Here is a 56,161-nt window from a genome sequence, read left to right as displayed (position 1 = left end):
GGTGATGGGCGGTGCTTTGGGTAGCTCGATTAGTGTGATTGTACGAGCCCAAAACATGGTCTATGGGCAACGTCCTGAGCCACTGGTGCTGTTTTTTACAGGGCTGCTCAAGCCTATTATTGGCATTGCCTTCGCCATTTTTATCTTTGCGGCCCTAGAGTCAGGCTTGGTTTCGGTGGGCAATCGCGAGCAAACCAATCGCACCTACCTGTATCTAGCGATTTCCTTTGTGGCTGGCTTCAGCGAGCGCTTTGTCCAGGATATTTTGATGAAAACGGAGCAAACCATGACACCATTTTCTCGGGAAGATTCAACCAAGCCGTTGATTTGACATGCTCTCCACCCATCTTGCCTAGCGATGGCGTGGGTATTTCTTAAGATTGCCCACAAAAAGTTCTGCTGCTCAACCTCCTTGGCCATGGCTGCAGCTTGCCTGTACCCACAGCGACATCGTGACAGGTTCCCCTAGATAGGCTAATCTCAGCATTGGGCTAGCTCAGCCCCGTCCGCCTATCGCGATTCCTGGTTCCTATGCAGATTGATTGGCAAACGGCTAAAACCTACGACGACATTCTCTATCACAAACTAGATGGCATTGCCAAAATCACCATCAACCGTCCCCATAAACGCAATGCCTTTCGCCCCAAAACGGTGTTTGAACTCTACGATGCCTTTGTCGATGCCCGCGAGGATCCAAGCATTGGAGTTGTGCTGCTTACGGGAGCTGGCCCCCACACCGATGGCAAGTATGCCTTTTGCTCCGGCGGCGATCAAAGCGTGCGGGGCATGGCGGGCTACGAAGATGAAGCGGGGGTGCCGCGTCTTAACGTGCTGGACTTACAGCGGTTAATTCGCTCCATGCCCAAGGTGGTGATTGCTCTGGTGGCTGGCTATGCCATCGGCGGTGGTCATGTGCTGCATATCCTCTGTGACCTGACGATCGCTGCTGACAACGCGATCTTTGGGCAAACGGGGCCGAAGGTGGGCAGTTTTGATGGCGGCTTTGGGGCCAGCTACCTGGCCCGGATTGTGGGACAAAAGAAGGCGCGGGAAATTTGGTTTCTCTGCCGTCAGTACAATGCTCAACAGGCTATGGACATGGGTTTGGTGAACCATGTGGTGCCGGTGGAGCAGTTGGAGGCGGAAGGGGTACAGTGGGCCCAGGAAATTTTGCAGAAAAGTCCCATTGCTATTCGCTGTCTGAAGGCGGCCTTGAATGCCGACTGCGATGGTCAAGCTGGCTTGCAGGAATTGGCGGGCAATGCCACCATGCTCTACTACATGACCGAGGAGGGCAGTGAGGGCAAGCAGGCGTTTTTGGATAAGCGATCGCCTGATTTTCGCCAATATCCCTGGCGTCCCTAGGAGAGTTTATCATCCATGGGCTGGGAGCTGCAGCCCCCAGCCCATAGCCTTTCTAGCCTTTGCTAACCTTTACTAGCCTCTAGGGGGAATGGTCACGTCAATGGGCGTGATCTCCATGCCTAGGTCACTGAGCGGCGGGTCAATCTCTGCAACATTACCCACGACTAAGGTCACCAACTTACTGGGATCCAAGTAGGTGCGGGCAGCGTTGAGGACATCCTCCGTGGTGGTATCAGCGATCGCTTGCTGGTACTGGAAGATAAAGTCTTCCGGATAGCCATAGTATTCGTAATTCATCACCCGCGAGAGGATTTGGCTGGGGCGCTCAAAGCTGAAGACAAAGGAATTGAGCACCGAGTCTTGGGCCCTGCTTAACTCGTCTTCGGTAATGGAACTGGTGCGCAGGGTTTCAATTTCGGCTTTCACCGATTCAATAAAGGGCACCGTGGCTTCCGATCGCGTTTGTCCACCCGCTACAAAGATCCCCGGATAGTCATAACGCGCTGACCAGAAAGCATAGACCACATAGGCCAAGCCCTGCCGCGATCGCACCTCGTTGACCAGCCGTCCACCCAGACCATTCATCACCTCGTTCATCACCGAGAGACTGGCATAGTTGGGGTCGTTCAACAGACCGCCTAGGTGGCCAATGCGAATGTTGCTCTGGGTGAGCTGGGGTTGATCGACCACGAATAGGCCTCCCGTCTGCACCTGCTCCACGGGCGGCAGCTCCGGCGTAGGCACGGGCTGGGTTGCTTGCCAATCGCCAAAGGTCTCTTCAATCAGCGATCGCATCTCGCGGGTCTCAAAATCACCCACAATCCCCAGCATCATGTTGTTGGGTTGAATATAGCGATCGTAAAACGCCACCATATCCTCGCGGGCAATATTGTCGAGGGTGCTGTATTCCAAGGTGCGGGCGTAGGGGCTATCCTCGCCGTAGATCAGTTTGCTAAACTCCCGGCCCAAAATGCTATCTGGATCATCATTACGGCGCGCGATTCCCCCTTCTCGCTGGGATTTAGCCAGGTCAATTTTTTCCTGGGGAAACGCTGGCTGACGAATCACCTCGGCAAACAGTTGCAGCACTTGGTCAGCATCTTTGGTGAGCGTATCAAAGCTAGCCGACCCCGATGCCCCGCCAATCCCCGTTTCAATGAAGGCGGCATCCTGCTCAAGGATTTGGTTAAGCTCATCAGCCGGATGAATGAGGGTGCCGCCGCTGCGCATCACCTCGCCGGTCAGACTTGCTAACCCCACCTGATCTCCTGGCTCCAAGCGATCGCCGGTGCCGAAAATGGCTGTACCGCTCACCAGCGGCAGTTCATGGTCTTCGATCAAAAAGACCTTGATGCCATTATCAAGCTCCACCCGCGTATAGTTGGGCACCTGGATTTCTGGGAGAGGTGCAAACTCTAGTTCGGTGTAATGCCGGGGTGTATCAGCCAAGGCGGGCGATCGCCCAAAGCCTAGCACCAGCACCACCATCGTCAGCCCCATGACCACGCCATAGCGGATCAGCTTGCGTTGCAGGCTAGCGTGCCACTGCTGGGGGGCGGTTTTGATCCACTGCCATCTCTTCAACCGCTGCATGATGTTGTTTTGCTCCTATGGGTCCAAGACATCAAGAATTTGTTCATCCAACCTTGGAGCCGCAGGGCAGCCCCAAGCGATTGGGTTTATGGGAGGGAGACCTGCGTCCAATCCTGGGCAGGCTAGGTTTCTTCCTGCTCTGCTAGCGGCAGAATCCGTCCTGTGGTGACATTGTCAGGGCGGAACATCGCCTGAGAAACCCGCATCACGTCTTCAGCGGTGACTTGATTAATAGCATCTAGCTCAGAAAAGAGATTGCGCCAACTGCCTGTTTTAGCTTGATAGGAGGCCAAGAGGCTAGCCATACCTTGATTGGAGGATAGGCTGCGCACCAGACTGGCCAGGGACTGGGTCTTGACGCGATCGAGTTCATCTGCCGTGACCGGTTCGGTACGCAGGCGATCGAACTCTTGATTCATCGCCGTTTTGATTTCATCCACCGTATGCCCCGGCGCGGTGAGTCCATAAAACAGCACCAAATTGGGGAAGCGATCGCCCGGAAACCCATCCGCAGCGCCCATATCCAAGGCAATGCGTCCATCCTGCACTAAGGACTTGTAGAGCCGAGACGTGCGTCCATAGGTCAGAATACCGTTGATCACGGTGTAGACGGCATGGTCGGGATGGTTGAGGTCAGGGCGGTGGTAGCCCTCTAGATACCAAGGTTCTGAGTTGAGGTAGAGGGTGACGTCCCGAGGTTCGGTTTGGGGTGTCAACTCGGCCACCACATCGGGCGCATTGGGGCGATCGGGGTAGCGGCTGAAGTAGATCCGCGCCAGTTGCCGCACTTCCCGAGGATCAACATCGCCCACCAGGGTCACGGTCATGCGCCGAGGGGTGTAGTGGGTGGTGTAAAAGTCGTAGATATCATCCCGGGTCATATTCCGCAGATCGTCTTCATAGCCGATCACCGGCCGACCGTAGATATAGTCAGGAAAGCTGGTTTCCAAAAATGCTTCAATCATTTTGCCAACGGGGGAATTGTCGGTGCGCATCCGCCGTTCTTCTAAAATGACGTCCTTTTCTTCATAAAACTCGCGAAACACGGGGTCGAGGAACCGCTCCGATTCCAGCGACATCCAAAGCTCTAGCTTATTGGCCGGTAGGCTATAAAAATATCGGGTAGCGTCAGCCGATGTGGTGGCATTCAAGCCTACGCCGCCGGCCTCTTCCACAATGCGCCCAAATTCATTTTGGTTGACATAGGTGGCTGCCTCTTCCTGCACGGCATCAAATTCTGCCTGCAGTCTTGTCTCCTCGTCGATATCACCCGCCGCCCGCGCCGCCAAGATCTGGTCAAATAGCTCATCCAATTGATCGAGCAGGGGACGTTCGGCCTCATAGTCGGAGGTGCCTACAAGGGAGGTTCCCTTAAAGGCCAAATGCTCTAGATAGTGGGCTGCGCCGGTCTTGCCATCTTCTTCCTCCGCTGCCCCAACGTTGAAATGGATCATAAACGAGACCACCGGCGCTTGATGACGCTCCATGACAATGAAGCGAATGCCGTTGTCGAGGGTAAATTCTGTGATCTGATCGTCTACGCGATCGAGATAGGGCTGGATGTCGGTGGCCCGAGCAGATAAGGTACGGGCGATCGCACTAGGCTGGGGCACAAGCCAGAGCGTGACACTTAAGCAAAGACCCATGGCGATCGCTAGCATTCGCCATGGAGCCCAGCGGCCCCGTCCATCTTGCCCACTTGGGGTTTTGCATCGCATGGAGTATCGCATCATAAGGGGAGAAAACGTCGATAACTAAAAGGTAACAGCGCCGTTAGGGGTATGACAGCCCCACCATCCTTCAGCATAGAGAGTTTTCGTTCGTTCGTGGGTGTTTCCATCTGCTTCCTAGATCAGGCGAGGCCAGGGGTGCAATGCTTGCGCGATCGCCCTTATGGGAGAACCAGAGCCTTATACTGAAGCGTAGCTGGTGTATTCCAGTTTTGCCCTGGGAGCCAGACTAGGCTAGCGTGGGAAGCAGTCTTTGTGTCTAGTCTGTTCATGGGATGCTTGTCATCGGCGCGATCGCCCAGTATGCTGTTTCCCGTCTAACCCCCTTATACTCTTCCCAATACTCTTCCAAGGACACCTCCATTGAGCGGACAACAGAGCACGTCTAGTCTGAGTCGCTGGTTTCAGCGCCTGATTGCGGCAGCCCTCCTCGGCGGTCAAGTCGTCATCCATCTAGCCCGTGGACGCATTCATCGGCGCAATACCCTCGATCAAATGGCCATGGTGGGGCCAGAGTCGCTGTTGATTGCACTGCTCACCGCCAGCTTTGTGGGCATGGTCTTTACGATCCAAGTTGCCCGAGAATTTATTGCCTTTGGAGCCACAACGGCCGTCGGAGGCGTGTTGGCCCTGGCTTTAGTACGAGAACTAGCGCCGGTGTTGACCGCTGTGATTTTAGCTGGACGGGTTGGATCTGCCTTTGCTGCAGAAATTGGCACCATGCGCGTGACCGAGCAAATTGATGCCCTGCAAATGCTCAAGACTGACCCGATCGACTACCTGGTGATTCCTCGGGTGATTGCCTGCTGCGCCATGCTGCCGATTCTAACGCTGCTGTCGTTTTTGACCGGGCTCGGCGGTGGGATGTTGATCTCGGAAGGGCTCTATGACATTTCCCGCACGGTGTTTATCGACTCGGCCCAAAGCTTTCTCTCCGTCTGGGATCTGGTCAGTGCTTCCATCAAGGCTGGGGTCTTTGGGCTACTGATTGCCATCATTGGCTCTAGCTGGGGCTTAACCACCACTGGAGGAGCCAAAGGCGTAGGGCAATCTACGACCACGGCCGTTGTGACCATGCTGCTGGCGATCTTTGTGTTTAACTTTTTTCTCTCTTGGCTGATGTTCCAAGGACCAGGCAGTGCTTCCCTGGCAACCTAACTGGAGACAATCCTTGGGGATAATCTTCATCGATCGCCCTCGATTATCGTGGCTGGGATGACCCATGCACGGATGGGTATGATGAAGGTAGTCCATGGATAGGTGTTGGCGTTGAGAGAGCGATCGCTCCTTCGGCAACATCGGAGATGCTCCTGGCGTCATGGTATGTAGCAATTGTTTCCTGCGCCTCAGTCCGTCATCACCTTGGCTAACGCTCGGTATGGCGTCTGGTGTATCTCAAGCCTGTTTGAATTCAACTCTTACTACCATGATGAACTTCCTCCCCACGCTTTATCGTCAACTTCGCCGCCGCTGGTTTTATGGGCTGATGTCTGTAGTCATGGCGTTAGGTCTGGTTCTGGGCACACCGCAGCCAGGCCAGGCTCTGAGTTTCCTTGAATTAATTTTTCGAGGCATTCAGGTCATTCAGTTGTCCAACATGTCTGACTCCCAAGAGGTGCAGATTGGTGGACAAATCAATGAACAGTTGGTGACGCAGCAATTTTCGCTCTACACCAATCAATCGGTGAATGCCTATATTGATGAAATTGGTCAAGCCCTCGTGCCCTACAGCGATCGCTCTGACATTCCCTACGTCTTCCAAGTGGTGGATGATGAGCAGGTGAATGCTTTTGCGACCATGGGCGGCTATGTCTATGTCACTACAGGGCTGATTGAAGAAGCAGACAACGAGGCAGAATTGGCCAGCGTGATTGGCCATGAAATTGGTCATATTGTCGGTCGTCACGCGGTGAAGCAAATGCGCGAACGGGCGATCGCCGCTGGTGTAGCCTCCGCGGCAGGGCTGGATCGCAACACAGCCGTAGCGATTGGGGTTGAGCTAGCCATTAACCGACCCAACAGTCGCCAAGATGAATATGAGGCCGATGAGCTAGGGCTAGCCAATCTTGTCGAGGCTGGCTATGCTCCGTCTGCCATGGTGTCGTTTATGGAAAAACTATTGGGCGGTGGCTCCGTCCCGACGTTCCTCAGCACACACCCCAACACGGCTGACCGGATTGAACGCCTCAACGGCATGATCGATACTGAGACGGCTGATGTGGGCGAGGGGCTAGACGGTGCTGCTTATACAGCACGGATCGCGCCCCTGAGCTAGATGTCCGTTGCTCAGACAGGTCAAGCTAGGAAGCGATCGCCCCCCTCAGCCCACTTTCCGGGCTGGGCTGAGGGGTTGACCGGGTGAGATCGTCCGCTAGGAGACTGTGGAACCATCTAATTGCAGTCTCGATTTTCGATCGTTTGGTCGGGCATGACCGTCGCGCATAATCTTGCAGCTTCTAGCGCAACGGGATCTATCGAGGAATGGCTGAGGTCTGCTGATTCGAGATCGGCTCCCTTGAACTGGGCACCTCGTAGATCTGCACCCCTTATCCGGGCTCGCTGTAAGTTAGCGGATTGTAAGTTGGCGTTGACTAAAATAGCGTCATCCAAATTAACGCGCATGAGATTGGCCTGCTGTAAGTTAGAGCCAATCAGGAGCACATCGCGTAAATTGGCCTGCTGAAGGTTGGCCTCTTGGAGGTTGGCTCCTCTTAAATCAGCTCGCTGTAAGTCGAGGCGCTGCAAATTGGTACCCGACAAGTCACAGGTTGGGCAGGCATTCGTGTCGAGCAATTGCTCGACCTGATCCGAATGGGACGCACAACTGGCGATCGCCAGTAGCCCTAAAATCAGACTGGTTCGGCTTAGAGCACAACAGATCACAGTTCGACTCGACACAGCATCCCCACCTTCAACGACATCTTGCGGGTTTTCTAAACTCCCAATGCAGGGACGACCTGCTTCGCTAGTCAACGATAGTCTAGCAGCCGAATGCAGAACGATACGAGAAGATGCTCAACGCTTCTCCTAACACCTAGAATCGGAAACCGGTTACACGCTGCACCAGAGTGGTTGTCCTATCCAGAGGCTAACGCTGCCGACCATGAGCGTCAGGCTGAGTAAGTCTTGAAAGCTACTGCGAACAGGGCGTGAACCACCGGGTAGAGCAGCAGATAGACGATCTTGTTCGGCGGCATGAACAAGGCGATCAACCACTTTCTCTGCATAGGGACGAATAATAGACCACACCAGGGGAGAGAGCCAGCCCTTGAGGGTCACAGAGTAGGAAATATAGCTGCCGCACAGGGTGGATTCCACCCGATAGGTGACGCGTTCTTCCACCCCTGGCATGGCCATGATCCGAATGCTCAATAGCTCTCGGGGATTGACCCGTTCAACAAAAATGCGGATGGGAATGGGCGATAGCCGAGTGACGGCCTCAAAAATTAGGCCGGGCTTCGGGAGCAGCCCCCGAGGTACGTTGGTGCGTGCCAAAATGGGATGCCAGGAAACATCAGCAAAATTCACCACCTTTTGCCATAGCTCATCTGCCGAGGCAGAGCTTAGGGCTCGGTATGTGCCGACTAGGGGATGCATCAGGCGATCGCGGCGGGTGAATTTTGTCCAAAACCCAAGCATTTCACAACGCTCCTACATGTTATTCGTCAGGTTCAGCCATCGGGGTTAATCGAAGCTGAACCCATTGCGCATGGACTCCATGATTATCATAGAGGCTTGTCCTTCGGTCGTCGTCTCACTAGAGGATGTCTTCATGCTTTGCAATGGGGCATGAGTGATCGCTCTAGGGTAGAGGCGATCGCTGCTCGTCATCATGGCTTAAGCGATCGCCCCTAAAGCATTTCATTCTAACGCGTTGCCCGCTGTCACCTGGCACAATCCTGAAGCATTGGGGAGCGATCGCTGTTCATGATCTAGACTGTTCCCCAGCTCATACCAGCACATCAACGAGCCCCGAGCATCCCCCTTAGGCGAGAAACCTTAAGCGCTAAAGTATTTGGCTTGAGGATGGTAGGCAATAATCGCTGTGGTGGACTGCTCTGGATAGAGCTGTTCACTCTCGTCCATATGTAACTGAATGCGCTGCGTGTCCAACAGTTCCAGCAGCACATACTGATCCTGCATATTGGGGCAGGCAGGATAGCCGAAGCTGTAGCGCGATCCTTGATAGCGCTGGGCCAGGACATCGCGAATCGTCGTAGGATCCTCTGCGCCAATACCCAACTCCCGACGAATGCGGGCATGGGTCCATTCGGCTAAGGCTTCCGCGACCTGCACCGCTAGCCCATGGAAGTAGAGGTAGTCGGTATATTGGTTGCTGTCAAACAACTGCTTGGCATAGGCTGTTGCCCGTTCCCCCACCGTCACCGCCTGCATGGGAAACACGTCAATCTGCCCGGAGTCTACCGGCGCAAAGAAGTCGGCAATGCACAACCGCCGCAGCGATCGCTGCCGAGGAAACTGGAAGGTGGCCAGGGGCTGGTCGGCTGTCCTGGTGGGATGCTCGGGATTGTAGAGATGCAGGGCATTGCCGTCGGCCTGGCAGGGGAAATAGCCGTAGACCACTTGGGGTTGCAGTAGGTGCTCATCCAGGATCTTTTGTTTCCAGTGATCGAGGATCAGATAGACCTTCTCGGCGAGGAAGGCGTCGTAGTCTTCCCGAGACTGGCCCTTGGGTTTGCGGAACTGCCACTGCCCGGCCACCAAGGCCTGCAGGTCGAGATACCACAGCACTTCCTCCATGGGAATATCGGCAGGGTTCAGCACCTGGGTGCCCCAGAAAGGCGGGGTGGGACGGGGAATATCCAGGGCGATCGCCTCTGATCGTTGGGTGTTAGCGGGTTCGTCTAGGGTTGGAGCGTCAACGTCGTCGCTTGTCTCAACCGTCGCCTCTTCCTTCACACCACCATCCAACGACAGATCAGGCTGCTCATTCAAGAATCCTTTGAAATCATCCCACTCCCCCTGCCCCTTGGCCGGCATGAGCTTATCCATGAAATGCAGATCGGCAAAGGCATCCTTGCCATAGATCACCCGACCGTTATAGGCATGTTGGCAATCTTCATAGACGAACTTCGGCGTCAGAGCTGCACCGCCCAGAATCACCGGCACCGTGATGCCGCGTTCATTGAAGGTTTCTAGGTTCTCCTTCATAAACGCCGTCGATTTCACCAGCAGGCCGCTCATGGCGATGCAGTCGGCGCGGTGGGTTTCGTAGGCGTCGATAATGCTGTCCACTGGCTGTTTGATGCCGAGGTTAATCACCCGATAGCCGTTGTTGGACAGGATGATATCCACAAGGTTTTTGCCAATGTCGTGAACGTCGCCCTTGACGGTGGCAATGATCACGGTGCCCTTGCCGGTATTTTGGTCAGAGGCTTCTTTGTCCATAAACGGCTCTAGGTAGGCCACGGCCGCCTTCATGGTTTCAGCCGATTGCAACACAAAGGGAAGCTGCATCTGCCCGGAGCCGAAGAGGTCTCCCACTACTTTCATGCCATCGAGGAGGAAGGTATTAATGATCTCCAGGGGTGCATAGTGGTTTAGGGCCTGGGCAAGGGCGTCTTCTAGACCAATGCGTTCACCATCAATGATGTGCTGTTTGAGCTGTTCCTCAATGGGCAGGGCTTTCACCTGGGAGCGATCGCGTTTGGTGGTCGCTCCTTCAAACAACTGGGTGAGTTCTGTGAGGGGATCGTAGATGCAGACATCGCCCTCAAACTGCCGTTCATCAAAGATCAACTGTCGGCAGACGGTTTGATGGTGGGGATCAATTTTAGCCAAGGGCAGAATCTTGGAGGCGCTGACAATGGCAGCGTCCAGCCCTGACTCCATGGCCAGGTGCAGGAACATGGAGTTGAGCGCGACTCGGGCAGCCGGGTTAAGCCCAAAGGAAATGTTGGAGATGCCAAGTACAATGTGGACGCCGGGCAGGTTTTGGCGGATTTGGGCGATCGCTTCCAGAGTCGCTTTACCATTGGCCCGATCTTCTTCGATCCCGGTGGAAATCGGCAGCGCTAGGGGATCGTAGAAAATTTCATGGGCAGGAATGCCAAAGTCTAGGACATCGCGGTAGGCCCGCTGAGCAATGGCAACCTTGCGTTCGGCCGTGCGCGCCATGCCCTCTTCATCGATGGTGCCAATCACCACGCCCGCCCCGTATTGCTTGGCGAGCTCTAGCACTTTCAGGAAGCGCTCTTCCCCATCCTCATAGTTGGTGGAGTTGAGCAAGCATTTGCCGCCGGCCACCTTCAGCCCCGCTTCCATCTTTTGCCATTCCGTGGAGTCGAGCATCAGGGGCAGCGTGGCATTGGTCACCAGGCGTGACACCAGGTTATGCATGTCCTTGACGCCATCGCGACCCACATAATCGACGTTCACGTCTAGAACATGGGCCCCTTCCTTGACCTGGGATTTGGCCAAGGCCACGAGACCATCCCAGTCTTCCTCATTCAGCAAGGTGCGGCATTTTTTCGAGCCGCTGGCGTTGAGGCGTTCGCCAATGATCAAGAAGGAGTTGTCTTGGTCGTAGGGCTGGGCCGAGTAGATGGAAGCGGCGGCGGGGGTGTAGTGCAGTGGTAGCCGAGGCACGATCGCTTGCCGCACGTCGCGGGGGTGGGGCGCGAGCTGGGTCGCCAGTTCCGATAGCTGGGCAATGTGATCGGGACGGGTGCCGCAGCAGCCCCCTACTACTTGCACTCCCCAATCTTCCACAAAGCGGGTCAGGGCCATGCGCAATTCCATCGGTGTCAGCTTGTAGTGGGCGTGCCCGCCGACATTTTCCGGCAGCCCCGCGTTGGGAATGCAGGACACCACAAAGGGCGACTGTTCGCAGAGGTATTTGATATGCTCCATCATGCGATCGGGGCCGGTGGCGCAGTTGAGCCCCAAAATGTCGATGGGATAGGGTTCTAAAATGGCCAGCACGGCGCTGATGTCTGAGCCCACCAGCATGGTGCCCGTCACTTCCATGGTCACCGATACCATCACGGGTCGGCGATCGCCCTTAGCTTGAAACACCTGTTCGATGGCATTCAGCGCCGCCTTAATTTGCAGCACATCCTGACAGGTTTCCACAATGAACAAATCCACCCCGCCATCCAATAAGCCCTCCACCTGTTCCACAAAGGCATCTTTGAGAGTGTCGTAGTCAATATGCCCTAGGGTCGGTAGTTTGGTGCCCGGCCCCATGGAGCCGGCCACAAAGCGCGGCTTATCGGGGGTGGAAAACGTTGCCGTCACCGACTTGGCCAATTCCGCCGCCGTTTTGTTGAGCTCATAGGCGCGATCGCCCAAGTCGTATTCGGCCAAGACAATCGACGTACCGCCAAAGGTATCAGTCTCAATCACATCGGCCCCGGCTGCCAAAAAGTCTGCATGGACTTTGCGCACGGCCTCCGGAGCCGTGATGACCAAATATTCGTTGCAGCCTTCATACTCTGGCCCACCAAAGTCAGCGGCCGTCAGGTCTTGCGCTTGTAAAGACGTCCCCATAGCTCCGTCAAACACAATCACGGGACGACTGGGGTGATGAAGACGATCGAGAAAAGCAGGGGTCATAGTCAACGTCGGTCTACAACTAGGTCTAGAAACGGTCAGATGCAGAACCATAGGCGATCGCCCCTCCCCAACACAGCCCTAAGGAATGTAGGAAGGGAACCAAGGGTTCGGGCTATACAAGTCTGTTTCTATCAGTATGCCAATACTCGGACAGTCAATACAATTGCTGGCGATGAGTTGCTGGAAATGAGTTGCCGGAAATGAGTTGCCTAAGGTGTGGCGGAGGGCGATCGCTGCCATCGTTCCCAAACCTCTCAACCAAGATGAGAATAAATACTAACCATTGGGGCAGACTAAAGAGCGGGGTGTTCTCCGGATTCAATCCGGTCTAGGGTGAAATAAATAGGGTAGAACTGTAGGATCAGCGGCAAGACCTTGGTCTGCGTTAGCCTACAGATGTCTCTCTCCGTGTCTCGGCAGCCGCCGTCAAGAAGACATGTGATCAACCTGACATCTACACCCAGACCTCCTATACGACTGATGGGGGGAGAAACTCAAGGTTTGCAGTACACCCATCACGGAACTGTTGACCTAGGCGGGTAGTCTTCCCCCTAGTGTTTTCAACTCTGTGGGCACCGTTGGCCTACCCCATCTCGACGGCTGATATGACCTGCTGTGACTTGGGTATTGTTTGATTCCGTCCTCACCATTGACTACCAGTTGCTATGGCCAGGCAAAAAATTGTAATTGTTGACGATAGTCGCATCATCCGGATGCAAGTGCGAGACATGCTGCCTCAGGGCAACTTTGAAGTGTTTGAAGCCAAGGATGGAGCCGAAGGAATCGATGTGATTCAGCAGGAGCAGCCTAGCTTAGTGGTCATCGACTTCTTTATGCCCAATATGAACGGCTGGGAGGTAGTGCAGCGGATGCAGAAAGATGCCGTCCTGTGTCGTATTCCTGTGGTCATGATGTCAGGGCGAAAGGAGGATGTGGTCGCCGCCGTGCCAGAATTGTTTGACTATTTCGAGTTTTTGAGTAAGCCCTTTGATGCGCCTGTGCTCATGAAAGCCATCAAGGCCGCCATGATCAAAGCCAAAGACCGTCGCCAGGTAAAACCCATGGTGGCTGCTGCCGCAGTAGACAGCAATGGACAGACGTCTCGCCTTGCCCCTGCCGTTGAGACTCAGCCTAGCCGGGACGAGGCCCATCACCTGCTGGAAACCCTCCGGGCAGACATTAAAACGCTGAAAACCCATAATGCTCACTTACAAAGCGAGGTCAATACCCTCAAGAAACAGGTGACCCAGCTCGTATCGTTTGTTCGTAAAAAGTTACAGTAATGGATAGTCAGACAAACTATCATCCAGCGACTGATATGGTGTGGCTGCAGGACAACCGATTCGATATCTGCCCATCATGATGGATTAGGTCGTCAACCTAGCGGGTTTTAAGAAGCCAAAAACACTGCCGCGAAGACTCACCTCCAGTTGCCTAGGCTTCTCCCCTGAGAAGCTACCCTATGGTGCTGTTCTGTCAGACCGGCTGCTTGCAGATTAGGATTGAAGTAGGTCTGCAAGCTCATGTATCAAGGGGTTGGGGCAACCCGATTAATCGGTTTAACGATCGTTAAATCAATCGTCAGACCGATTGTTAGTATGCAGTTTGCGCATAGATGTTCCGGGACAACCTGGACTACTGTGAAGATATGTATGGATTTATATCGTTGCTTGGTATTTAGCGTTTCTAGGTACTCCATCGCCCCCAGGATCTGCCGCGCTTCAGAGCTATGAACGAAATGCCACGTTGGACGGATGGTTTATGCATAAAGGTTATGCATGAAACGGTGCAGCGATATGACTTTACCGAGTCGATCGCCGATGGCTGGCGGCAACGCCTGCCAGGGTTACAGCTCACTAAACGCGCTAAACCCGTTATGCCCATGATTGAGGGATCTGATGAAAACAATTTTAGTGATCGAAGATGAACAAGCGATTCGCTCGAATATCGTGCGAATTTTACATTATGGAAATTTTCAGGTTATTGAAGCAGGGGATGGTCAGGCTGGCGTAGAAGCAGCTAGGAGCTATCTGCCAGATTTAATTATTTGCGACATTATGATGCCGATTCTCGATGGCTATGGAGTGTTTCGAGAGCTATCGGATGATGCTGAAACTGCTATCATTCCTTTTATTTTTTTGAGTGCTAAGGCCGATCGCTCTGATATGCGCCAGGGCATGATCCTCGGTGCAGATGATTACTTAACGAAGCCGTTTACCAGCGCGGAGTTGCTGCAGGCGATCACGGCCCGTCTGTCAAAAAAGGCCAGCGTCACCGATCCCTACGTGAATGAAATGAAGCGAACGGTGGCTAACTTGAGCCAGGTGGCCTATAGCGACCCGCTGACCAATTTACCCAACCGGATTTTGCTGCGCCATCGTCTCAATGAGTTGCTGCGCCCCCTGAAACAGCAGCGTAGTTCTACTCTCGTGGCGGTGTTTTGCATTAACATTCGTCGGTTTCGCGATGTCAACAGCCTCTATGGTCAGTCGGTGGGGGATATGCTGCTGAAGGCAGTGGGCGATCGCTTAACGGAACTAGCAGGCAGCGATCGCATTGTCGCCCGTCTCGGGGGCAATGAGTTTTGTGTCGTCTGGGCAGATATTCTAGTGCCGGAAGATGTAGGTGTCTTGGCTCAGACCTTAATCGACAAGCTGCAACAGCCCTATGAGCTAGGCGATCATACCCTCAACATTCGGGTCAATCTCGGTGCCGCTCTTTATCCCGATCATGGCGAGACACCAGATGCTCTCTTGCCTCGGGCAGAAACCGCCGAGCATTGGGGACAGCAGCAGGGCAGTCAGGGCTATCAAATCTATGATCCAGTCATGACCCAGATGGATCAAGATCGCCGTCAGTTGGAGCTAGACCTGCAAAGGGCGATCGCTGAACTAGAATTTGAGCTGTATTATCAACCCCAGGTGAATTTGATCACAGGGCGGTTGCTAGGTCTAGAAGCTCTGCTGCGTTGGAATCATCCCACGCGGGGGCTATTGCTGCCCGCAGACTTTATGGCAGTGGCCGAAGATATGGGCCTGATGACCCCAATTGGCGAATGGGTGCTGTCTACGGCCGTATCTCAGTTGAAGGTCTGGCAAAATCGATCCTTGGCGACGTTAAAAATTTCCATCAACCTATCCGCCCGTCAATTTAAGCACACCAACTTAGTGCATCACATTACCCAGGTGCTGCAAGAAACCCAGCTTGATCCCACCTGCCTGATGCTGGAGTTGACCGAAACCAGCCTGATGGAAAATATTGATGATGCGGTGCAAACCCTTACCCAGTTGCGCGATATGGGTGTGGGGATTGCGGTGGATGACTTTGGCACGGGCTATTCTTCCCTGAGCAACCTGAAGCGGCTGCCGATTACGCTGCTGAAAATTGATCAGTCCTTTGTCTGCCGAATTATTGAGGATAAGCAGGACGCTGCCATTACCACTGCGATCATCGCCATGGCCCAAAGCTTAAATCTTAAGGTGATTGCCGAAGGCGTGGAAACCCGCAACCAGCTTTCATTCCTCAAAAAACACGGCTGCTACGCGATCCAAGGCTACATTTGCAGCCCGCCGGTGCCCACGGAGGAGGTGGCAGACTGCATTGAACGGCCGACCTTGCTAGATACCAACGTCTAATCTGGGTTGATGTCCTAGGTTTGTAACGCCGCCGATACCTATTAGGATCACCATAGTCCTTAAACTATAGGAGAGCGATCGCCGCCGGACATTCAAGCCGCTTCGAGAGCGATCGCCCCGATCATTGTTGACATTTCTGCCCAAGACGTACGGCATCCTAAACTTCTATGAGCCTAGCTACCAATCCGAAGAACGACGACAAAACCATTGTTCGGGAATACTTTAACGAAACCGGATTTGATCGCTGGCGACGCATCTATGGCAACGGCCAGGTCAATACCGTTCAGCTCGATATTCGCACGGGTCATCAAAAAACCATCGATACGGTGCTCACCTGGCTCGATGCTGACCAAAATCTGTCCGGCCTATCCATCTGTGATGCGGGCTGTGGAGTTGGCAGCCTCAGCATTCCCCTCGCCCAACGCGGTGCGCGGGTCTATGCCAGCGATATCTCCGACAAGATGGTCGGGGAGGCTCAGACAAGGGCGATCGCTACTCTCAAGCAGCGCGATAATCCCAGCTTTATGGCCCAAGACCTAGAAGCCCTATCGGGTAAATACCATACGGTTATTTGCCTGGATGTCTTGATCCATTACCCCGATGACAAGTCAGCGGATATGATTGCCCATCTCAGCAGCCTGGCAGAATCTCGCCTCATCCTCAGCTTTGCGCCTAAGACAACGGCCTACAGTTTACTAAAGAAAGTGGGCGACTTTTTCCCCGGCCCCAGCAAAGCCACCCGCGCCTACCTGCACCGTGAGGCCGATGTGGTGGCAGCCCTTGAGCGCAATGGCTGGACGGTGAAGCGCAATGCGATGACCAAGACCCGGTTTTACTTCTCGCGACTGCTGGAAGTGACCCGCAGCTAAGGCTAGTCCGGCTGAACGCACAACCTCTGTGCCAAGCCTTCGTGCTGAGCCGAGTCTTCGCGCCGAGGTTGATAACGTCATACTTGGGAGAGCGATCGCTCTCCTAAGTTTGTTACAACTCATGAAAAACCGTGAGGATGCGACCGGTCTTGCGTAAAATTTTTTTAATGATAGCCCTCATTAAATCGGACTATCGTAACAATCTAGGCAGCTTTTTTTGAATGCACGCAGTAGCTGACCCCAGTTGGTACTGATAGGGGTTGCATTTTGGTGACTGACGTATAAAAGCCCAGCATTGAGACGTTCATTAGGATATTGAGCATGAGCAGTAATCTAGCCACCAAGTTAAAAGAAGGAACCAAGAAGTCCCACACGATGGCAGAAAACGTGGGATTTGTGAAGTGTTTTCTGAAGGGAGTCGTTGAGAAAAATTCCTATCGAAAACTCGTGGCCAACCTGTACTTTGTGTACTCTGCCATTGAAGAAGAGCTGGAGAAGCACAAAGATCATCCTATTCTCTCCAAAATTTACTTTCCCGAACTTGAGCGGAAAGCTAGCCTAGAGCAAGATTTGCACTACTACTATGGCAGCAACTGGCGGGAGCAGGTTGCTCCATCCCCCGCTGCCCAAGCCTATGTGCAGCGCATCCGAGAGGTGTCTGCGACGCAGCCAGAACTGTTAATTGCTCAATCCTATACCCGCTACCTCGGTGATCTATCCGGTGGTCAGATCCTCAAGGGTATTGCCCAGCGCGGCATGAACTTGACCAACGGAGAAGGCACGGCGTTCTACGAATTTGCTGATATTCCTGACGAAAAAGAGTTCAAAGTCAGCTATCGCCAATCCCTAGATTCTTTGCCCATTACAGATGACATGGCCGACCAAATCGTGGATGAAGCCAACGCCGCCTTCGGCATGAACATGAAAATGTTTATGGAACTGGAAGGCAACTTAGTGAAAGCGATCGGGCAAATGCTGTTCAACACCCTCACCCGTCGTCGTCCTCGTGGCGAAAATGAGCTGGCTACGGCTGAGTAGTCTCTGTCTTGATCCCCAAAAGTCTTGAAGTGAACGGGCGCTCCCTAGTGGGTGCCCGTCCTTTTCTACTGAGGATCTTAGGTAACCTGAGTTCGATGATATGAAGGTAGTACAACACAGCTCAAGTGAGACATTAGGTGAGCGAAGCTGTAACGCATTTAGGCTTTTATTGCCCAAAGGGCGGAGGTTTCTGGAGCCATAACGTTATCGAACTCACGTTTTCCTGAGAGTCGCGACACCTGCATGATAGGATGAACTACTGTTCACTGGGATATCGTCCTGTTTCCTGAGCAACTGCCTCATGGGTCTCTGAGTAAGCGTCTGTTCAGGATGACTCAGATGGCCGATTCACGAAGGAGCATAGACGTTTGCGAAGCGAGACGATGCGGTTTTCCAAGATATTAATTGCCAACCGGGGAGAAATTGCCCTTCGCATTCTCCGCACCTGTGAAGAAATGGGCATCGCCACCGTTGCCGTCCATTCCACCATCGATCGCCATGCGCTGCACGTGCAGTTGGCGGATGAGGCGGTCTGTATTGGCGATGCACCTAGCAGTAAAAGCTATCTCAATATTCCCAACATCATTGCGGCAGCGCTGACACGCAATGCGGCAGCCATCCATCCTGGCTATGGCTTCTTGGCTGAAAATGCCCGGTTTGCCGAAATTTGTGCCGATCACCAAATTGCCTTCATTGGCCCCAGCCCTGATTCCATGATGGCCATGGGTGACAAATCTACAGCTCGGGAAACCATGAAGCGCATTGGTGTGCCGACGGTACCAGGCAGTGATGGGCTGGTGGCGGATGAGAAAAGCGCCGAAGCGATCGCTCAAGAGATGGGCTATCCGCTGATGGTGAAGGCGACGGCCGGCGGTGGCGGGCGCGGTATGCGCTTGGTGCGAAGCCAAGATGAGTTGATCAAATCCTTCCTAGCTGCCCAGGGTGAAGCAGAAGCCGCCTTTGGCAATCCGGGGGTGTACCTAGAAAAGTTTATTGAACGTCCCCGCCACATTGAGTTTCAAATCCTCGCAGACAGCTACGGCAATGTGGTGCATCTAGGGGAACGAGACTGCTCCATTCAGCGCCGCCACCAAAAGCTGCTGGAGGAATCCCCCAGTCCAGCTCTGACGCCTGCCCTCCGTGAGAAAATGGGGAACGCGGCGGTGAAGGTGGCCAAATCCATTGGCTATGTGGGCGCTGGGACGGTGGAATTTTTGCTAGATCAGTCGGGCAAGTTCTACTTTATGGAAATGAATACCCGAATCCAGGTCGAGCATCCGGTCACAGAAATGGTCACCGGTCTTGATTTGATTGCCGAACAGATCCGCATTGCCCAGGGTGAACGTCTGGGGTACAACCAAAAGCAGGTGCAGTTGCATGGGCATACCATCGAATGCCGCATCAATGCTGAAGATCCCGAGCATAACTTCCGCCCCAGTCCTGGACGGATTAGCGGCTACCTGCCACCGGGCGGCCCCGGCGTGCGCATGGACTCCCATGTGTATACCGACTACGAAATTCCGCCCTACTACGACTCTTTGATTGGCAAGCTGATTGTTTGGGCTCCCGATCGCCCCTCGGCGATTCAGCGAATGCGGCGGGCCCTGCGGGAATGCGCCATTACAGGATTGCCCACCACCATCAGCTTTCACCAAAAAATTATGGAGTCTCCCCAGTTCATTCAGGGTGAGGTCTACACCAATTTTGTTGAACAGTTTATGCTAACCCTGTAGGGCGATCGCTGCCTAGATGCCCGGTCTAAACTAGCGATGTGGTCTAGATCAGGTCTAGATCAAGTGATGCGACCAAAGGGTGAGCAAGCCCTGCTGCCCCAGCAAAATTTCCCGCAGCAGACTGGCAATGCCCACCCAAATAATCGGGCTGACATCCACGCCTCCCAAGGGCGGGATCAGTTTGCGGGTGGGGCGCAAGAAGGGTTCGGTGGGCCAAGCCACAATGTTAAAAGGCAGGCTGTTGAGATCCGCTTGGGGATACCAGGTGAGAATGATCCGGAGTACAAAGAGGAGGATCATGCCGCCCAGGAGAATACCCAGTCCCAAACTGGTCACGGTTGCTGAAATCATAGTGCTACTCCATGGCATAAACGGCGATCGCTGATCCTGTTCCGAGACGTTCGTCCTACGGCAGCCTAGCTCCCCTCGATACTGAGGGCGATCGCCTAGAACTGTAACAATTTATTGCGTGTATTTTAGCGCGAGACGGGGACAGGAATGGTAGGCGTCTCCAGGGATCTCCTAGGAGCGATCGCCCTGAATGCGCCATAAAATGCGCCATAATGAGAAGGGCAACAGGGCTGAGGGTAGCGTCGTCTGTCTAGACCAGCCCAACCTCAGCCGACAAATCCTCGATAGATGTTCGATACCCTTCTCAAAAAAAGGGGCGATCGATAAGATAATTGAAGACACAATTCAGAAAACAAGACTTAAACCCATGACCCCATCTTTAGCCAACTTTTTGTACAGCTTGCTAGCGGGTGCCATCATCATCGTGATCCCTGCTACCATCGCTCTGGTGATCATCAGCCAGCGGGACAAAGTCCAACGCTCTTGATGGTCAACACCTCAGATGCCGGTCTTCGCTGGCGCTGATCGTGGAACTAGAACCTCACAAGAACCGGTCATGGTGATTGTGAGGTTCTGCTTTAAGGATCCACCACGCCTACCAAGGTGCTTAGGGCAAGAGATAGGGCGATCGCTCCCAAGCAATGCGCGATCCAGGGCAAGTTGAGAGCTGATTGACGGACAAAACTCCTGCGATCTTGGTCCTCTTGTCGGTTGGTTTAGCGTCAGCGTAACCCAACCAAATCTAAGCTGGTACTGGGTTTGACGCTGCTCAGCCTAGGCAAAAAGACTTGTCCGTCAACCAAGGTTGAGGATTTCTTGTCACATGCGCGACAGCAGCCTCGTGAAACTATGATGTCTTGCCGCCTAGCCATGAATCTGAGAGAATTCACAGCAGTCGCTGGGTTGCGTATAGGCTAGAATCGGCAGTAGAGACCAGAGACACATCTGGCTAATCATGGGCGGGGGCAAAGCTTCGGGCAAAAGATCCGCTAGCATAGAATTACGAGAGGAGAAGATGGCTTAATGATCAACTTTTTGGGAAATTCCGCTTCTTTGCTGGGGTTCCCCCTCTGCCCTCGGGCAGGTCTCCCCTTTTCATTGACCGCTGAGAGGAACTTGCCGTGAATTTTGGTACTCCCGTCCCCCTGCTGATTGGGATTGTCCTCATCGTTGGTGCGATGTCCCTCTTTTTCCTGGATAAACTGAAACCGGGCTACGGACGGGATGCGGATAAGGTGTATTCCATCCTGTTGCTGATCTCGGGCCTCTTCCTACTAGCCCACCTGACCATGGAGCTGCTGGCCTCGTTTCAGCAGGTGATTATGGTCGGGGTGATTGTTGCCCTCTTTATTGAAAACATCCAAAATCGTCCCCCCAAGGACGATCGCGGCAGCGATCGCGATCGCTACCCCAATGGCTCCGACTATGGCGACCCTGCTCCTCCCGAGCCCTACCGTCCTAGCCGCGCCCTAGAACCTCGCCGCACCCCCCGCACGAAGGTCCGCGCTCGACTCGACGACGAGTATCCTATGTATAGCGATCGCCGCCCTGCTCTGCGGGGTTGGGATGAGGGCGATCGTCCCTCTCCTCGCCGTCGTCCTACCTCCGCTAGCCGGCCCACCCCTCGTCTCGACGCGTCCCGTGTGCGCCCAGATTGGGATGCAGAACCTATGGAACAGCGTCCTACGCGCTCTAGCGATCGCCCGTCTCGTCCACCTCTACCGCCCGATGATGAGCCGATTGCATCGCCCGGCACCAGCTATCGGATGCGTCCGCAGTCGCGTCAAGATGACGTCCCTCGCCGCCGCCCGCCATCGACACCGTCCTCAGATTACGTTGATTATCGACCCATGGACTATCCTTCGGAGTCGGTCTAGCGCCCCCTAGGGGGTGCCTGGCTTGACCGTTGCGTCATCTATCGTTGTGAAATCAACCCAAAACGCCACCCCGTCATGATGATGAGGTGGCGTTTGCTTTAGGCGATCGGGGTGTTGTCTATGCGTGGCGGTTGGCTTCTGCCTGGAGCCATGCATCCACCGGCTGTCCATCCCGGCGCTGCAGCTCAATTTCAATCACCATGGCGGCTTCTTCTCCAGGGGAGGCGGGACGTTCATGAAACTGAACCGTATACATCTCCGGATCTTCGTTGCGTTCGCGAAGCCAATCCTGAACTTTGGTGGTGGCAAAGAAAGACTGTCCTTGCTCAAACAATCGCGTGATCTGCATCTGCAGTGTGAACGGGTTAATGCGAGGCATAGCAGTATCAAACTGATGACTGCACCTATTGTAGCGCTTGGCTTCAACCGGAGCGGCTATTGGCTCCGGCTAGCTGTTTTCCAGAACGTCCTTTAGTCTCGCTGGAGGCGGATGAGTTCGTCCTGCAGCCGTTGATGCAGATCGGCGCTGCGATCGGTTTGCCCTAGCATTTGAGTAATGGCATTGAACCGCTCAATGGTTAGGTCATTTTGCTCCACAATCCGGATGGCGCGATCGCAATAGTTGCGGGCGATGGTGCGAACGTTGGAATTGAGTCGGGTGATGCTCTCTGGACGGTGGCAGGCAATCGATGAAGCGGCATTATTGCCCGATAGAGAGCGAATTTCATTAAAGGCCGTTTGCCGTAAAGGCTCAATCACTAGAACAGCGCTGGCATAGTTACGGAGTTCTCGGTCGGAAAGAGTTTGGGCTTGGGCGGCATGTCCCCACTGGATGGATGAGGACTCGATATGAACAGAGGGAATCGCATCACTCAAAACAGCGATGGATGCCACTGCAAGAGCGAGGCTGACATGACGAAACTGGATGATTAACCGGTGGAAGTCTCGCATCATAACGATAAAGAAAGCTGGAAACAATAGGGTAGAAAACAGTGCGACTAGTTGAGGTAGCTTGGGGTTGATCCTAACGTGTTGAGGTTGTGCCCTTAGGGCAGCGTTGGGTTGCGCAGTTACTGGGTGGATGATGGTGTAGAGCACGCCAATCAAACGATCATTGAACCATGGCTCAGGATCCCTGTGAGAAGACGTTAGCCCAATCCAAAACCTAATCCAATCCAATCTGAGCTTGACCGAGAACACCTGACGACTTCCCTATTCATTCGGTAGCAGAGATCAACCGGGGGAGACTGGGCCGATGATCAGGAACCAGATGACAGGAATAGACGCTGGGTTAGATCGGTATAAGTTCTTTGAATTATTTTAGGGAGATGAAGTTCCACAGTTGGCGATCGCTCTTGCGGTATTGGCCCCGGATCGTGCTAACGCCACTGCCCTGAGGGAGATGCCTGAAAGGTTTGGCATAGCTGAATGATGTGGGTTTGCATCCAGGATCGCGGCTCTGCTCCTTGTTTTAGCCCCAAGTCTAGCTGCAGCAAGAGTTTGAGAGCGGTTTGGAGTTGATCGAGAGATATTGATCGCACCTCTTTTTGAAGAAAGTAAATGCGTTTGGGATTACTCACTTCAGCGGCTTGGGCGATCGCTCGTTCATCCCGTTCCCCCAACTGCACCATGAGCTTTACCCAGAGCCAGGTGCGCACTTGGCCCACCAGGGTAGTCACGATTTTCAGGGCTGGTTCGTTGCGGTTGAACAAGTCGGCGACTAGGGTGAGAGCTCGGGCGGTGTTGCCCTCGCGGATCGCCACGGCCAATTGCAAACTGTTTTGGGTGGATGTGGTCACTAGGGTGGCGATCGCTGCCTCATCAATGGCCCCACGACCTTGCCCATCGCTGACGTAGAGGCTGAGTTTTTCTAGCTCGGTGACCAATTGGCGGGTATCATTGCCCACCGCATCCGCCAGCAGCTCCGAGGCTTTGGGCGACAGGGTGAGGTGCATCTCCTTCGCCATAGTTTCCACGTGGCGAATTAATTGATCGGTCTTCCAAGGCGAGATGGCAGCGAATTCCCGCATCGTGGCATGGGTTTTCAGCAGCTTGGTGGACTTGAGCCGACCGTCCGGCTTGCCCGCCAGGGTAATCATCAACACGGATGTATCGGGAATATTGGGCAGGGTGCGCTCCAGTTCTGCCAGCAGCGCCTCAGAGCAGCGTTGGGCAATGGGGGTGTCTACTAGCCAAATAAACCGTTGACCGCTGCCGAAGGGGGGCGTCATGGCTTGGTTGAGGGCCTGCACCACGGCATCGGCCTGATCCGGCAGCAGTTTGTCGGCATTGAAGCTAGCCCAAGCAGGATCGAGGGTGCGATCGCGCAGGGTGGCGATCGCTCGATGGAGGGCAAATTCGTCGTCTCCCCAGTAGACATGAACCGGCATTCCAGTCTCCTTGTGGTGAAGGCTTGTGGCCTGATCTTACGGACTTCCTGTAGCCATCTGGGTCAGGATCGTGAGACCGCCGCCCGTTCCCAGCAGCAGCAATAGACCCAAGGCCCCTGCTAGGGGCTGTCCATGAATGCCCACCAGCCAGGCTGGGGTGGTCACGGGAGGGCGATCGCCCTGGAGGGTATCCACGGTGGCTACGCCCCACACCCAGCCGGTATGCAGCCCCCAAGCTAGGCCAATCGCATTGCCATCTACCCAGCAGGCCAAGGTGAGCACCATGCCCATGAGCCATAGCCCTGGCAGTTGAGGTACCGTACCGCGACCATCCCAAACTAGGTGCAGGCTGGCGAAAATGACGCTGGCGATCGCTCCTGCCGCCCATAGATCAAGGTGCGATCGCAGGGCATGGAGCAGGAATCCACGAAACACCAGCTCTTCGATGAACCCCACGCTAGCGGCAACGGCCAGCAGGCCTAGGAGGACGGGTAGCGATAGCTGCTGCCAGGGTAGGGGCGGCTGGTCGGGATGCAGCCGCTGCAGGACGACTCCTTGGACGCCGTAGAGTATAGCAATGCCAGCTAGCCCCATGGCTAGACCTGCTCCAGCCGAGGGGATGAGCCTGTACCCCACCAGGCCATAATCGGCCCAATCGTCTGCCGACAGATGCTGGATGCTCCATAAAACCAAGGGTGCTAGCCCATACAGAATGGCTAAGAGCGGCAGTTTCTGGGCGGCTGTTGCCGGTTGAAACGGTCGCCAGTGCAGCCGCTGGGCCAAGGGAATTGCCATGGGGAGCCAGAGGATGACCCATGCGGCAAAAAAGACGCCTATCCAACCGATGGGATCGAGGCTGATGTCCCTAATCACCCAGCGTCTCCTGGGGGCGATCGCTCTCCGGCTTCTGAGCACAGAGCACCCCAAAGGTAATCAACCCATCCCGATAGCCCCGCTGCATGAGTCCCATGGATAGAGCTGCCTGGATCGTCGTCCAGCCCGATCGCATCAACCCCCACAGCGCCGACCAACTGAACGCCGATCGCACCACCACCGCCCAGAAGGGAGCCACCGCCTTAGACCAATCGTCGGTACGCATCGCCTGAAACCCAAGCTCTTCGGCAATCACCGCATAGTTGGATAGGGAGATGACGTAGGGCAGACAGTAAACCTGGTAAATTTTGTTGAGGTGCTTTTGTTCCCGAGGCGTCAGGGGAACCATGTCGGTTTCTCGATGGCACCATGTGGCTAACATCAGCGTGCCCCCTGGGCGCAAGACTCGATAGCATTCACTGAGAAACTGGGTTTTGTCGGGCATATGTTCCCCACTTTCCAGCGACCAGACAAGGTCAAAGCTGTTGTCGGCGAAGGGCATAGCTAGAGCATCCGCCACTAAAAAAGTAGCGGGAATCTTGGCGAGAAGCGATCGCTCCTCTGCTCGCCGAGCCTGCACAGGACTGAGGGTGATCCCGGTGGCCGCCGCCCCAAATTTTTCTGCTAGGTAGAGAGAACTCCCGCCAATGCCACAGCCCACATCTAAGACCGAGGTTACATGGGTCACCTTAGACCAAGATAGAAGTTCATCGATTAAGTCAATTTGAGCTTGGCGTCGCTCCTTGGGAATTGTGCCATCGGCCCCATAGTGACCGTGGTGCATATGTTCGCCCCACACCTGCTCCCACAACCCAGACGATGCGTCGTAGAATTGCTGAATTTGATTTTGTAACGAGGTTGTCATCCTCAACTCCTTGAGAAATAGTTGCACCGGGATATCACGACAATCTGCCTGCCGATTGATACTCTGGAGAAGCTCTTGGACATAGGCTAAAACGAATGGTACAAGTGCGATCGATAGCTAGATGGCTGAGCGCGGAGGGGCAGAATAGTCTGTCCAAGACTGTATCCAACCGTGCATCGATTGTTCACACTAGATGGACAGAAGACAGATACATCATGAGTCCAAGCATCATGAGTCCAAGCATCTGGTGTGAACGTCATTTTTAAAGGGTAAACCGATTATGACTGTCTCTCGAACGATCTGCTTGGGGTTTTTGGCGCTCATTGTCATTGGGACACTGCTGTTGGTGTTGCCCTTGTCCACCAGTAGCGGAGAGTGGAGCTCGCTGGTCACAGCTCTATTTACCTCAACCTCCGCCGTTTGTGTCACCGGATTGATCGTCGAAGATACGGGCACCTACTATTCCGTCTTTGGGCAAATCGTCATTCTGCTGTTGATTCAGGTTGGCGGCTTGGGCTATATGACGGCCAATACGTTCCTATTGCTGCTGCTCGGGCGACGCTTTGGACTGCGGGAAAAGCTCGCCATCCAAAAATCTCTTGATATTCCTGGCATGTCTGGTTCGGTGATCTTAGTGCGATCGATCATTGCCCTGACGCTGGCGTTTGAGGTGACGGGAGTCCTTCTATTGCTACCGGTGTTTATGGAAGACTATGGCATGGGCTATAGCCTCTGGCTGTCTATCTTTCACAGCATCAGTGCCTTCAATAATGCTGGATTTAGTCTGTTTTCAGATAGTTTGGTGGGCTATGCCACATCGGTGCCGATCCACATCGTCATTCCTGGGCTGATTATCTTCGGCGGCATTGGCTACCAGGTGATTATGGAGGCCTATATCTGGCTGCGCGATCGCCTTCAAGGACGGCATGGATGGTCTGTGTTCTCGCTGAATTTTAAAATCGTGACCAGCACCACGCTTTTCCTGTTGGTGGTGTCCACTCTGATGTTTTTAGGCATTGAACTGCAGCATCCGAGTATGCCGGTGGAAACACTCAATCCGGGCGATCGCCTCCTGTTTGCCTGGTCAGAAGCCGTGATGCCCCGTACCGCCGGGTTCAACACGGTAGACTACGGCAGCATTAATGCGGTGGGTTTGTTTATTACCATGGCGCTGATGTTGGTGGGCGGCAGTCCGGGCAGTACGGCTGGGGGCATTAAAACAACCACGCTACGAATTTTGTTTAACTCAACCAAGGCAGTGCTGCAAAGCAAAGAAGAGGTGCTCTGCTATCAGCGGCAAATTCCGGTGTCGCTAATCCTCAAAGCGGTGGGCGTTGTGTTTGGTTCCACCACTGCCATTTTGTTCATGACTCTGATTATTGGCGTGAGCAATCCCAATATTCCCTTCATTGCCATTGTCTTTGAGACCATCTCCGCCTTTGCCACTGTGGGCCTCTCCACGGGCATTACCGCTAGCCTCTCTATGTTGGGCAAGCTGGTGATCATTTGCACTATGTACATCGGTCGGGTGGGCATTTTGATCTTCATGGCCGCACTCTTAGGCGATCCTCAGCCTAGTGTGGTGCATTATCCCGAAGAAAATCTGCTGGTGGGCTAGCTGATTTTACGAGGGGACTGGCTGAAAAGCTTGTGATTCTTCATTAGGTTTTGTAGAGTTGAGTGACATCTATGCCGTTGAGTCGCTATGATACAGCACTAGATGTAGGGTTTTTTGATAAGAGCGATCGCTCTCCGTGCAGAAGCTGCCTGCGGCCTTGGGTGACTCAGTCGGTCAGGACTCAGCCTTGGATGATCGCCCATTCTGCCTCAGACGTTAAATGTTTTGAATGAGCTACTTGCTTGACCTCGCCGTTGAAATCGCCATAGTGGAGCCACACCATGCAAACTGACCTTCGAACCCCAGCCCATCCTCAAGCTGAACTGTCGCGCTTGCAGGACGAACTGCAGATGCGAGATCAGTTGGTGCAGCAGCTCTCCCAGGAGCTCTTTCGCTTGGTGAAGGGCAATAACAGCATTGTGCCAGCTTCGCCTCAGCTATCAGAGCAGCACCAATCAGAAATGCAGGCTTTGCGCGAACAACTGCGCGGTGTGGAACAGCAGGTGCAGTTTTACCAAGAGCAAATTTCTGAGCGGGATGCCGAAATTTATCAGCTACGGCAGACGGTTCATGAACTCACCGATCGCTCTCGAATGCTAGAGCAGGTGGTGCAGGAAATGCCGGGCGTGTATCGCCAGAAGTTTGCCGAACGTTTAGCGCCGATTAAGGAAAAAGTGGCGCATATTCAGCGAGAAAATCGTCAGCTTCATGCTGAACTCCAGAGCGTCAGCTACCGTCTGGCGGTGCGCAATCGTCAGACCAATCATGTAGACCTGCCCAGCTTTGTACCTGGTCTAGGCGGAAAGCCGGTTATTCCCAGTTTTGGAGACGCTTAGGTGGTCACGGTACTGATTGCGGTGGATGATGGCGATCGCTCTCTGAACCGTACGGGATCTGAAATGGATCAGCGACTCATGGCCCTACAAAAGGCGATCGCTGCCGATCCTGTGACCTCAACCGGCGATTCTGTGACCTGCTTGGCGGCGTCCCAGGTGGGGCAGGCTTGGCAAGATGCGGATCCAGACGCCATTCTCTGTCCGCTTACCTTGGATATGTCAGCGGATCTAGAATTTCCAGGGCAGTCGATCTATGCCCGCTGCCGCGATGTTGACGGACTGCGGCGCTGGGTGGCCGATACCTGGGGTCACAGCACGGGCACGGGCACGATTCAGGTGCCGATTGTCTGGACGGCGCGAGGGCCGCTCTATGCAGAAGCGATCGCTCCGGTGCATGAGGTCGATATCCAGGGCAGCGATCGCCCCACCATGCCCTACCTACAGCCCCTACATCTATCCGATCGGCAGCGCCAATCCCTCTATCGTCTGGGGGGAAATCTGCTGCGATCGCTCTCGGCTCCCCCAGCGGTTTACATGCTGCAGGTGGTGATCCTGGCTGATGATCTCATATTTGACCGACTATGGCCGTTTCCCACCGAGGCAGCGATCGCCAGTGTGGGCTGTCAAACGCCAGATCTATTGACGGCCCATTGGCGAAGCCTGACCCAGCGATCGGTGGTTGATGTGGCGATCGCTACGCCTGTAACCTATGGGGTGTTGAAGGCCGCATCGGTTTGAACCCTGCCTGACAAACCTTAGTTATGAACTAGAGGCTGAACCCATGGATTGGCTGACAATGTCTCTCGCCTGTCGTTCAGTTTCTTCTTTGCGTTCACTATAGCGATCGGTTAGGTAATCAACTTTGTCACGTAACAGCAGCGTGAACTTGTAAAGCTCTTCCATCACATCGACAACGCGATCGCGGTAGGGCGAGTCTTTCATCGTCCCATCTTCATTAAATTCTTGATAGGCTTTTGGCACAGACGACTGATTGGGAATCGTGAACATTCGCATCCAACGCCCTAACACGCGCAGTGTATTGACGGCATTGTAGGATTGTGAACCGCCACACACCTGCATCACGGCGAGGGTTTTGCCTTGCGTCGGTCGCACTGCTCCCATACTGAGCGGAATCCAGTCAATTTGATGTTTGAGTAGACCACTCATTGTTCCGTGCATCTCTGGGCTTGACCAGACTTGCCCTTCTGACCAGTTGACAAGGTCTCTGAGCTCCTGAACCTTAGGATGAGTATCGGGAACGCTTGCATGGAGAGGCAACTCATGGGGATGAAAAAACCGAACCTCTGCACCGAATTCTTCAATAATTCTGGCAGCTTCTTCCGCAAGTAAACGACTGTAGGAGCGTTCTCGCAAAGAACCATAAAGAAAAAGAATTCTAGGTTTGTGATCAAAGCTCATGGTTTTCTCCTAGGTTCTGTTGACCTGTGCAGTTTTCAGACTGGTCGTCACACCAAACTAATGGGTCTGCTTTGCAGCAATCCTCCGTGAGAAACTGCAGAAGCTGCCTCGTTCCATCCCAGTGGATCGCATAGAATACTTGCCGTTGAACACGCCAAGAGTGGATTAGATGAGCTCGTTCTAGCTGTGCAAGATGCCGAGACATGGTAGAAGGGTGGGCGCTCAAAGCCTCCGCAATGTCTCCTGCTGGTAGACCCGCAGGCCCTGCACGAACGAGCAGGCGGTAGGCAGCCAGCCTCGTTTCTTGGGCAAGCGCTAAAAGCGATTCAATAACAGTTTCTGATTGCATAATTGCACGATGTCACAATTGCGCAGTTGTGCAAATGAATTGGTGGGCGATCGCCCCCAAGCCCCATAAGCGGTGCGTTATGACTGCGTCTAACAGCACTCTGCGAGCTTCAGGATTGGTGTCCCAGGTTTTGGACTTGTATGTATGGGTAGACCCTTCTGGGAGAGGGGTTGGGAGTGAGGGGCTTCAAGTCGTTGTCAGCCAGCCGGTTTTAAACCGCAAGCTGGCTACTCGACGATGGAAAACGTTTTGATCTCCAGAACGGGGCCTACCATGGCTAGGGTCGCGATGTCGGAACGGATCTGCCCTTGAACTGTCACCGCGAGTCCTGCATTGCACAGGTCTGCGGGTGGGCGGTGCAGCTCATAGGTGTCGCCTTGGTCGGTCACCAATGTCCAAGCCCCCATGCCCAGGGTGACCCGCTGGATGGTGCCGCTGAGGTGAACAGTGCTCATCGGGGGGATACCTCTGTCTTGGCGGCTAGATTGGCAATGGCGAAGCAGAGCAAGGCATTCACCAACAAAAATCCTTGGGCGATCGCTCCACTGCCGAGCCCGAGGACTGGATAACTCAAGACTGCGCTGACCGTGAGCGCCGCTGTCATACCCAAGCTGGTGCCGATGGTGAGTAACCGACCGCCGGGATGCCCCAGCAAGACCGCTAGGCAGCCCAAGGGAATCAGGACGCTAGCAAATAGGGGATTGAGCACCGCGCTACCTTGAATAGCACCGCCGAGTTCGGTCAGAGAACTACCCATGACCCGCAGGGGCCATTGGGGTAGGTCGTAGATATAGAGCCCTCGCAGGAAAAATAGACCCGAACTGCCAGCAATCAACCCGCTCGACAAGGCCCAACCCCCGAGTCCCGGCAGATAATTGCGCAACACCCAAGCCAAGAGGTAGGAACCCAGCACCATGGCTACTTTTGGCCAGAAGGCGATAATGCCGCCATCAAACCAAAAGCGCAGGTTGAGATAGCCCTGATTCTTAAACCAGCGGAAAAAGTCGCGGAGGTTGAGCTGTCCCTGCAGGGCAAGCGTGACGGCGGCTCCGGCATCCAGTTGTCCAGCGCCATAGTGGTTGAGGGTGTCGTTCTCGACGGTACGGGCGGAGGTTTTCAGCAGGGTGGCGATTTCCTCAGGATCATCGATGCCGACGGATTTGAGCAGGGCGGCAACCCCCGCCACGTGGGGCGCGGCCATGCTGGTACCCTGGAGCGATCGCCATGCGGGATTCCCGGTTGCTGGATCGAGGGTTTCTTGTAAAATTCCACCCGCATCACTCTCCTGCCCCAAGCTTCCGCCGGGAGCAGCAAGGTCAACTCCAGCCCCAAAGTTGGAGTAGGGTGCTTTGACGCCGGTGGCATCTAGGGCGGAGACGGCAATTACGTTGGCATAGCGGGCTGGGAAGGCAGCGGCATTGGCATTGGCATTGCCCGCTGCGGCCACAATCACCACCTTGCGTTGGTGGGCATAGGCGATCGCATCCTGCAGCACTTGGCTGTCACCAAAGCCACCCATGCTCATGTTGATCACGTCAGCTCCGTGGTCGGCGGCAAAGCGGATGGCTTCGGCAATGTCGGATACGGTACCGCTGCCTTCTGCGCTCAAGACCTTGAGAGGCATGAGTTTGGCTTTGTAAGCAATACCCGCCACCCCATAGCCATTGTTGGTGGATTGGGCGATGGTGCCGGCCACATGGGTGCCGTGGCCGTTATCGTCCAACGCCTCCACCTGGTTGTTGACGAAGTCGTAGCCGGCCACGAAGGTGGTGTCTTTAAGATCAGGCACCGGGGTGATGCCCGTATCGATCACGGCTACCGTAATTCCCTCGCCCTGGGCATCATCCCAAGCCCGCTCCATATTGATGCTGCGGAGATTCCACTGCTTGCTGTAGTCGGGATCGTTGGGGATCGCTTGAATAGAATAGAGAAAGTTGGGGCCAACTGACTCCAAATCGGATCCCAAAGGCGATCGCTTCAGACTACGCAGAAGGGAGCGATCGCCTTCGATGACATACAACTGCTGCTCGTTGGAAAAGGAACTGTTGAGGATGGGCGTCTGTCCGGTTTCTTGAGCGATCGCCTCTAGGTATTGGGTCACCGTTTCCGCAGGCAGATCATCTCGAAAGTCGAGCAGGAGTGAGGTATAGTCACCCCGATTCATCAATTGGGGAGCCGTCGCCACGGCCCAGATCAGTCCCCCCAAAAATAGTCCCAGCAGCAGTAGTCGTTTCATGGCTTGGCGAGTGACAGAATTTTTCCTACCATAGCTCACTCTGCTCGGGGTCGGGCTGTTGGGTCGGGATCGAATCTTGCTACAGTTGAGAGAATCGCTGCGCTAAAGGGTAGGGGCAATGGAACGCGGGCTAATGTGGTTACCGCTGCTGGCGTTGTTTATCGGGCTAGCCTGGGCTGGATGGAATGAATACCAAAAACTAGAGGCCTATAAGGTTTGGGCATCCGACTTTGAGCGGGCAAAATACGATATTTATGCCATGCTAGGGCAGACGGGCGATCGCCTCACCTGGGGCAAACCCACCCGTCGTGGCCCCGTTGATCTACACCATGTGGCGATCGCTGATATTGTGCGCATCACGGTCAACCACGGTTCGGAGGAGATTCCTGCCGACCAATTTATGGCTCTAGAGCAACAAGAGGCGATCGCTCCATCCAAGCGTCGCATTCAACTTGCCCTACACCTGAGACATACTTCCGCCCCTGCTTGCATTCCCTTTACCGAGCTGCCCCTCGCTCTAAAATGGGGCATGTATCTTGAACGCCATCGTCAGCAGCTTACGCTCAGTCCTGAGGCTTAATCACGTCTCTTGCCCAGGCCCAGACCACGAGCAGCGCCGTTCCTGAGCCTGGGTCATGGCTACATGATTCGCAATGCTCATCCCCCGGTCTCGCGTCGGTGTCTGCCGAGCTTGTCTGGAGTGTGTGGATCTGCGGGAAACCTCATGCAGGGTTGCCCCATCGGCAAGCCCATCGGCTAATCTAAGCGGATGCTGGGAAGGCTGCCTCGAATGATCGTTGTACCCTCGTCTCTATAGTGTTCCTGACCCTGAGATGACTGACCTTGTTTCTGTCTCTCGTACTGATCTTGCCCAACGTCGTCAGTTGCTTCGCCGTCAGCGACGATGGCGATTTCTGCGATCGCTTTGGCGAACAGGCTTAGTTGTGGGGATGGCCGGTGGACTGGTATGGGTCACAACCCAGCCAGTGTGGATTCTACATCGCGTCGATCAAGTGACCGTTGAGGGCAATGAGCTGCTCTCGGTTGATGCGATTCACTCCCTGCTACCGATCACCTATCCTCAATCGTTGCTACATCTTGATCCCAACGCGATCGCTGACTATTTAGAAGCCCAAGGGCCCATTGAAGAAGCGACCGTCACCCGGCGACTCTTGCCACCGGGGCTGAATGTGCAACTTCAGGAGCGCCGACCCGTAGCTGTCCTCATCCGAGGGAATGCCTCTGCCAGCCCGGATCTACGGGTCGAAGCTGCCGCAACCGATAGCGATCCCATGGCTCACGTAGGGTTGATTGATGAAAAGGGATTTTGGATGTCCCTATCTGCCTATGTAGCCTTAGATGACTCTCTGTCTCTCCCGGAGCTGAAGGTGCGAGGTATGCAAGAACACCAGCGCAGTCAGTGGTCTCAGTTATACCAAGTCTTATACCAGTCCCCCCTATCCATCTATGAGGTTGACTGGCGTGATCCTAGTAATTTGGTGCTATCTACAGAATTGGGTATGGTTCATTTTGGCCCCTACAGCGATCGCTTTCCCTATCAACTACAGGTGCTCGATCAACTGCGTACGTTGCCCCAGCACATTGATATAGGGAATCTGGACTATATTGATCTACGCAACCCAGAGTCGCCGTTGCTGCAAGAGCTAGGTATAGTGCCCTCCAGTCTGCCGCCGGTGGAGGTGCTGCCCCAAGAAAACAACAGCCCAGAGCCTAATTAATCGTTAACGGCTGAGTTTCTAGGGATATAAGTTTCTTAATAGTCCTGCGCGGGAACGGGCCGTTTTGCTGACAGTAGTCTAGAATTTGTCAGTTAGCATGATTGGTAAGGGCAAGAGGGAAACGTATACCCATAGAAGATGACTGAGTCTTGGTTGATCATGCCGCTCTAGCTACGTTCTTCTGATAGTCACCGAAGACTTGCCCCAGTAGCCTTCTTGGTTCCTAGCAGAACCCATGTTTAGGAGGAATTGTTGGTTTTTGCTGCAAGTTACCCTATAGTTGTCTAGAGTTGTCCGAGGGTGGGGATTCTTGCATCCGGTGCTCCTGATGTGATGTTTTTTTTGATCATCAGCTCAGCCGCGAATATAGTGGTGGCATCCCCTGAGTAACCTGATAAGGAAAATCCATATATCGATGACGGCTTCAAATCCTTTCACAAATTCTAAAGATCATTTGAATCAGGTTTATGATGCCCATAATGCCCTGGCAGACGAACCCAGGAGTGGTGAAATTGTGTCGAGCAGTGTAGCCAGAATTAAAGTCATTGGAGTGGGGGGCGGCGGCTGTAATGCAGTCAACCGCATGATTGCTAGCGAGGTTGCTGGAGTAGAATTTTGGTCGGTGAATACCGACTCCCAGGCCTTGACCCTCAACGATTCCCACAACTGCCTTCACATAGGGCAGAAAGTTACTCGTGGTCTAGGAGCAGGGGGCAACCCTGCCATTGGGCAGAAGGCGGCTGAAGAGTCGCGGGATGAAATTTCTGCTGCCCTGAAGGGATCCGACCTCGTCTTTATTACCGCTGGCATGGGCGGCGGTACCGGCACCGGTGCAGCCCCTATTGTGGCCGAGGTAGCGAAGGAAATCGGTGCTCTGACCGTGGGCGTGGTCACGCGTCCCTTTACCTTTGAGGGACGACGACGTACGAGCCAGGCTGATGGTGGCATTGAGGCCCTTCAGAGTCGGGTGGATACGCTGATTGTGATTCCCAACGATAAATTGCTGTCGGTGATCTCTGAGCAAACCCCTGTCCAGGAAGCTTTCCGGGTCGCCGATGATATTTTGCGCCAAGGGGTGCAGGGTATTTCCGATATTATTACCATCCCCGGCTTGGTGAATGTGGACTTTGCCGATGTGCGTGCGGTGATGGCCGATGCTGGCTCGGCGCTGATGGGTATTGGAATTGGCTCGGGTAAATCTCGGGCCCGAGAAGCTGCCATTACCGCCATTTCATCACCGTTGTTGGAGTCTTCCATCGATGGTGCGAAAGGTGTGGTCTTCAACATTACCGGAGGCGATGATCTGACGCTGCATGAGGTGAATGCTGCTGCGGAAATCATCTACGAAGCGGTGGATCCCAATGCCAACATCATTTTTGGGGCGGTGCTGGATCATCGCCTGCAGGGAGAAGTGCGGATTACGGTGATTGCCACTGGGTTTTCGCCTGAGGTGCCGGTCACCCAAGCCCAAACGGCAACCCGTGTGTCTCCCATGAAGCGATCGCCTGCTCCTCCGCCCGCCTCGCCGTCCCCCGATCCTCGTCCAAAACCCTCAGGTGGTCTTGACATCCCTGAGTTTCTCCAGAAACGTCGTCCTACCCGGTAGTCCATAGGATAGCCCAGCAATAAGTTTGCCCCAAGGCACCCTAGGATGAGGTGCTGGGGCGATGGGTAGGCTGGATGGGCTAGTTAATCTGAGGAAAGAAAGGCAGTAATAGGTAGACACCGCGAGGATCGTCGAGAGCCTCAAGCTGCTGCAGTTGTCCCCGCAGGTGATGAAATTCCTGAGTGAGGGGATCAGCTTGGGCTGTAGGACGGAACAGCGATCGCAGTTGACTACCAAATAAGCTTTCAAAAAGTTGCTCTTCAAACGTGCGCGGTTGGGGATATTCGTTGAGCTGCCAATCATCGCCTAGCTCAGCTTGTTCTGCTGCGGCAGCGATCGCGTCCTCTAGTCCGCCGATCTCATCCACCAGCCCCACCTGTTGGGCGTCAATGCCCGACCAAACTCGCCCCTGGGCCACGGCGGCCACATCGGTTGAAGACAGCGGACGCCCCTCGGCCACAATGTTGGTAAACCGGGCATAAATTTGATCCACCACCCGTTGCCCAATGGAGAGTTCTTGCTCCGTGAGCGGGCGGGCAATGGTGTTGCTGTCGGCGAAGGGGCCGGTTTTCACCACGTCCCAGGTAAGACCATTCTCGTTGGCTAGTTCCTGTACGTTCAGAACGAGACCAAAGACGCCAATCGATCCGGTGATGGTGTTGGGAGATGCAAAGATGCGATCGCCATGGGCGGCAATCATGTATCCGCCCGATGCGGCAATACTGCCCATGGAGACAATCACCGGCTTTTCTGCCTGGGTGAGCATCACCTCGCGGGCGATAATTTCTGAGGGAGACGCGCCACCCCCAGGGCTGTTCACCCGCAGGACGACTGCTTTCACGGCCTCATCTTGGCGCAGATCCCGCAGTTGTCGGGCTAAGCGATCGCCCCCCACCAGACCAACGCCCCCCTCGCCGCTGACAATGGTGCCATCGGCATAGACTACGGCAATCTGGTTCTCGGAGCGGGGTCGGTTGGGTGAGATCGTGCCCATGGCTTGGGCATAGGCGGAGAGCCCAATGTTGCGGAAGGAGGGCGCGTTGGGGGAATATTCGGTTTCGTCGGTTAGTTCGCGCAGTTCGCCAATCACCTCGTCGGCATAGGCAACTTGATCGACCAAGCCTGCTTCTAGGGCTGCCTCGGGCAGGAGGATGGCTTGGCTATCGGCGATCGCCTGCAGATCGCTGACCTCTAGGGAGCGATCGCTGGCCGTGGTGGTGAGAAATTCGCTCCAGAGATCGTTGAGAAGCTGCTGCGACTGCTCGCGATTTTCGGGGCTATTGCTGTTGCGTGTAAAGGGCTCCACGGCGGATTTATACTGCCCAGCGCGAATAATTTGCACATCAATGCCGTACTGCTCGAAGGCATCTCCAAAAAATAGAGTCTCGGCGCTAAACCCATTCAGTTCAATGCTGCCTGTAGGATTGAGAATCACCGAGTCGGCTAAGGATGTGATGTAATAGTCGCGCTCACGCCAGCCGGTTTCGTAGGCATAGATAGGCTTGCCGCTGTCCTGAAACTGCTGCAGCCCTTCCCGCACCTCGCGCAGGGTCGCAAACCCCGATCCGCGCCCTTCGGCAGAGGTGGTGCCTTGGATGAAGATGCCCACAATCCGATCGTCGTTGGCGGCTTCTTCGAGGGTATCTAGGACGGTGCGTAGGGAAATAGGCGTGGGAGTGCTGCTGCCGGAAAGGGCATCGTTAAACAAATCAGCAGGGTTGGAGCCTGGGTTGGAGTCGGTGATGTCCAGGGAGAGGTCAAACACCAGGATGGAGTCTTTCTCGACCAGGGGTTCAGTATCCCGAGAGCCCAGGGCAATCATCAGAATAAACACCACCAGTGCGCCGACGCTGAGGGTGGAAAAGAGCAGCAGCCCGACAAAGCTAGCCAAGACGTACCGAAAGAAATCGCGCATGGGTTCCGAGACTTTTTTACTATGCTAATCGCTCTAGAGCATTCATGCTTTTGAGTTGGGCTAGATTGCCTGCGCCGGTGCAGAGCAGAACGGTGGTCAACTCGGCTACGAGGGCTTCGGCAAGGTCAACCAAGGCTTCCTCAGACAGTGCGGCGGCCTGGAGGAAGGGGAAGGCTAATCCAGCTAAATCGGCTCCCAGGGCGATCGCTTTGGCCACATCCAAGCCATTGCGCAGCCCCCCCGAAGCAATCAGGGGAATCTGGGGGGCGATCGCTCGCACCTCGGTGACACATTGGGCCGTGGGGATGCCCCAGTTGGCAAAGGTCTGCCCCAGCCGCCGCTGCCGAGCATCTTTAGCCCGTTCGCCTTCCACCTTGGCCCAAGACGTCCCGCCCGCACCGGCCACATCGATGGCTGCTACGCCGGCGTTGATTAACCGTTGAGCGATCGCCCCGGAAATACCGTTGCCCACCTCTTTAGCGATCACCGGCACGGGCAGCCGAGCGCACAGGGTTTCAAGTTTATTAAACAAGCCTCGAAAATTGGTATCGCCTCGGGTTTGCACACATTCTTGCAGAGGATTGATGTGCAAAATCAGGGCATCGGCCTCCAGCCAGTCCACCACCCGCTGACATTCCTCTAGACCATACCTGTAGTTCAACTGCACCGCTCCTAGGTTGGCCAGCAGCAGACTGTCTGGCGCTAGGGATCGGATCGAAAAGGTCGAGTTGACTGCAGGATTTTCCACCGCCACCCGCTGGGAGCCGACGCCCATGGCAAAACCATAGTGCTGGGCGATCGCTGCCAGTCGCTGGTTAATTTGGCGGGCTTCGTCGGTGCCGCCGGTCATGGATGAAATCAGCAGAGGAGCCTTCAACTGCCGCTGCAAAAAGGTGGTGGAGAGGTCAATGTCTGCCCAGTCTAGCTCCGGTAGGCAACAGTGCTGGAAGCGATAGCGCTCTAGCCCCGTGGTGGTTTGAGACTGCACATCTTCTTCTAGGCATACGCGAATATGCTCTGCTTTACGGGTTTGGGTGACCGCTGCTTCTGGGGTTGGGGAGGCGATCGCGGGCAGGGAGGTGGGGGTTGAGGATAGACGGGATACACTCATGGCGAATAGAGAACCAGTAACGATAGAACAGGCAGCACAACCAGTTTACGGCTCAGGTTAAGGGACGATCATTGGGGTTTTTGATGGCATGGAGAGGCGATCGCCTTGACGTAACGCGATCGCTTTCCCTGTCGATTCCCGCGACTAGGCGCTAGCCCGAACGGTCTAGGGGGAAGAACTCAAGCCGGTAGCGGTAGAGCGCCACAGGGCGACTGGGGCCAAGCAGCGAGGCTTGGGTTTTGAAATAGTCTGGATCCTGGGGCGAAAGATACACAGCGGTGACTTGGTCGGCGGTGATCATCGGCTGGCTGGCATCGAGGGGCATGAGGCGACGATAGCCGGTGGTGGTCTCAACCTCGTTGAGGTACAGTTGGGCGCTGCCGCGAAATTCTTGCTGAAACACCTCGGTGGTCAGGAAGCGATCGCTGCCGACGGCTTCGCTATCCCGCGCTGTGATGGTGGAAATCAGTTGGCGGTTGTCGCCCAGCTCGGTGATCTGGCGATTGGGCTGACTGGCATCCACCGTCACCCGTTGCACCACGCCTTCGCCCAGGTAGGCATTGGCGAGGTTCAGTCCATTGAAGGCGCGATCGGCAATAACCTCAGGCGGCTGTCCTGGCAGGTTTACGCTAGAACGCGATCGCCCCAGGGTTTGAAAGATGGAGACGGGATCTGGCTGGATGAACCTGGCCCGGAAGCTAATAGGCTGCTCCAAATAGGCCTGATTGCTCTCATAGCCAGGGGTAACCAGTTGGGGCGCAAGGGGGGCCGCCATTGCCGTTAGACGGGTGACCACCTGCCACTCGCCCAGAAACCAGTCTGGATAGTACAGATCACCGCGAGGGGCCGCCAAGGGGGGCTTGCCCGACCAGTTGGGAAAGGCATCCAGGCGATCGCTGATGGAGCTAGCTTGGGCTGAACCGCTGCACAGGAGCCACAGCAAGGCTAGACCCAGCAGTAAAACCATTCGCCCCAGGGGTTTTGGATATCGCCGCATAGGTTGTCTACTAGTCCACCCAGCCAATATCCGATTCCGACAGGCGATCGCCGGGTTTGGTAATGGCTTCCTCCACCGGCATAGGCGGCAGCCTCCGGACATTCAGCGCATCGGTAGACATGCGGGGTAATGCGGAAGCTTGCACATCTTGAGGCGTCGCCTGGGCTTGGGGGGCAGTGCCATAGCCCAGCATCGGCCGTGGGAGAGCCGTTGGTGGGGGTGATAGGCGATCGGAGGGCATGGGGGGAAGAGAAGAGCGGCGATCGCTCGGTGATGTGGCTAAGGGAGCTGAGGGCATGTTTTCCGAAGGCATCGGCGGCAAGCCATTGGGCTGAATCGGACGCTGCAACGGTCGCCCGAGGGGAGCATTTTGGGGTGGCCCCAGCTCTAGCCGTCGCGCTGCTATGGAGCGATCGCTAGGAGGCTTGGTCTGCTGTACCTGCTGTACCGGCGCGGAGTCCTTGGGGCGTTGATCAAGCTGCTGATCCTTAAGCTGCTGGTTCACCTCCGACAGCTTTAGAATCACCTGTCGCGACTCTTCTAAATCGGCCTTGAGCTTATCAACCTGGGCTTGCCCCTGCTGCACCTGCTGTTCCAGGGAGACGACCTGGGCCTCCTGTGCCGCTAGACGGGTCTGGGCTGCTTCTAGGGCAGCCTGGCTGTCCTTCCAAGCCTGTTCTAGCTCAACCTTGGTCATCCGGCTGATGGGCTTCGATCGCTCCCCTGGAGTGCTGGAGTCATCTCCAGGGTCTGGGGTCTCAGTATTCTCAACCTCTGGGGAAGCCACCTCAGCCTTGGCAGGCGTTTCAGCGGCTGAGTCTGCCGATACAGCGTCGGTGGTATCGACCGTGCTCTTCTGGGCTTCATCCCGTAGTAAGTCGGATAGTCGTTTCTTTGCCATCACGTTCTCCAATCCCGTTGAATTTCGTCCACAACCCGTCGATAGTCAGAACAGGCTTCCTTTGCATTCCGTCCTCGCCACTGGCTAATGGGTGATCCATCTAACGCCGCCCGCTCATGGGCTTTGTAGGCACGGATAAAAGCATTACAAGCCGGTATGCCAAGTTCGAGCAGGGTATTTTGGGCCTCAATTGCCTCGTTAAGGCTGCGGGGATCAACTCGGGTCAACAAGACCCGATGCGCTACCCCCACGGGTGTCACGGCCTGCCGTACCGTCTCGATTAACACCGTCAGATCCATAGGGGCGGGGGGCGTCGGCAAAATTAAATAGTCTGCTGCTCCAATCGTTGCCGACAAGGCTTGAGACCCTAAGGCCGGTGGCGTATCTACCACAATGACCTCATAATCGTCAATTTGCCGCAGTTGGCTGAGTAGATGGGGCTGGGTTTCCTGGGATAGATCAAACCCCATACCGCTGTCGCTGCGCTCAACCCACCAAGTGGCTGACCCTTGGGGATCGGCATCCACCAGCAACACCTTCTGCGTCTCGGACAAGGTTGCTGCTAGGTTAACGGCGGTTGTGGTTTTACCAACACCTCCCTTACCGTTGAGTACCACCAAAATCTTGTGGGAGAGGGATGATGGATCTGCCAAGAAAAGCCTCGACTACAGTGCGCTAGTGACGGATGAACAAACCATGAGCAGGGGGCGATCGCTCTTTTCTGAGAAGATGCGACTGCACCAACTACGATGACGACTATACCCTGTTCTGCCCTCCCAGCAGAAGGGATCAGTAAGCAAACGTTAGGTTTTGCCCTCGGGCAACCCAAATTTTCTATGAAGAAATGCCAACTTTGTTAAAAATCTTTAGCAGACCACAATTTATGACCAATCCAAAGTACATTCGACTGTAACACTGTGTCATTTCACATTAGGAAACATTACTTATGGCAGCGTCATACTTACCTTCCATTTTGGTGCCCATTGTGGGGTTGGTTTTCCCTGCTGTTACGATGGCGCTACTGTTTATCTATATCGAACGTGAAGACGCCGCTGGCATCTAAAAGATGGCGATCGCGGTGGATAGGCCAAGCGGCTTATCATCACACAATGTTTGAAAACATTCAATAGTTGTCAACATAGGTTGAGGTTTAGGGCAACCGTCTCATCCTTTGTTGTCATGCCCTCGTCACTCCTGAGCCAGGATGTTGTTCTAGGGCACGTCTGAATTTTGGACAGTTGATTCGTCCAGATCTTTAGCCAATCTCATCTGGAGGCTTTCATTTTTATGACCATGCAAGTAATTCAACCAGCGGGCGATCCTCAAATTGGAAATTTAGCCACCCCTGTTAATTCATCTGGGTTTACCAAGGCATTTATCAACAATCTGCCTGCTTACCGGGCTGGGCTTTCGCCGCAGCGCCGTGGGCTAGAAATTGGGATGGCCCATGGCTATTTGCTGTTTGGCCCCTTTGCCCTCGGTAGCCACTTCCGCAACACTGAGCTAGCTGACTTTGTGGGACTGATCGCCGCCATTGTGCTGGTGCTCATCCTGACGGTTTGTCTATCGCTGTATAGCAGCACCGGCGTTTTGAAGCCGATCGCCACCATTACCAATCCTCACCCTCCGGAAGCGTTGGGTACCCAAGAAGGCTGGAGTGAGTTTGCCGGCAGTTTCTTGATTGGCGGCATGGGTGGAGCTGTTTTTGCTTACATCCTGTTCCAAGTGTTTAAGGCAGGTGTGTTTCAAGCCCTGCTAGCATAATCGCGATCGCGGTTAACCAACCCCCATAGGTCCCCTGGTTTCGTCATGAAATCGGGGGATTTTTGTGGGTGTGATGCACAATCTCTCGATCACAAGACAACAAGCGGCACTCCAAGGCTGGAATGCCGCTTGTGATGAAAACATTAGCCTAGATCACGCTAGGGAAAGACGGGGTGATCCCTCATGCAGCGATCGCCTCTCTGCCCCGAGGTGAAACTAGATGGAAGAACCTAGACCAGCGTAGGCTCCGTAGAAAAACAAACCAAGAACGGCCAATGCGCCAAGACCAGCGATGGTGGCAACGACCCACAGGGGAATACGTCCAGAACTAGACATGTTTGCTATACCTCTTTAACGAAGACAACATTGAAGGTTTCTAGAACAATCTCAGCTCAGCCTATGACCCATGGATGGAACAGATCGACCATGATCGCTGATCCATAGGGCAAGTTTCCAAGAGGCTCCCAGCCAGTATGACGGTATGAGTCATGACAGGAAACCCTGCAAACCGGGCTGGCTTAGTTGAAAAAGTAGCTAGAAAATAGAATTCCTAGTACGAAGACTAGTAAAAGACCCAGGTAGAGAGATGTTCTATTCAGCTCTACGGGTTGCTTATTGGGATTTGGGGAACGGTCCATGAAATGCTCCTATCGTTGGATAAACTGCATAGCGGCGATCGCCCCGATGAAAAAGATGGTTGGCACAGCCAAGGTGTGCACCGCTAACCACCGCACGGTGAAAATGGGATAAGAAATGGGCTCGTTCGGATTATTTCCAGTCATAGTTTTCAAACGGATTTGGAATTATGGACTACTTCAGAAAATCTTGAATTTGTTGCTTTGCGTCAAAGCGCTCCTGCAGGATAGGAACTTCTTGGCGCTCTTGGGTGAAATACTCGTTGGGGCGAGGTGTGCCAAAAGCGTCGTATGCTAACCCAGTGCTGACAAACAGCCATCCGGCAATAAACAGAGCGGGAATGGTGATGCTATGAATGACCCAATATCTAATACTGGTAACAATGTCAGAAAAGGGACGTTCTCCTGTGGTACCGGCCATCAAATTACTCCAATCTTATGACTACTAGAACCTATTCTTTATGATACGAAACGATGGGATTTACGGTAAAGCGATCGCACTCTACTATTGGTCAGTCTCCCATATTTAGAGCGGTTGTGAGTATGCCTAATTCCGGTTCTCAAGGAACTAAGCAAGCTCTGCAGTGGCTGGATCATACCGCAGCAACACACCGCTCTGTCCCAAAATGAACCCTAGCTCTGGATTCACAAACATCACGCGATAGAAATTTGAAGGGACGTTTTCAACGGCCTTGTCTTTTTGCCAGGTTTTGCCGCCATCTGGGCTGTAGAACAGGTTGCCGCTGCCGCCTGCTAACCACACATCGTCCTCAGTTTGATAGGTGAGGTCTAAAAAGCCCCAACTGGTGGCAAATTCCGGCGTAACGGCTTCGCTCCAAGCTTCTAAATCATCCTCAGTTTCACCAAATTGAACGATGCCACCACGGGCGATCAGCCATAGCCGTCCATCGGCCGTGAACCCCATGTTCTGCAGCCGGCGAGAGCTGTTGCGATTGTGCTGTACCCAGACGTCATCTCCGGGAACCCAGGTTGAATAGAAGTTGCCTCGGGACGACACCGACACATAGCGACCATCGGCGGAACGGGAAATGTTGCGCAAGACCCCGACAGCTTCGGTGACCATGGCGCGCCAATTTCGCCCGGCGTCTTGGGTGCGGTAGATCGCCCCAATGTCGGTAGTGAGTTCTGCGATGCCGTCTCCCAGGGCCGTGATGGTATCTGGTGAACCGGGAAGCTGATCACTTAGGGGCACGCGAGACCAACTGTCGCCGCCATCGGTGGTGTGCAGAAGCAGGCTGGGTAGGCCCACAATCCACCCTTCGTTGTTGTAAAAACTAACGGAGTTCAAGTTGTAATTTTGGTCGCCCAAGTCAAGCGATCGCAGCTTCCAGTTGACGCCGCCGTCGTTCGTTTCTAGGACGGTAGACTGTTTGCCAACCAGCCAACCATGCTGGGCATCCTCAGCAAAGGCAATATCGAGGAGGGTGGCATCGGTTGGAATACTGACCGTATGCCAAGCGTTGGTGGCCGTTCCTTCTAAATAGGCGTTGGTGCAGCCGCTCGCGAACAACAGGGCAACACACAGAATGACAAATCGAGCGATGGACTTAGGAAAGGACAGCATGATCAATGGGTCTAAGGATTAAGCAATTCTGAACACCGGATGGACGCTTGGGGAGAAGAGCGATCGCCCTTGATGGAGAGGTTTTCTACTTCAGCCCATAAAGGCTGAGGAAGAACAGGACTCCAATTCCCAAGGCACTAAAAATGAGAATATTTTTTTGCCCAGGGGTGAGGCGATTCACACCTAACCCGTAGCCTAGGTTTTCTTTAAAGCCGGATGGGTTGCCGGTGGGGCCAATATTGCTGAACTGGCTAGCTCGGGCTGAACAGACCGGGCATCGCCAAACAATGGATAGATCTTCAAATGGAGTGCCTGGTTCAACGGCCCGTCCGTCTCCCTTCACCGGCTCATACACATAGCCACAGGAGCGACATTCATAGCGATCCAGGTCTTTCGGTTCTAAAGGAGCCGTGGGATTCTCAGCGGACTCGTCTGGCTGACCGGTTACGTCAGCAGCCGTAGTTGGATTTGTCTCGCCGGAGTCGGCAGCGTCAGTGGTCATGGCTCTACCCTCTGTACGGACAACAGTGACATGTGTCCCCCACTCACCCTCCTGGGACGAGTACGGGCTCCCCTGCCTCGCGGTTGGGGTTTCCTGCTTCATCGGGGTTCCCAAGCAACCGTCCTCCACAGGCAGCACCACCCAGTGTCTCTGGGCTGTAGTAGATGAGATAAAATCTCTGTTAAAGATTAGAATCTCTGTTAAAGATTATGACATAGAGCGCTGCTCAACCTAAATCATTTCATCAGACCCATAGAACTATGAGAGAGTAAACCTGGGAATGCTAGGATGCTCGTTGCTCGGTCGGACTGCGGAGCAGCGCCCACAGCCCGTCTGTTTATAATGTCCTGTATTCCGTAGAGAGACGATGACTCAGACCTATCACGCCCGAATTTATGTCACCCTGCGCCCTTCGGTGCTCGATCCCGCTGGGACAGCCGTCCAGTCTGGCCTGAAGCATCTTGGCTACGATAATGTAGAGGGGGTACGGATTGGTAAATATGTGGAACTGACGCTCCAGGCTGCCACGGCGGATGAAGCGGAGAGCCAGCTCGATCGCATGTGTGATCAACTGCTGGCCAATCCAGTCATTGAAAACTATCGGTTTGAGTTGGTGGATGCGATCGCCCCGGCGTCTGTATCGAACTAGTAGAGGATCCCTACATGAAATTTGGCGTCATTGTCTTCCCTGGATCAAATTGCGATCGCGATGTGGCCATGGTCACCCAGGGGTTGCTCGGCCAGCCCACGCGTATGGTCTGGCACCAAGATCAGGATATTGATGATCTCGATGTGATGGTGGTGCCCGGTGGCTTTAGCTATGGAGACTACCTACGCTGTGGGGCGATCGCCCGCTTTTCTCCCGCCATCCAAGCTACCCTAGACCATGCCCAGAAGGGAAAGTGGGTGCTAGGGATTTGCAACGGCTTCCAAGTGCTGACTGAAGTGGGTCTCTTGCCCGGAGCTTTAGTGAGAAATCGGGATCTCCATTTTGTCTGCGATCGCGTTTCGGTGAGAGTGGAGCGATCGGTGCAGCCCTGGACGCAGGCCTACCAACCGCAACAGGTGATCACCCTGCCCATTGCCCATGGAGAGGGGTGCTACTATGCCGACGAAGCAACCCTCAACGAGCTAGAAACTCATCAGCAGGTGCTGTTTCGCTATTGCAATCGTGCTGGAGAGCTAACGCCTGAAGCTAACCCAAATGGATCGCTTAACCATATCGCTGGCATTCGCAATCGCCAAGGCAATGTTCTAGGCATGATGCCACACCCGGAACGGGCCGCGGATGCCATGCTGGGCAATACCGATGGCATGAATCTTTTTCAAGGCCTCCTGTCCACTATGTTGATGAGCGTGTAAAGCGCAGGGGGGAGGACAGATTCAGGCTTGGGGTAGGCTAGCTTGGAGCTACCGAGCTGGGAACTCTAGGATAGGCAACCCCAAGCACCATGAACCGCTCATCTGAGTGAGGCATTGCTGGCGATCGCGATCGCAAAAGAATTCCATGCTCTTCACAAGTCACGACTAGGGCAATGGAAATTTCACGTTATGCTTATACCAATAACGTGGTTGAACATGATCGCTTGGATGCTGGGTTAAGCAAGTAGGTTCAGCGCTGCTAGCCTAGTGTATATCTACACCTCATCATGGTAGTTGAGGTTTAACGAGCTTGCAGAGATGCCCTCCTGATCTTGGCTCAAGAACCTGTGATCTTGAGCGACCAACAAAGGTAGAGTGCCTTGTTGAGCACCACACTCTTCGACTCCGTGAGCTATTTCTGGCGCTATGCTGTTAATCGCTAAGGCCAGTTAGATGGAGAGCTGCAATCAGCTCTGGTGCAGACCGTGGGTAGATAAGATGACTCTATGGGGGCGTCGTTGAAGCACTTCAGACGGGCATGTTACGTTGGAATGCAGTCTATATCTATGCTTCTCAACCTTGAAGCTGTGAGCTAATTTCGTCACTCTACTCTCTACTTATGCCGCTGACTATTCTCGTCGCAGAAGATGACCCAGGGACTCGCCTATCTATCAGCGACTATCTGGAACTAGCAGGCTATCTTGTGATTGTTGCCGAAGATGGTCGGGAAGCCCTATCGGTGATCGAGAAACATTCTCCCCATTTGTTAATCACCGACGTGACGATGCCCTTTCTGGATGGGTATGAGTTGGTCAATCAGGTGCGCCGTCAGCCGATGTTTCGCCTATTGCCGGTTATTTTTCTGACGGCTCGAACCCGGACAGAAGAGCGAGTTCGAGGCTACAAGCTGGGCTGTGATGCCTACCTGGCTAAGCCGTTTGAATTGGTGGAACTGGGAGCCATCGTGCGCAATTTGCTAGAGCGATCGCAGATGATCCAAACGGAATGGCACGCGCGGACGCAGGCTGTCGCGACGTCGGGAAAAGATGTCTCGCGGCCAAACTCCTACGGTGATGACGCTAAAGCACCCCATCCCTTAACCACCCTCGATACGCCAGATTTGACGACCCGAGAACAGGATGTGCTGGGTCTCCTGTCGGATGGTTTATCGAATGCTCAAATTGGCGATCGCCTACATCTCAGCCCACGCACCGTCGAAAAATATGTCAGCAGCTTACTGCGCAAAACTACCACGAGTAATCGGGCGGAACTGGTGCGTTTTGCCCTAGAACATCACCTGATCTAGGTCTGGGTGGCTAACTAGCGCTATCGAATATGGCGGGATCGAGGCTAATGATGTGGTCGAGCAGCCCTTCACAGGCATCCAGCAGCAGGTCAATCACATAGTTAAAGCCTTCTGCTCCTCCATAGTAAGGATCGGGGACGTCTCGGTCGGTATGGTGCTGACAAAACTCACACATCAGCTTGATTTTGGCGTGATGGCGTTGACTGATATCTAGGGCGCAGATGTCGCGGTAGTTCTCCCGATCCATGGCCAAAATCAGGTCAAAGGCATCGAGGTCGTCTGCGGTCAACTGCCGAGCCTGTCCCCGCAGCTCAATGCCCCGCTGGCGAGCAGCGGCGGCCATGCGGCGATCGGGGGAACTGCCGATGTGGTAACTGGATGTGCCTGCTGAGTCACACTGAATGCGATCGCTGAGCCCTCGCTGTTGAATCAGGTGGTTCATGATGTTTTCAGCCGAGGGTGATCGGCAAATGTTGCCGAGGCAAACAAACAGAACTTGATAGGTCATAGGTGTTTAGAGAAGTGCTATACTCACTGAATAAGGGCATGTAGCTCAGTGGATAGAGCATCAGATTCCGGTTCTGAGGGTCGGGGGTTCGAATCCCTTCATGCTCGTTTAATTTTACAGGTATTTTGCGCCCCTCACTCTCATGGTGAGGGGCGATCGCGTTTGCTCAGACACATTGCCTCGGCAATCATCTTGAGGCTGCTTGGTTTCCGGTTGCTTGGTGATGCTGTTTTCTCAGTGTGCATCCTGAGTCCGCACCACGCCTGAAGATCCTAGATTGGTTGACAAGCGCAAATATACGGAAAAAGAAGTCTAGAAAAGGTTGCTTGGCTAGACAATGATGGGCAATACCCAGTGGCATCTAACCCAAAGATCGGGTATTAAATTAATCTAGGGGGTGTAAGGTTGCGTGCTTAAACCAGGCCTTGTCCTGACGATGGCTGCGAGATAGCTGTGATTCAATGACGCGCTATCTTTGTATCATGGGGTAGAGCAGCAATCGGACGCAACCTTGAGCGATCGCCTGTTTGCTGTTGGTTCAGATGAATAGATGGTATTAGCGGTTACGTTTACGGATCCTTCAACCCTTTTGCTGTAACGTTTAGCAACGCTTCAAGAAATTTTCCCCAAATTTGACACCTTCTGATGACTTTCTAGGAAACATAGATTTAGGAAAGTGTCACAATTAGTGAAGCCCCCTACCCCATGACACCTAGCGGTTGAGATGAGATGAGAAACGCCGCATGAGCTATTGTCTAAACCCCTCTTGCCCTAATCCTGAGAACCTGGCGCACACAGAACTGTGTCAAGCCTGTGGTTCTCCATTGCTGCTGCAAGGGCGATACAGAGCGATACAGGTTCTTGGACAGGGGGGGTTTGGCGCAACATTCCTGGCCCGTGATGAAGAGCTACCTGGCCATCCCCACTGCGTGATCAAGCAGCTCCGCCCTGCCGCCTCATCGCCCAATGTTTTGCTGATGGCGCGCGAGTTGTTTAAGCGTGAAGCTAAAACCCTGGGCAAGATTGGCAATCACCCCCAAGTTCCGCGCTTGCTCGACTACTTCGAGGCCAATCAAGAGTTCTACCTTGTTCAGGAATATATCAGTGGCTCCACGCTGCAGCAGGAAGTGAGGGGCTCAGGGCCATTCAGCGAGGCTGGGGTGAAGCAATTCCTGAGTGAAGTCCTGCCGATGATTCAGTACATTCACAGCCAGCAGGTCATTCACCGAGATATTAAGCCAGCCAACTTGATTCGACGCACAGAAGACAAGAAGCTTGTGCTTATTGACTTTGGTGCGGTGAAGGACAAAATTGACCCAGTCAAGGCTGCCGCATCTGAGCAAACGGCGTTGACCTCCTACGCCATTGGCACCCCAGGCTATGCGCCGCCGGAGCAGATGGCGATGCGTCCTGTGTATGCCAGTGATCTGTATGCCCTAGGCGTTACCTGCGTGTATTTACTAGCTGGCAAATCACCGAAGGATATGGACTATGATCCCGCCACGGGGGAAATGCTGTGGCGAGACTATGTGCATGTGAGCGATCATTTTGCCAGTGTGCTGGAGAAGATGCTGGAAGTCTCGGTGCGCCATCGTTTCCAGTCTGCCAATGATGTCCTGCGGGCGTTAGATCTAGAGCCCTACATGGACAGCTTGGCCCAGAGTATGGTGACGGCCAATCGTCCGCCGCGATCGCCTAAGTCTGGCATGGGGCGGACGATTGGCAACAGCAATGAAATGTCTACATCGTCGCCCACCTCGCGCATTGCGGCGGCTATTCGGGCGCGCCAGTCGCGCAATGCGTCTGATGCTACCAGTCTCCAGCCTGGAGCGTCTCGCCATCAGCTTTTGCGCAAGCCATCGTCCTCCTCCTCAGACACAGCCACAGGCTCTACGAGTTCGTCGCGAGGAGGAAGCGCCAAAGTCATGCCGCGTTTAACGGCGGAGGAGCTTCTAGAAGCCTACAGTAAAGGGCGGCGCGACTTCACCTCTCACAACTTGGGGGGCTTGAGCTTGCAGAAGGCTGATCTATCGGGAGCAAGCTTTCACCAATCCAAGCTGCAAAAAACAAACTGCCAGAATGCCAACCTGTTTAACGCCGATTTTGGGCGGGCGAATTTGAATCAAGCGGTCTTGAAAAATGCCAACCTGGCCCGGGCTTACCTGAGTCATGCGGATCTGGGCGGAGCAAATTTGCGGGGAGCGGATTTGAGCTATGCCTACCTGAGTAATGCCAACTTGCGAGGAGCCAATCTCTGCGGGGCAGATTTGACCGGTGCCAAGGTCTCCGATGATCAGTTAGCCACAGCCCGCACCAACTGGGCCACGATTCATCCCAGTGGTAAGCGGGGATTTTGGTAGAGTGGTAGCAGTGAATGGGTATGCCTAGGCTGAGGTTAGATGGCAAAATCACCGCGCGATCGCGTTTCTCCGCTCAATCCCCGACTAGATGATGAAATGATGGCTCGGCTGCGGGCGGAGGTCAAAGCACCCTATCGAGGGTTGAGAATTTTTGTGTATGGGGTTTGCGGAGCCTCGGGATTAATCGGAGCCTTCATTTTTCTGGCAGAACTGGCCGCAGGACGAGCCTCGGCTGCTACGCTCCCTAACTTTGCTTTGCAGGTAGGGGTGGTGGCGCTGATGGTTTGGCTGTTTCGCGTGGAAAAGCGGGCGGAGCAGAAGCAGATTGAGCGGGACGATCGCCGCTCCTAAGAGGGCTCCTCGATCGCTTCTCCTAGGATGAACCAAATCCCCACAGGCGATATGGTTCCCTGCTGGCCAGGGCAACTTTTGATCGATGCGAGGCGTCAGTGAAGGTACTGTTGGCGTTGTGGGAGACGAGAAAGATGGGTCGTAAGCAAACCGGTCGCAATCGATGGCTATGCGGGATTGGGATGGTGTCGAGTTGCCTAGTCCTGGGATGGGGAATGCCCGATGCGATCGCGGCAGAGCGGATTGTATTTCGCTATGCTGGATTTGAGCGTAGCCTATCGGTGGAGGAACTGGCGGCATTTGCCGAGACCGGTGAACTGTCGTCTGATCTAGAGCACTACACCAATCGCACTGATAAAGATCCTGAAGAGCTGCAGCGGGCCTTGGTGCGCCCTATTCCCATGCGGCTTGTATTTTTGGATGTGGCGTTGAACTCTTGGGTTGGCGAAATGCTGCTGGAGCGGGTAGGACAAACCATTCATACCTCGTCGGGTGAAGCTAACCAAGAGGCGTTGCGGTCAGCCTTAATTTTGTCAGCGAGTGATGATGATGCCATTAGTTTGATTGAGGTCATCCAAGCCTATCCGACGGAGGAGGTCTATGTAGATGGCGAGAATCTCCTAGAGACCTACTATCAGGTGAGCCGTTGGAGCGATCGCGCCCAAGAATTGTATGAAATGATGGAGCGCTTAAACCCTGACCGAGAAGAGTAATCCTATCGCTGATGCTGATTCGACAGCGATCGCTCTGCATTGAGAAGCAGGTTATGCATTTGTCGAGCCGTGTGGGGTTCGACGGAGATGGCGCTGATGCCCCATTGAATAAAGGTTTGCAGCAGATTGGCATCCTGGAGGGGAATTTGCCCGCAAATGGAGCAAGGGATCTGCAGTTGCTTGGCTGTGCTGACTAATTGAGCGATCGCCCGCAGCACGGCGGGATGCCGAGTATCCAACCGAGACGAAAGATCTGGATGATCGCGATCGATCGCCAGCAGTAGTTGGGTGAGGTCATTGGTGCCAATGGCAATGCCCTGCACCCCAGCTTTCACGTAGTCGGGCAACAGCCAGACCACGGAGGGAACCTCGGCCATAATCCAGATTTGAAAGGCCTGGACTTGGGTCAAGCCGGCACGCATCACCCATTGGTGGCAAAACTGAAACTCTTCGACAGTGCGGACAAACGGCAACAATAAATTGATGTTTGTGTAGCCCATCTGCTGGACTTGGCGGATGGCGGCTAACTCCAGTTGAAACCAGGCGGGGTTGAGCGTGTAGCTGAGGGTGCCGTGCATGCCGAGAATGGGATTGACTTCCGGCGTGAGGCTGGGACTGCCTCGCAGCAGTTGATATTCATGGGAGCGCATATCCAGCGATCGATAAAAGATGGGGCGCGGAGCCATGGCTTTGGCCAGTCGTTGAAGCTGTTCAACTAGGCGGGCTTGGATATGGTGACTTTGGTGCTGGGCAATCCAGTCGAGGGGATGGCGCTGCTCAATTAACTCCATTAAGGCAATTTCAGACCGCACCAGTCCAACACCATCAATGGGTAGGGTGTCAAGCTGGGGCAGGGTGCTCCAGCGGTTGAGATTCACCCAAAGCTGGATGCGATGGGGTGAGACGGTGGCCACGGCCGAACGATCGGCAGGTGGTGACTCTAGCTCGTGTTTGGAGGACGTTTCTAGGGGAGGAATGGGCGGATGGTTGCCTCGGTAGATGCCGCCGCGATCGCCATCTACGGTAATGCGATCGCCTGTATGTAGTTGCTGGGTGGCATTGAGAACGCCGACGACGGCAGGAATACCCACTTCGCGGGCCACGATCGCCCCATGGGAGGTGATTCCGCCTTGCTCAGTAATAATGCCAGCAATATGATCCAGTTGTGGTAACCAGGTGGGCATGAAAACCGTAGCCACCAGGATACAGTCGGGGGGAAGGTTCGGCAGCGTGGTATCGCGCTCATTAGCAACCCAGACCTGCCCCGAGATTTGCCCTTGGGCGACCCCAATGCCCCAGAGGGTCTCCGGTGATATCGAGATCGGCTGATGGGTGAGGGTCGTAGATTGCGCCGTCGCTGATAGGTTGTAGGGGCGGGTTTGCGGCGTGATATGGCTGATCCACACGGTCGGATTGGGGAGGAGCGAGGAGAGGAGCCAGTTGACGCGAATAGGGCGAGAGTTTTGTTGGGCAATCGTGCGAGCCAGATCAAGAAGAGCTGAGAGGTTGGGGGGAGACAGAACGGCGGCTCGTTGCTCAGAGGGATCGATCGCCACCAAGTCTAGCCCTGGCTGAATGGCGGGAATCGGTGCGATCGCTTCCGGCGCTGCATCGGGCAGGCGAACGGCACAGCGATAGAATTTTTGCTCTACTTTTTGGTCGAGAATCTGCCCTGTGGATAGGTCAACGCGATACCAATCGGGACAGACTTCGCCCGTGGCGATCGCTTGATCAACCCCCCAGATGGCTCGAATATCTAAGCTCTGCTCGTTGAGATACAAGTCACCGGATAGGTCAGGGGTGGCGATCGGTTGCACCAGGATAGCCAGTTGAATATGTTGCAGGCTGATGCCTAAACGTTGCCAATAAAATAAACTTTTTGCGCTAAATAAATCGCTCCAGATATGGCGCACCCCTTCCCGCAAACCCAGATCCGTGAGGGGATAGATCTTGGCATCAATTAGGCTTTCAGTGGACGCTTCGGGCAAGAAGTAGCCAACTTCCGGCGAGAGGGACAGGGATGGTTTCAGCACCACCTGCTTGGACGACCAGCTCTGAGCTAGGTGCAGCACCTCGTCGATCCAATGGGTGATTGTGAACGGGTTGCTTTCGATCGCTTGGCGAATGGTACGGGCGATCGCCTGCAGTTGCCGCGGATCTTCAACTTCAATATGCAGGGTGGAATTGGGTAGATCGGCAAATAGGGGCTCCAGCCAGTCAATATGTTCGAGAAAATCATTCAGCACAGATGCGGTAATGACAATGCCAGGTAGCACGGGATAGCCCTGCTGCAGCGTTTGGGCCAAGTGAAATGCGGTATCCCCAACCTCTGAACGATGGGTAGCTTGAATTTGATCCAAGGTGTAGAAATGCATTGGAGTGATGACCTAATCCATAGCTACCGTGGGATTGTGAACCTTGCTGTAATACTGCTTATTTAAAAAGGGAATGTTTTGGGTCTGCCGAAGATGGTGGCGGAGATACAGCGTATTGACGAACGCAGGACAGCGATCGCTGTCCGTGAGTATACCGTGAGTCCTTAGTTTACCCAGCCGATGAGGGCTTTAACGGTTCATGGAGGACAGGAACGATTGGATGTTGGCGCAGATCAAGCGTGGTTGATAGCGTAGCCCATTCGGTGGATTGAAACATCCAACCGATGAGATAGAGCGACCCGCATAGGATGACGCTAGGAGACTGAGATTGCTGGCGTTGACTGGTGGCGATCGCTGCCAGCAACCCTTCTATGGGATCGGCATAGCTTTCGCAAGAGCCGAGGGTTGGGCAAACGGTATGAGCGACCTCCATCAGGTGTTGAGGATCAGCAGAAGCATGGCCTGGAACCTCCACTAGCCAGAGGCGATCGCCTGGTCGCAGTAGCGGCTGCAAAATGTCTGCATGGTCTTTGGTTGCCAACAGTCCCACAACCCAGTGGATGGGAGCCTGGAGGCGATCGCCTTTGGCTATACATTGATCGACATACTGCCGCAGGGCGATGGCTCCGGCTGGATTATGGGCCCCATCCACCAAGACCGAGCAGCCCGACCAGGAAAACCACTGTAAGCGAGCCGGCCAGCTCACCTGCCGCAGACCTTGGTCAAAATGCTGGGTTGAGATCTGCCATCCCTGGCGCTGGAGAACTTGCAGGGCCGCGATCGCCACGGCAGAATTACTGCACTGATGTTGGCCAGGTAGGGTCAAAGGATAGCGATAGGTTTGCCCAGGGGGAACTGGGTCTAGCCCTGCTGGTGTGGTGTAGAGCGCCCACCCTTCTCCGCAGTCTTGGGCCGGCTCAACCCAAACCGTAGGACATGACAGCGACTCAAGACGACCGCGCACCACTGCCTCTGCCGTGGGAGGCAAGGGCCCAATCACCGCCGGACAGTGGGGTTTGAGAATGCCAGCTTTTTCACGGGCAATATCGGACAAGGTGGGCCCTAGGCGCTGCCAATGTTCTAGGCTGAGAGAGGTGATTACGCTTACGAGGGGGCGATCGCAGACGTTGGTGGCATCTAGCCGACCGCCCAAACCCACTTCCATCACCGCCAGATCAACCTGCTGTTGGGCAAAATACAGCCAAGCCGCCGCTGTAAACACTTCAAACTGGGTGGGACAGGGCTGATCGGGATCTATGGCGCGCTGCACCTCTTGGAGCGCAGCATAGAGGTCGGCGGCGGCAATGGGCTGATCTTGAATACAGATGCGCTCGCACCAATGCACTAGATGAGGCGAGGTGTAGCGTCCGACTCGGTAGCCGGCTGCTGTGAGCACGGCGGATAGGCAAGCACAGACCGAGCCCTTACCGTTACTACCGGCGACATGGATGATCGGAACCCGGTGGTGGGGCGATCCAAGCCTGGTCAATAGGTGCTGGATGCGATCTAGCCCCAGATCTACGCCAAAGCGCTCAAACTGCTGCAGTAAAGACTCTGCGGCCTGATAGGCCGGATCGAGGGCGATCGCCTGATGCATATTCAACGGTAGACGTAAAGGGCGAGGTTTACAGCACAAAAGCCACAAGCGATCACGATGTCCATTGAGTTGCCCATCCCTAAGAAACCCACATCAACTATGAAGGGGAACACACTGATCTTTTTGTGTGTGCTCCCCTCAACTATGGGTACATCATCAGCATGGAATCGAGGGCAAACCGGTCTCAAGGCGATCGCTGCTGATCGCGCACGTCATGAATCGCCTACGCTTCGCGGTTCCAAAAGGTTTGGACTTGCTTAAGGGCAGCTTTACCAATGTTATACAAGGCCCAGCTTCCAGCCAAAATGACCGGCGACAATACAACTACAATTCTCCAGTCCATCTGCGTGATCCTCCTCTAAAGATTTATGAATCATTCTCATCTTTGTCTAACATTCTCGGTGGAATTGGGCAATTTTGCCAAGTCTTTAGGTTAAGTTTTGCAACTTTTTTCAAGGTTTGGGTGCCCTCCAATGCTG

56 protein-coding genes and 1 tRNA gene (1 of these 57 cut by a window edge) are annotated in these 56,161 nt (G+C 54.5%); 26 read left to right on the top strand and 31 right to left on the bottom strand.

The features are described from left to right. Both JUJ53_RS16965 and menB read left to right on the top strand, forming a co-directional pair. Nucleotides 1–331: the end of a hypothetical protein gene (locus JUJ53_RS16965; protein WP_204153210.1), read on the top strand. The gene continues 1,079 nt to the left of window position 1, outside the view; 331 of the gene's 1,410 nt are visible here — the last part of the coding sequence; its start codon lies off the left edge, out of view; the stop codon is at nucleotides 329–331. A gap of 200 nt (nucleotides 332–531) precedes the next feature. Beyond that, the gene (menB, locus tag JUJ53_RS16960; RefSeq protein WP_204153209.1) at nucleotides 532–1,365 is read left to right on the top strand and encodes a 1,4-dihydroxy-2-naphthoyl-CoA synthase; all 834 of its coding nucleotides are present in this window, start codon (nucleotides 532–534) and stop codon (nucleotides 1,363–1,365) included. A 72-nt stretch (nucleotides 1,366–1,437) separates the two neighbouring features. Here the strand turns inward: menB and JUJ53_RS16955 are convergent, their stop codons facing one another. After that, nucleotides 1,438–2,853, bottom strand: a complete 1,416-nt coding sequence (locus JUJ53_RS16955; protein WP_343327975.1) for a pitrilysin family protein — start codon at nucleotides 2,851–2,853, stop codon at nucleotides 1,438–1,440. A gap of 227 nt (nucleotides 2,854–3,080) precedes the next feature. Further along, a complete protein-coding gene (locus JUJ53_RS16950) occupies nucleotides 3,081–4,676 on the bottom strand; it encodes a pitrilysin family protein (RefSeq protein WP_239125135.1) in 1,596 nt (531 codons plus the stop codon). A 375-nt stretch (nucleotides 4,677–5,051) separates the two neighbouring features. Here JUJ53_RS16950 and JUJ53_RS16945 point away from each other — a divergent pair, with 375 nt between their 5' ends. Both JUJ53_RS16945 and JUJ53_RS16940 read left to right on the top strand, forming a co-directional pair. Continuing rightward, a complete protein-coding gene (locus tag JUJ53_RS16945) occupies nucleotides 5,052–5,846 on the top strand; it encodes an MlaE family lipid ABC transporter permease subunit (protein WP_204153208.1) in 795 nt (264 codons plus the stop codon). 268 nt (nucleotides 5,847–6,114) lie between these two features. Then, the gene (locus tag JUJ53_RS16940) at nucleotides 6,115–6,963 is read left to right on the top strand and encodes a M48 family metallopeptidase (RefSeq protein ID WP_239125134.1); all 849 of its coding nucleotides are present in this window, start codon (nucleotides 6,115–6,117) and stop codon (nucleotides 6,961–6,963) included. A gap of 116 nt (nucleotides 6,964–7,079) precedes the next feature. Here the strand turns inward: JUJ53_RS16940 and JUJ53_RS16935 are convergent, their stop codons facing one another. The 3 genes from JUJ53_RS16935 to metH form a co-directional block, all read right to left on the bottom strand. After that, entirely contained in the window at nucleotides 7,080–7,586 is a 507-nt protein-coding gene (locus JUJ53_RS16935; protein ID WP_343327972.1) for a pentapeptide repeat-containing protein, read from the bottom strand. A 153-nt stretch (nucleotides 7,587–7,739) separates the two neighbouring features. After that, on the bottom strand, nucleotides 7,740–8,327 hold the full coding sequence (locus tag JUJ53_RS16930) for an SRPBCC family protein (protein ID WP_239125133.1): 588 nt from the start codon (nucleotides 8,325–8,327) through the stop codon (nucleotides 7,740–7,742). A 360-nt stretch (nucleotides 8,328–8,687) separates the two neighbouring features. Then, nucleotides 8,688–12,266, bottom strand: coding sequence for a methionine synthase (metH, locus tag JUJ53_RS16925; protein WP_204153207.1), 3,579 nt, complete (start codon nucleotides 12,264–12,266; stop codon nucleotides 8,688–8,690). Nucleotides 12,267–12,931: 665 nt separating this feature from the next. Between metH and JUJ53_RS16920 the strand changes: the two genes are divergently transcribed. The 5 genes from JUJ53_RS16920 (at nucleotide 12,932) to accC (ending at nucleotide 19,541) form a co-directional block, all read left to right on the top strand. Further along, a complete protein-coding gene (locus tag JUJ53_RS16920) occupies nucleotides 12,932–13,549 on the top strand; it encodes a response regulator (protein WP_204153206.1) in 618 nt (205 codons plus the stop codon). 615 nt (nucleotides 13,550–14,164) lie between these two features. After that, nucleotides 14,165–15,901 (top strand): EAL domain-containing response regulator, encoded by a 1,737-nt coding sequence (locus JUJ53_RS16915; protein WP_204153205.1) that lies wholly within the window; start codon nucleotides 14,165–14,167, stop codon nucleotides 15,899–15,901. A 167-nt stretch (nucleotides 15,902–16,068) separates the two neighbouring features. Continuing rightward, the gene (gene bchM / locus JUJ53_RS16910) at nucleotides 16,069–16,770 is read left to right on the top strand and encodes a magnesium protoporphyrin IX methyltransferase (RefSeq protein ID WP_204153204.1); all 702 of its coding nucleotides are present in this window, start codon (nucleotides 16,069–16,071) and stop codon (nucleotides 16,768–16,770) included. 321 nt (nucleotides 16,771–17,091) lie between these two features. Continuing rightward, nucleotides 17,092–17,808: a heme oxygenase (biliverdin-producing) gene (locus tag JUJ53_RS16905; protein WP_204153203.1), complete on the top strand. Its 717-nt coding sequence runs from the start codon at nucleotides 17,092–17,094 to the stop codon at nucleotides 17,806–17,808. Nucleotides 17,809–18,191: 383 nt separating this feature from the next. Beyond that, nucleotides 18,192–19,541: an acetyl-CoA carboxylase biotin carboxylase subunit gene (gene accC / locus JUJ53_RS16900; protein ID WP_204153202.1), complete on the top strand. Its 1,350-nt coding sequence runs from the start codon at nucleotides 18,192–18,194 to the stop codon at nucleotides 19,539–19,541. Between the two features lie 54 nt (nucleotides 19,542–19,595). On the opposite strand, the gene JUJ53_RS16895 is transcribed toward accC, so the two are convergent. Beyond that, nucleotides 19,596–19,892: a YggT family protein gene (locus JUJ53_RS16895; protein WP_204153201.1), complete on the bottom strand. Its 297-nt coding sequence runs from the start codon at nucleotides 19,890–19,892 to the stop codon at nucleotides 19,596–19,598. 171 nt (nucleotides 19,893–20,063) lie between these two features. Further along, a complete protein-coding gene (locus JUJ53_RS16890) occupies nucleotides 20,064–20,234 on the bottom strand; it encodes a hypothetical protein (protein WP_204153200.1) in 171 nt (56 codons plus the stop codon). 25 nt (nucleotides 20,235–20,259) lie between these two features. Between JUJ53_RS16890 and JUJ53_RS16885 the strand changes: the two genes are divergently transcribed. Next, on the top strand, nucleotides 20,260–20,379 hold the full coding sequence (locus JUJ53_RS16885; protein WP_204153199.1) for a photosystem II reaction center X protein: 120 nt from the start codon (nucleotides 20,260–20,262) through the stop codon (nucleotides 20,377–20,379). Nucleotides 20,380–21,013: 634 nt separating this feature from the next. Continuing rightward, nucleotides 21,014–21,769 (top strand): Ycf66 family protein, encoded by a 756-nt coding sequence (locus JUJ53_RS16880; protein WP_204153198.1) that lies wholly within the window; start codon nucleotides 21,014–21,016, stop codon nucleotides 21,767–21,769. A gap of 118 nt (nucleotides 21,770–21,887) precedes the next feature. On the opposite strand, the gene JUJ53_RS16875 is transcribed toward JUJ53_RS16880, so the two are convergent. The 5 genes from JUJ53_RS16875 to JUJ53_RS16855 all read right to left on the bottom strand — a co-directional run bounded on the left by JUJ53_RS16875 (nucleotide 21,888) and on the right by JUJ53_RS16855 (nucleotide 25,897). Then, the gene (locus JUJ53_RS16875) at nucleotides 21,888–22,148 is read right to left on the bottom strand and encodes a hypothetical protein (RefSeq protein ID WP_204153197.1); all 261 of its coding nucleotides are present in this window, start codon (nucleotides 22,146–22,148) and stop codon (nucleotides 21,888–21,890) included. Nucleotides 22,149–22,240: 92 nt separating this feature from the next. Continuing rightward, nucleotides 22,241–22,723: a DUF4168 domain-containing protein gene (locus JUJ53_RS16870; protein ID WP_204153196.1), complete on the bottom strand. Its 483-nt coding sequence runs from the start codon at nucleotides 22,721–22,723 to the stop codon at nucleotides 22,241–22,243. Between the two features lie 425 nt (nucleotides 22,724–23,148). Continuing rightward, nucleotides 23,149–24,159 (bottom strand): DNA polymerase III subunit delta, encoded by a 1,011-nt coding sequence (holA, locus tag JUJ53_RS16865; protein ID WP_204153195.1) that lies wholly within the window; start codon nucleotides 24,157–24,159, stop codon nucleotides 23,149–23,151. Between the two features lie 36 nt (nucleotides 24,160–24,195). Continuing rightward, nucleotides 24,196–25,032: a type II CAAX endopeptidase family protein gene (locus tag JUJ53_RS16860; RefSeq protein WP_204153194.1), complete on the bottom strand. Its 837-nt coding sequence runs from the start codon at nucleotides 25,030–25,032 to the stop codon at nucleotides 24,196–24,198. After that, nucleotides 25,025–25,897, bottom strand: coding sequence for a methyltransferase domain-containing protein (locus JUJ53_RS16855; RefSeq protein ID WP_204153193.1), 873 nt, complete (start codon nucleotides 25,895–25,897; stop codon nucleotides 25,025–25,027). The genes JUJ53_RS16860 and JUJ53_RS16855 overlap by 8 nt, the downstream gene beginning before the upstream one ends. A gap of 280 nt (nucleotides 25,898–26,177) precedes the next feature. Here JUJ53_RS16855 and JUJ53_RS16850 point away from each other — a divergent pair, with 280 nt between their 5' ends. The 3 genes from JUJ53_RS16850 (at nucleotide 26,178) to JUJ53_RS16840 (ending at nucleotide 29,089) form a co-directional block, all read left to right on the top strand. Continuing rightward, nucleotides 26,178–27,515, top strand: a complete 1,338-nt coding sequence (locus tag JUJ53_RS16850) for a TrkH family potassium uptake protein (RefSeq protein WP_204153192.1) — start codon at nucleotides 26,178–26,180, stop codon at nucleotides 27,513–27,515. Between the two features lie 281 nt (nucleotides 27,516–27,796). After that, complete coding sequence (locus JUJ53_RS16845; RefSeq protein ID WP_204153191.1) at nucleotides 27,797–28,351, top strand: Npun_F5560 family protein; 555 nt, start codon at nucleotides 27,797–27,799, stop codon at nucleotides 28,349–28,351. Next, the gene (locus JUJ53_RS16840) at nucleotides 28,352–29,089 is read left to right on the top strand and encodes a hypothetical protein (RefSeq protein WP_204153190.1); all 738 of its coding nucleotides are present in this window, start codon (nucleotides 28,352–28,354) and stop codon (nucleotides 29,087–29,089) included. 21 nt (nucleotides 29,090–29,110) lie between these two features. On the opposite strand, the gene arsH is transcribed toward JUJ53_RS16840, so the two are convergent. The 4 genes from arsH to JUJ53_RS16820 form a co-directional block, all read right to left on the bottom strand. Then, nucleotides 29,111–29,770, bottom strand: a complete 660-nt coding sequence (arsH, locus tag JUJ53_RS16835; RefSeq protein WP_204153189.1) for an arsenical resistance protein ArsH — start codon at nucleotides 29,768–29,770, stop codon at nucleotides 29,111–29,113. After that, nucleotides 29,760–30,119: a helix-turn-helix domain-containing protein gene (locus tag JUJ53_RS16830; protein ID WP_204153188.1), complete on the bottom strand. Its 360-nt coding sequence runs from the start codon at nucleotides 30,117–30,119 to the stop codon at nucleotides 29,760–29,762. Before JUJ53_RS16830 ends, arsH begins: the two co-directional genes overlap by 11 nt. A 227-nt stretch (nucleotides 30,120–30,346) precedes the next feature. Further along, on the bottom strand, nucleotides 30,347–30,574 hold the full coding sequence (locus JUJ53_RS16825; protein ID WP_204153187.1) for a hypothetical protein: 228 nt from the start codon (nucleotides 30,572–30,574) through the stop codon (nucleotides 30,347–30,349). Continuing rightward, on the bottom strand, nucleotides 30,571–32,355 hold the full coding sequence (locus JUJ53_RS16820; RefSeq protein WP_204153186.1) for a S8 family peptidase: 1,785 nt from the start codon (nucleotides 32,353–32,355) through the stop codon (nucleotides 30,571–30,573). Before JUJ53_RS16820 ends, JUJ53_RS16825 begins: the two co-directional genes overlap by 4 nt. 118 nt (nucleotides 32,356–32,473) lie before the next feature. On the opposite strand from JUJ53_RS16820, the gene JUJ53_RS16815 reads away from it, so the two are divergent. The 3 genes from JUJ53_RS16815 to ftsZ all read left to right on the top strand — a co-directional run bounded on the left by JUJ53_RS16815 (nucleotide 32,474) and on the right by ftsZ (nucleotide 35,700). Further along, nucleotides 32,474–32,935 carry a hypothetical protein gene (locus tag JUJ53_RS16815; RefSeq protein ID WP_204153185.1) on the top strand — a complete coding sequence of 154 codons (462 nt, stop codon included), beginning with the start codon at nucleotides 32,474–32,476 and terminating at the stop codon, nucleotides 32,933–32,935. Between the two features lie 253 nt (nucleotides 32,936–33,188). Next, the gene (locus JUJ53_RS16810; protein ID WP_204153184.1) at nucleotides 33,189–34,094 is read left to right on the top strand and encodes an FtsQ-type POTRA domain-containing protein; all 906 of its coding nucleotides are present in this window, start codon (nucleotides 33,189–33,191) and stop codon (nucleotides 34,092–34,094) included. A 382-nt stretch (nucleotides 34,095–34,476) separates the two neighbouring features. Continuing rightward, entirely contained in the window at nucleotides 34,477–35,700 is a 1,224-nt protein-coding gene (gene ftsZ, locus JUJ53_RS16805; protein WP_343327974.1) for a cell division protein FtsZ, read from the top strand. Nucleotides 35,701–35,779: 79 nt separating this feature from the next. Here the strand turns inward: ftsZ and sppA are convergent, their stop codons facing one another. From sppA to JUJ53_RS16780, 5 genes are all read right to left on the bottom strand, one after another. After that, nucleotides 35,780–37,615 (bottom strand): signal peptide peptidase SppA, encoded by a 1,836-nt coding sequence (sppA, locus tag JUJ53_RS16800; RefSeq protein WP_204153182.1) that lies wholly within the window; start codon nucleotides 37,613–37,615, stop codon nucleotides 35,780–35,782. A 19-nt stretch (nucleotides 37,616–37,634) separates the two neighbouring features. Further along, nucleotides 37,635–38,726, bottom strand: a complete 1,092-nt coding sequence (gene fni, locus JUJ53_RS16795) for a type 2 isopentenyl-diphosphate Delta-isomerase (protein ID WP_204153181.1) — start codon at nucleotides 38,724–38,726, stop codon at nucleotides 37,635–37,637. Between the two features lie 151 nt (nucleotides 38,727–38,877). After that, nucleotides 38,878–39,723 carry a DUF6816 family protein gene (locus JUJ53_RS16790; RefSeq protein WP_204153180.1) on the bottom strand — a complete coding sequence of 282 codons (846 nt, stop codon included), beginning with the start codon at nucleotides 39,721–39,723 and terminating at the stop codon, nucleotides 38,878–38,880. 10 nt (nucleotides 39,724–39,733) lie between these two features. Continuing rightward, on the bottom strand, nucleotides 39,734–40,624 hold the full coding sequence (locus tag JUJ53_RS16785) for a hypothetical protein (protein ID WP_204153179.1): 891 nt from the start codon (nucleotides 40,622–40,624) through the stop codon (nucleotides 39,734–39,736). Continuing rightward, nucleotides 40,624–41,277, bottom strand: a complete 654-nt coding sequence (locus tag JUJ53_RS16780) for a ParA family protein (RefSeq protein ID WP_239125131.1) — start codon at nucleotides 41,275–41,277, stop codon at nucleotides 40,624–40,626. The genes JUJ53_RS16785 and JUJ53_RS16780 overlap by 1 nt, the downstream gene beginning before the upstream one ends. Before the next feature lie 293 nt (nucleotides 41,278–41,570). Between JUJ53_RS16780 and psaI the strand changes: the two genes are divergently transcribed. Together psaI and JUJ53_RS16770 are read left to right on the top strand one after the other, a co-directional pair. Then, a complete protein-coding gene (psaI, locus tag JUJ53_RS16775) occupies nucleotides 41,571–41,687 on the top strand; it encodes a photosystem I reaction center subunit VIII (protein ID WP_204153178.1) in 117 nt (38 codons plus the stop codon). A 224-nt stretch (nucleotides 41,688–41,911) separates the two neighbouring features. Further along, nucleotides 41,912–42,388, top strand: coding sequence for a photosystem I reaction center subunit XI (locus JUJ53_RS16770; RefSeq protein WP_239125130.1), 477 nt, complete (start codon nucleotides 41,912–41,914; stop codon nucleotides 42,386–42,388). Nucleotides 42,389–42,604: 216 nt separating this feature from the next. On the opposite strand, the gene JUJ53_RS16765 is transcribed toward JUJ53_RS16770, so the two are convergent. The 6 genes from JUJ53_RS16765 to JUJ53_RS16740 form a co-directional block, all read right to left on the bottom strand. Then, the gene (locus tag JUJ53_RS16765) at nucleotides 42,605–42,724 is read right to left on the bottom strand and encodes a photosystem II reaction center protein J (RefSeq protein WP_204153176.1); all 120 of its coding nucleotides are present in this window, start codon (nucleotides 42,722–42,724) and stop codon (nucleotides 42,605–42,607) included. Nucleotides 42,725–42,906: 182 nt separating this feature from the next. Then, nucleotides 42,907–43,026 (bottom strand): photosystem II reaction center protein L, encoded by a 120-nt coding sequence (locus tag JUJ53_RS16760; RefSeq protein ID WP_204153175.1) that lies wholly within the window; start codon nucleotides 43,024–43,026, stop codon nucleotides 42,907–42,909. 9 nt (nucleotides 43,027–43,035) lie between these two features. Further along, entirely contained in the window at nucleotides 43,036–43,170 is a 135-nt protein-coding gene (gene psbF, locus JUJ53_RS16755) for a cytochrome b559 subunit beta (RefSeq protein ID WP_204153174.1), read from the bottom strand. A gap of 28 nt (nucleotides 43,171–43,198) precedes the next feature. Further along, the gene (gene psbE, locus JUJ53_RS16750; protein ID WP_204153173.1) at nucleotides 43,199–43,444 is read right to left on the bottom strand and encodes a cytochrome b559 subunit alpha; all 246 of its coding nucleotides are present in this window, start codon (nucleotides 43,442–43,444) and stop codon (nucleotides 43,199–43,201) included. 147 nt (nucleotides 43,445–43,591) lie between these two features. After that, on the bottom strand, nucleotides 43,592–44,608 hold the full coding sequence (locus JUJ53_RS16745) for a photosynthesis system II assembly factor Ycf48 (RefSeq protein ID WP_204153172.1): 1,017 nt from the start codon (nucleotides 44,606–44,608) through the stop codon (nucleotides 43,592–43,594). A gap of 85 nt (nucleotides 44,609–44,693) precedes the next feature. Beyond that, a complete protein-coding gene (locus tag JUJ53_RS16740; protein WP_204153171.1) occupies nucleotides 44,694–45,110 on the bottom strand; it encodes a rubredoxin in 417 nt (138 codons plus the stop codon). A 367-nt stretch (nucleotides 45,111–45,477) separates the two neighbouring features. Here JUJ53_RS16740 and purS point away from each other — a divergent pair, with 367 nt between their 5' ends. The 3 genes from purS to JUJ53_RS16725 all read left to right on the top strand — a co-directional run bounded on the left by purS (nucleotide 45,478) and on the right by JUJ53_RS16725 (nucleotide 47,778). Then, entirely contained in the window at nucleotides 45,478–45,759 is a 282-nt protein-coding gene (purS, locus tag JUJ53_RS16735) for a phosphoribosylformylglycinamidine synthase subunit PurS (protein ID WP_204153170.1), read from the top strand. A gap of 14 nt (nucleotides 45,760–45,773) precedes the next feature. Continuing rightward, the gene (purQ, locus tag JUJ53_RS16730; RefSeq protein ID WP_204153169.1) at nucleotides 45,774–46,472 is read left to right on the top strand and encodes a phosphoribosylformylglycinamidine synthase subunit PurQ; all 699 of its coding nucleotides are present in this window, start codon (nucleotides 45,774–45,776) and stop codon (nucleotides 46,470–46,472) included. Between the two features lie 619 nt (nucleotides 46,473–47,091). Further along, a complete protein-coding gene (locus JUJ53_RS16725; RefSeq protein WP_204153168.1) occupies nucleotides 47,092–47,778 on the top strand; it encodes a response regulator transcription factor in 687 nt (228 codons plus the stop codon). A gap of 10 nt (nucleotides 47,779–47,788) precedes the next feature. On the opposite strand, the gene JUJ53_RS16720 is transcribed toward JUJ53_RS16725, so the two are convergent. Then, the gene (locus tag JUJ53_RS16720) at nucleotides 47,789–48,286 is read right to left on the bottom strand and encodes a low molecular weight protein-tyrosine-phosphatase (protein WP_204153167.1); all 498 of its coding nucleotides are present in this window, start codon (nucleotides 48,284–48,286) and stop codon (nucleotides 47,789–47,791) included. Nucleotides 48,287–48,320: 34 nt separating this feature from the next. On the opposite strand from JUJ53_RS16720, the gene JUJ53_RS16715 reads away from it, so the two are divergent. From JUJ53_RS16715 to JUJ53_RS16700, 4 genes are all read left to right on the top strand, one after another. Then, nucleotides 48,321–48,393, top strand: a tRNA-Arg gene (locus JUJ53_RS16715). A gap of 636 nt (nucleotides 48,394–49,029) precedes the next feature. Beyond that, complete coding sequence (locus JUJ53_RS16710) at nucleotides 49,030–50,646, top strand: serine/threonine-protein kinase (protein WP_204153166.1); 1,617 nt, start codon at nucleotides 49,030–49,032, stop codon at nucleotides 50,644–50,646. A 39-nt stretch (nucleotides 50,647–50,685) separates the two neighbouring features. Then, entirely contained in the window at nucleotides 50,686–50,997 is a 312-nt protein-coding gene (locus JUJ53_RS16705) for a DUF3493 domain-containing protein (RefSeq protein WP_204153165.1), read from the top strand. Nucleotides 50,998–51,131: 134 nt separating this feature from the next. After that, the gene (locus tag JUJ53_RS16700; RefSeq protein WP_204153164.1) at nucleotides 51,132–51,710 is read left to right on the top strand and encodes an alpha/beta hydrolase; all 579 of its coding nucleotides are present in this window, start codon (nucleotides 51,132–51,134) and stop codon (nucleotides 51,708–51,710) included. Between the two features lie 2 nt (nucleotides 51,711–51,712). Here JUJ53_RS16700 and JUJ53_RS16695 read toward each other — a convergent pair whose 3' ends face one another. The 3 genes from JUJ53_RS16695 to JUJ53_RS16685 all read right to left on the bottom strand — a co-directional run bounded on the left by JUJ53_RS16695 (nucleotide 51,713) and on the right by JUJ53_RS16685 (nucleotide 56,025). Continuing rightward, entirely contained in the window at nucleotides 51,713–54,085 is a 2,373-nt protein-coding gene (locus tag JUJ53_RS16695) for a putative PEP-binding protein (protein ID WP_204153163.1), read from the bottom strand. Nucleotides 54,086–54,254: 169 nt separating this feature from the next. Then, a complete protein-coding gene (locus JUJ53_RS16690; protein ID WP_204153280.1) occupies nucleotides 54,255–55,682 on the bottom strand; it encodes a folylpolyglutamate synthase/dihydrofolate synthase family protein in 1,428 nt (475 codons plus the stop codon). A 223-nt stretch (nucleotides 55,683–55,905) separates the two neighbouring features. Further along, the gene (locus tag JUJ53_RS16685) at nucleotides 55,906–56,025 is read right to left on the bottom strand and encodes a photosystem II protein Y (protein ID WP_204153162.1); all 120 of its coding nucleotides are present in this window, start codon (nucleotides 56,023–56,025) and stop codon (nucleotides 55,906–55,908) included. Nucleotides 56,026–56,161: the final 136 nt, after the last annotated feature.

Source organism: Leptolyngbya sp. CCY15150 (assembly GCF_016888135.1).
Taxonomy (GTDB): domain Bacteria; phylum Cyanobacteriota; class Cyanobacteriia; order RECH01; family RECH01; genus RECH01.
Note: the sequence above shows the minus strand (reverse complement) of the source record. Positions and strands in the feature narration are given on the sequence as shown.

Bases quoted from the DNA above. Each gene is read 5' to 3' on its own strand.
- psbE (WP_204153173.1), bottom strand. From the start codon at position 43,444: ATGGCCGGTACCACAGGAGAACGTCCCTTTTCTGACATTGTTACCAGT.
- JUJ53_RS16885 (WP_204153199.1), top strand. From the start codon at position 20,260: ATGACCCCATCTTTAGCCAACTTTTTGTACAGCTTGCTAGCGGGTGCC.
- JUJ53_RS16940 (WP_239125134.1), top strand. From the start codon at position 6,115: ATGATGAACTTCCTCCCCACGCTTTATCGTCAACTTCGCCGCCGCTGG.
- JUJ53_RS16825 (WP_204153187.1), bottom strand. From the start codon at position 30,574: ATGAGCACTGTTCACCTCAGCGGCACCATCCAGCGGGTCACCCTGGGC.
- JUJ53_RS16700 (WP_204153164.1), top strand. From the start codon at position 51,132: ATGGGTCGTAAGCAAACCGGTCGCAATCGATGGCTATGCGGGATTGGG.
- JUJ53_RS16770 (WP_239125130.1), top strand. From the start codon at position 41,912: ATGACCATGCAAGTAATTCAACCAGCGGGCGATCCTCAAATTGGAAAT.
- JUJ53_RS16740 (WP_204153171.1), bottom strand. From the start codon at position 45,110: ATGACCACTGACGCTGCCGACTCCGGCGAGACAAATCCAACTACGGCT.
- psbF (WP_204153174.1), bottom strand. From the start codon at position 43,170: ATGACTGGAAATAATCCGAACGAGCCCATTTCTTATCCCATTTTCACC.
- JUJ53_RS16765 (WP_204153176.1), bottom strand. From the start codon at position 42,724: ATGTCTAGTTCTGGACGTATTCCCCTGTGGGTCGTTGCCACCATCGCT.
- bchM (WP_204153204.1), top strand. From the start codon at position 16,069: ATGAGCCTAGCTACCAATCCGAAGAACGACGACAAAACCATTGTTCGG.
- menB (WP_204153209.1), top strand. From the start codon at position 532: ATGCAGATTGATTGGCAAACGGCTAAAACCTACGACGACATTCTCTAT.
- sppA (WP_204153182.1), bottom strand. From the start codon at position 37,615: ATGCGCGATTTCTTTCGGTACGTCTTGGCTAGCTTTGTCGGGCTGCTG.
- purQ (WP_204153169.1), top strand. From the start codon at position 45,774: ATGAAATTTGGCGTCATTGTCTTCCCTGGATCAAATTGCGATCGCGAT.
- JUJ53_RS16705 (WP_204153165.1), top strand. From the start codon at position 50,686: ATGGCAAAATCACCGCGCGATCGCGTTTCTCCGCTCAATCCCCGACTA.
- JUJ53_RS16830 (WP_204153188.1), bottom strand. From the start codon at position 30,119: ATGCAATCAGAAACTGTTATTGAATCGCTTTTAGCGCTTGCCCAAGAA.
- JUJ53_RS16695 (WP_204153163.1), bottom strand. From the start codon at position 54,085: ATGCATTTCTACACCTTGGATCAAATTCAAGCTACCCATCGTTCAGAG.
- JUJ53_RS16955 (WP_343327975.1), bottom strand. From the start codon at position 2,853: ATGGTGGTGCTGGTGCTAGGCTTTGGGCGATCGCCCGCCTTGGCTGAT.
- JUJ53_RS16905 (WP_204153203.1), top strand. From the start codon at position 17,092: ATGAGCAGTAATCTAGCCACCAAGTTAAAAGAAGGAACCAAGAAGTCC.
- JUJ53_RS16685 (WP_204153162.1), bottom strand. From the start codon at position 56,025: ATGGACTGGAGAATTGTAGTTGTATTGTCGCCGGTCATTTTGGCTGGA.
- JUJ53_RS16710 (WP_204153166.1), top strand. From the start codon at position 49,030: ATGAGCTATTGTCTAAACCCCTCTTGCCCTAATCCTGAGAACCTGGCG.
- accC (WP_204153202.1), top strand. From the start codon at position 18,192: ATGCGGTTTTCCAAGATATTAATTGCCAACCGGGGAGAAATTGCCCTT.
- JUJ53_RS16745 (WP_204153172.1), bottom strand. From the start codon at position 44,608: ATGCTGTCCTTTCCTAAGTCCATCGCTCGATTTGTCATTCTGTGTGTT.
- JUJ53_RS16930 (WP_239125133.1), bottom strand. From the start codon at position 8,327: ATGCTTGGGTTTTGGACAAAATTCACCCGCCGCGATCGCCTGATGCAT.
- fni (WP_204153181.1), bottom strand. From the start codon at position 38,726: ATGAGTGTATCCCGTCTATCCTCAACCCCCACCTCCCTGCCCGCGATC.
- JUJ53_RS16760 (WP_204153175.1), bottom strand. From the start codon at position 43,026: ATGGACCGTTCCCCAAATCCCAATAAGCAACCCGTAGAGCTGAATAGA.
- JUJ53_RS16855 (WP_204153193.1), bottom strand. From the start codon at position 25,897: ATGACAACCTCGTTACAAAATCAAATTCAGCAATTCTACGACGCATCG.
- metH (WP_204153207.1), bottom strand. From the start codon at position 12,266: ATGACCCCTGCTTTTCTCGATCGTCTTCATCACCCCAGTCGTCCCGTG.
- purS (WP_204153170.1), top strand. From the start codon at position 45,478: ATGACTCAGACCTATCACGCCCGAATTTATGTCACCCTGCGCCCTTCG.
- JUJ53_RS16920 (WP_204153206.1), top strand. From the start codon at position 12,932: ATGGCCAGGCAAAAAATTGTAATTGTTGACGATAGTCGCATCATCCGG.
- JUJ53_RS16950 (WP_239125135.1), bottom strand. From the start codon at position 4,676: ATGCGATGCAAAACCCCAAGTGGGCAAGATGGACGGGGCCGCTGGGCT.
- JUJ53_RS16820 (WP_204153186.1), bottom strand. From the start codon at position 32,355: ATGAAACGACTACTGCTGCTGGGACTATTTTTGGGGGGACTGATCTGG.
- holA (WP_204153195.1), bottom strand. From the start codon at position 24,159: ATGCCGGTTCATGTCTACTGGGGAGACGACGAATTTGCCCTCCATCGA.
- JUJ53_RS16720 (WP_204153167.1), bottom strand. From the start codon at position 48,286: ATGACCTATCAAGTTCTGTTTGTTTGCCTCGGCAACATTTGCCGATCA.
- JUJ53_RS16815 (WP_204153185.1), top strand. From the start codon at position 32,474: ATGGAACGCGGGCTAATGTGGTTACCGCTGCTGGCGTTGTTTATCGGG.
- JUJ53_RS16810 (WP_204153184.1), top strand. From the start codon at position 33,189: ATGACTGACCTTGTTTCTGTCTCTCGTACTGATCTTGCCCAACGTCGT.
- JUJ53_RS16785 (WP_204153179.1), bottom strand. From the start codon at position 40,624: ATGGCAAAGAAACGACTATCCGACTTACTACGGGATGAAGCCCAGAAG.
- JUJ53_RS16850 (WP_204153192.1), top strand. From the start codon at position 26,178: ATGACTGTCTCTCGAACGATCTGCTTGGGGTTTTTGGCGCTCATTGTC.
- JUJ53_RS16725 (WP_204153168.1), top strand. From the start codon at position 47,092: ATGCCGCTGACTATTCTCGTCGCAGAAGATGACCCAGGGACTCGCCTA.
- JUJ53_RS16870 (WP_204153196.1), bottom strand. From the start codon at position 22,723: ATGATGCGAGACTTCCACCGGTTAATCATCCAGTTTCGTCATGTCAGC.
- JUJ53_RS16875 (WP_204153197.1), bottom strand. From the start codon at position 22,148: ATGCCTCGCATTAACCCGTTCACACTGCAGATGCAGATCACGCGATTG.
- JUJ53_RS16690 (WP_204153280.1), bottom strand. From the start codon at position 55,682: ATGCATCAGGCGATCGCCCTCGATCCGGCCTATCAGGCCGCAGAGTCT.
- psaI (WP_204153178.1), top strand. From the start codon at position 41,571: ATGGCAGCGTCATACTTACCTTCCATTTTGGTGCCCATTGTGGGGTTG.
- JUJ53_RS16790 (WP_204153180.1), bottom strand. From the start codon at position 39,723: ATGCGGCGATATCCAAAACCCCTGGGGCGAATGGTTTTACTGCTGGGT.
- JUJ53_RS16915 (WP_204153205.1), top strand. From the start codon at position 14,165: ATGAAAACAATTTTAGTGATCGAAGATGAACAAGCGATTCGCTCGAAT.
- arsH (WP_204153189.1), bottom strand. From the start codon at position 29,770: ATGAGCTTTGATCACAAACCTAGAATTCTTTTTCTTTATGGTTCTTTG.
- JUJ53_RS16895 (WP_204153201.1), bottom strand. From the start codon at position 19,892: ATGATTTCAGCAACCGTGACCAGTTTGGGACTGGGTATTCTCCTGGGC.
- JUJ53_RS16845 (WP_204153191.1), top strand. From the start codon at position 27,797: ATGCAAACTGACCTTCGAACCCCAGCCCATCCTCAAGCTGAACTGTCG.